Consider the following 42,977-nt stretch of genomic DNA (forward strand, 5'->3'; position numbering starts at 1 on the left):
GTTTTTATTAAAGCAATTGTAATTGTTCCATCTTCTATTTTTCTTTGAAGTATTACATCTTTGGCATTGTTTAAAATGTTGATTAAAACCTGAGCTAACTCTTCTGCCACAAGCTCTACTTTAATAGGGTTTTCATAGTCGATATTATTTATAAGTTTAATATGACTATTTTCTAAACTAGCTCTTACAATTTTTAGTGTTTCATCTATTCTTTCTTGAATTACAATCTCTTTTGTCTCTTTTTCTTCTTTAATAAAGTCTCTAAAAGTATCAATTGTTTCTGAAAGATATTTTGTATTTGTAACTATTGTATCTGTAAATTCTGGGATATCATTTTTTTCTAACATATCAAATTCATGTTTCATTTTTAGACCACTTGCAGCAGTACTAATAGTAGATAAAGGCTGTCTCCATTGGTGGGCAATGTTTCCAATCATTTCACCCATTTGAGCAAGTTTCATCTGTTCTAATAGCTGTTTGTCTTTTTTGATAATTTTATTTAAACTATTTTTCTCAGCAATACTTCTTGATATTAAAAAATATAGAGCTAATAAAATAGACAGGTATAAAAATATTAAAAGTAAAAGTATAAGTTTATAGGTTTTTTCTAAATTACTAAGTCCATCTTCCTTACTTAATATTGCTAAAAAAGCCTCTTGTTTATTTCTAAGTTTATTCATAATTGGAATAGTTGTAACTATGATATTATCTTTATTTATAAAAATAGAGTTAGCTTTATTTTCCATTGCTTCTTTGTATATTTTAATAGACATACTTCTACTTGGTTTTAAAACTAAAATATCTTTTCTTGAGACATCTCTTAATTCAGTTAAGATATTTGTATTGTGCAAGAAACCATCAAAATGAGCAGCTTTATACTCTTTAGTATTTTTTAAATACTCTTTTGAAAAGTTATCATCTTTAATAATAAAGTTTGTAAGAACATAATATTGCTTCATTAGTGAAGAAGTAATTGCTTGTTCACTAAAAGTAATATTTAAAAACCCAACAACTTCATTTTCTACTTTGATTGAATATAAAAAGTTAAAACCTGTATCTTCATCTTTTACTTCAAAGCTATCCATATCTTCTTTATTATTTTTTACAAAATTAAAAGCTCTTTTATTTTCATTCATAGAAGTTTTTGTTAGAGGTTGTTTCATGTCTAAAAAGATTTCACTATTTGGAAGTATAAAAGTGATATTCGTAAGCTTTTTATCATCTAAAGTATTAAACCTATTTAACACTTTAATATATAGTTCTCTTTTTATCTCTTTTTTTTCTTTTTCTGTTTTATTATTTATATATTTAAATTCATTTTGTACATCTGTAAGTTTTAAAAGACCAGTAAAAACAACATAAGAAAGCTCTTTATATTGGTCATAAATAGTATGATAAGCTCTTTCGTATGTCATTGTTTTTTGGTTTAGGTGATACTCTTTTGTTTTTGTAGAAATGTAGTCAAAAATAACTAAACTAAAAGCAGCTAATAAAACAAAGATTATTGTAAAAAGGCTTCTTAAATTTTTTATTTTTTCTTTAGAACTAATTTGAATGGAGTCTTCCTTTTATAATTTTTGTGATTATACTATTTAAATATTTAATTTTCTAAAATTTTTAGTACGTCTTCAAAATCACCTACTACTATTGTTTCAACAGAGCATGCAATCATCAAGTTTACAGGGTAATCAAAGTCTTCTATTACTCTTCCTTGTAAGTCTATAAAACCATCTTTACTAGACATTTTTTCTTCACTTGTGAACTGTTCTTGGTAGCTATTGTGTCTATGTAAATAACCATAGACTTTTTTGCCCTTTGCAGTTGCATAACCACATTCCCAAACAGTTCCACTATCACTCTCTTTTCCTCTAAAAGAATTAAGGTTTGCAATTACTATATCACAAGAGTCAATTAAATTTTTGTTTGCTTTGTATATATCTTTTGCAATTTTCTTTTTCTCTTGGTTAAAGTCTACAACATTGTCTAATGGATATAAACCTTCATATCCATACTCTTTACAAAGATTAGAGTATCTTTTTCCTATGTCTTTTGAGTCTTGTTCAAAAACGTCAGGTCCTGCAATATATATCTTTCTCATTTTTTCTTCCCATAGTCAATTTTATTTCCATTTTCATCAAGTAAAGGATATTTTTTTTCATTTTTTTTCATTTTTTCAATAATTGCTTCTTCTAAATTAATATCTAATTTCATACACATTCTTATTAAATAAACAGCAATATCTGCAATCTCTTCTTTTGCATGAGTCTTTTTATCTAAGCTTAGATTTTGTGCTTGTTCTAAATCTAACCATTGAAAGATTTCAACTAGTTCAGAGGCTTCTACACTTAAAGCCATAGCTAGATTCTTTGGATTGTGAAATTTTTCCCAATCTCTTTTTGTGGAAAACTCTTTAATAATTGTTTGAATTTTTTCCATATCCATACATTAAACCTTTTAAACAATAAGATTGTTATATAATACCAAAAATTTAAAAAAGAAAAGTAAATGATAAAAAGAGAATTTATACAAAACCATAAAGCAATAAACTTTAAGTTTTATCAAAATCCAGATGATTTTATTGTAGTAGAAAACCCTATTAAGTTCACAAACAAGGGGAACTTTATTATTGCAAAAATAAAGAAAAAGAGTCTTGGAACTTGGGATTTATTAGAGAGTTTATCAAAGGGCTTAAAAATATATGAAAATGAGCTAGGTTATGCAGGACTAAAAGATAAAAATGCAACAACAACTCAGTATATTTCTATTCCTAGAAAGTATGCAAAAGATTTAAAAAAATTTAGACATCCAAAAATTGAAATCAAAGAGACTTTTTTACATAGTACTAAACTAAATATTGGTGATTTAGAAGGTAATAGTTTTGAGATAAGACTACATGATGTAAAAGAAGAAGATGTTTTTAAAATAGAGAAACTATTAAAAGAGATTTCAAAAATTGGAATGCCAAACTATTTTGGTTTTCAAAGATTTGGTCATGAGGCTAAAGAGAACCTTGATAAAGCAAGAAGATATATTTATGGAGATTTACTTATAAAAGATAGAAAACTAGCAAAAATGCTTGTTTCTGCATATCAAAGTGATTTTTATAATAAATGGCTAGTAGAAAGAGTTAACAAAAGTGAAAATGAGTTTGAACCTTTAGATGGTGATGTTTTTAGGGAATACAAAAGTGACAAGTTTTTTACTCCTAAGAAATTAAATGAAACTATCATTCAAGATTTTTTAAATAAAAAAATAGTTTCTACAGGTTTACTTCCAGGAAGACATGCTTTTAGAAGTATTGCAAAAGCTAGAAAAATTGAAGAAAACTATGATGATACATATATTCAAGAAAAAGGATATAGAAGAGATGCTATTGTTTATCCTAAAGATGTAAGTGTAAAATATAATAAACAAACATCAAAATGTACATTGAAATTTACTTTGCCTAAGGGTTCTTATGCAACAGTTTTAATTGAGAATATAGCAAATAGAAATTTAAAAGCTTAGATTACTTGTTTATTTCTTTTCAATAATTTCGAACTCTTCTTCTGAAGATTCATTTTTTGAAATAGCAGTATTTTGTGGTTGAGAGATTATTTTTTGTACGTTAAGTACTTGATTTCTATCTACAAGGCAAGTCATCTCTTTTTCTGATAAAGAGCCTCTCTCTGAGTCTTTTTCAGAGATTTTGAAAGTAACTTCCATATATTTCATCTTTCTAACAAGATGCATAACAATAAGAGAAAGAAGCACAATAATTAAAATTATTGTTGCTCCTAAAATAAGAGTTAAGTTGATTACATTTTTTTCTCCATCTTCTATACCACCTAAAAAAGCAACACGTACAGAAAGTAGTAGTAATCCAATGATTGCTATAAAGATTGCCAGTAAAGTTCTTGCACTTTTTATATCCCACTGTTTCTCTTTAATAAAATCTACATATTTCCATGTAAAAATCATTGAGATAAGAATATAAGAAATAAAAAGTATAACCGTTGACATCTAAAGCCTTGTTCTCTTTTTAATTTATTTTAGAATGATGAATTCATCATCATAATAAATAGTATCTTCTAATGCAATTACTTTTTTCTCTTCGTCAAAGTCTAATTCATAAATTGCATCTGTTTTAAAGTCTTGTGAAATCTTGATTAAATAACCTTGAGATTCTAAGGCATATAAAGATTCACCATAGGCTAAAGAGTAAATTTTTGCAAATTTATATTTTCTTCTATCTACAATATTTAAAGAAATATCAGTTTTAATAATTTGTCCATCAATAGTTGCAATGTAAATATTTTTATCTTTTGTAATAATATCTCTAACATTGTAATCTTTAAGATTTACAGTTCCTTGTCCAACAGAGATTACTTTATTTGCAGTTGCTGCAACAAGTGTATCATCTACAACATCTAGGAAAATGATATTGTTAAATTGTCCATTTGGATCAACAACAATATTTCTAACAATTTTATTATTAGAATCAGATACAACAATAATCTTTCCATCTAAAGTAGGGAAAAGAATAATATTACTCATAAAGTAAGGGTTTGCGATTCTTGTATCATTTACAAAAGAGTGAGTGTAATACTCTTTTAATAAAGTTTTCTCAGTATTCATATCATATAACATGATTGAGTTGTCAGAGAATAGTAAAGCAAGTTTGTTATTGTTTTTAGAAGCTGCTACAACTACTGCATCAACTTTAATCTCTTTTTCTCCAACTAATACAGTATCTTTATAGTTAGAAGCAATAACAGTATCATCTACAATATTTAAGAATTTGTATCCTTCAGGTATTTTAAATTGAGAAACACCTCTTTTTGTAATAATATCTTGGCTATCTAAAGTCGCCCCATCTTTGTTGAAGTAAGAAATACTTCCATTTAAAGCTTTTGACTCAGATAGTTCGTAGTCTCCTGCAGTATTTTCTGGTTCAAAGTACTCTTTTGAAGAACATCCTGCAAATACAAAAAGTAAACTTGCAAATAAAATTAAGTGTTTCATTTATTTTCCTTATTTTGTAACTAGATAGTGTTTTAATGCTGTAACTAAGTTATTAACTTGTGAATCAGCTGGGATAAGATTTAAAGTTGCTTTTGCATCTTCATACTTTCCTTCTTTTGCTTGAATTAATGCTTTATTGAAGATTGCAAACTCTTTTAATAAAAAGTCTTTTTCCATTGAAACTTCATTTAGTTTATCAATATTTTGTTCTTCTAAAGCTTTTTGATAAGCAACAAGTTGTTTAAAGTATCTAAGTTCAGTTTCGTTGAACTGTCCTTTTTCTAATGATTGTGCATAAAGTGCAACTTCATATAGTTGTTGGCTTTTATCTTTTAATGTACTCTTAGCTTCTGCATCATCTGGATTTTCCATTAGTTTATTAAATGCAATATTCGCGTCAAGTTTATTTGAAGCTTGAATAGTTTTTGTTGCATATAAACCAATAACTAAACCAATTATTACGATTAGTGCTAAGATAATAATTATCTTATATTTTTTGTAAAATCTTTCAACTCTAACGAAACCTTCTAAGAATTTCTCTTCGCTATTTAGTTCTTCTTTTACATAGTCAACATTTTCTTTAAGACTCATTTAAAACCTTCATTTAAATTTAGGTTTAAATAATACAAAAAAAATTATAAAACCTTACTTTTATGAAAATTTTTATATAATCGTGTTCTTATTAAAGAATTAAGGTTGATTTATGAATAGGTTTATATTAATTTCATCGATTGTTTTACTACTATCTCAATCAATTTTCGCGAATGAACAAACGGAAGAAGAGAATAACCAAAGTAGGTTTGAGTCTCTTTCAAAATTAACACAAGTTATTGGTACTGTTGAAAAGTATTATGTTGATGATATCAAACTTCAAGAGATTGTTGATAAGGCACTTAAAGGTCTTATGCAAGAACTAGATGCACACTCTACATATTTAGATAAAAAGTCATCAAAAGAGATGAGTATTCAAACTCAAGGTGAGTTTGGTGGTCTTGGTATTACTGTTGGTATGAGAGATGGAGCACTAACTGTTATTTCTCCAATTGATGATACACCAGCATATAAAGCAGGGGTAAAAGCAGGGGATATTATTTTAAAAATTGATGATAACTCAACTTTAAATATGACACTAGATGAGGCTGTTTCTCTTATGAGAGGGAAAGCTAAAACTCCTATTGTTTTAACAGTTGTTAGAGAAGGTGAAAATAAACCAATCAAGATTGATATTATAAGAGATATTATTAAAATTCAATCAGTATTTTCTAAAACAATTGAAAATGAAGATTTATTATATGTAAGAGTTTCAAGTTTTGATAGAAAAGTTACTACAAACTTAAAAAAAGCTATTAAAAATAACCCAAAAACAAAAGGTATTATTTTAGATTTAAGAAACAACCCAGGTGGATTATTAACACAAGCAATTGGTGTTGTTGATTTATTTGTTGATGAGGGTGTAATTGTTTCTCAAAAGGGAAGAAATAGCGCAGAAGAAGAGAAGTTTAATGCAACAATTGCAGAGACTATGACAGATGTTCCAGTTGTAGTTTTAGTAAATGGTGGTTCAGCATCAGCTTCTGAGATTGTAAGTGGTGCTTTACAAGACCATAAAAGAGCTGTTGTAATTGGTGAAGAGACTTTTGGAAAAGGTTCTGTTCAAGCTATTTTACCAATCACACAAGATAGAAGTGAAAATATTAAAATTACTATTGCAAAATACTATTTACCAAGTGGAAGAACAATTCAAGCTAAGGGAATTACTCCTGATGTAATTTCACATGAGGGTGAAGTTGTTAGTGAAAAAAATGCAGAGTTTAAATTAAAAGAAGCAGATTTAAAGAAACATTTAGAAGTTGAGCTTAATAAAGAGAATGGCGTAAAAAAAGATAAAGAAGAAAAAGAGAATAAAAAAACTTTAACTGAAGAGGATATCACAAAAGATAACCAATTAAATACAGCTATTGGTATTTTAAAAAGTTTAATAATAATGAAATAAAAGGAACAACACAGATGAATAAAACTGAGCTTTTATATGAAGGTAAAGCGAAAAGAATTTGGAAAACAGAAGATGAGAATCTTTTAATTTCTGAATTTAAAGATGATTTAACAGCGTTTAATGGTGAAATGAAGTCTGAAGAGGCTGGTAAGGGTGCATTAAACAATAAAATCTCTACAGAATTATTTAAATTATTAAATGCAAATGGAATTCAAACACACTTTGAAAAAATGCTTGATGACAATAATATGCTTCATAAAAAATGTAAAGTTATTGCAATAGAAGTTATTATTAGAAATATTGCAACTGGTTCTTTAACAAGAACTTTAGGTATTGAAGATGGAACAGTTTTACCATTTACTTTAGTTGAATTTGACTATAAAAATGATGCTTTAGGTGATCCAAAGATTAATGACCAACATGCATTACTTTTAGGACTTGTAAATCATCAAGATGAGTTAGACAAGCTAAGAAGAGTAGCTAGAGAAATAAACGATATTTTAAGACCTTATTTCTTTGAAAAGGGATTAAAATTAGTTGATTTTAAATTAGAGTTTGGTTATGACGCTAATGGAAATATCATTTTAATTGATGAGTTATCTCCTGATAACTGTAGATTTTGGGATGTAGAGTCAGGTGAATCTATGGATAAAGATAGATTTAGAAAAGGTAAAGGTGGACTAAAAGTTGCCTATGAAAACGTATTAAATAGAATTTTAAATAAATAAGAAGGAAAGAGATTAAATGAAAGCAATCGTAAATGTAGCATTAAAACAAGGTGTACTTGATGATCAAGGTAAAGCAACTCATCACGCTTTAGATACTCTTGGGTTTAAAGAAGTAGTAAAAGACGTAAGAATTGGTAAACAAATTATTATGGAATTAAACTCTTCAAATGAAGAAGATGCTAGAAAAGAAGTTACAGAAATGTGTGAAAAGCTTCTTGCTAATACTGTAATTGAAGATTATCAAATCGAAATAATAGGTTAATATTATGAATGTATCTGTATTACAATTTCCTGGTACTAATTGTGAATATGACACAAAATATGCTTTTGAAAAACTAGGTTGTGAAGTTACTATTATTTGGCATAAGGATAAAGAGATTCCAGCTAATACTGATTTATTAGTTATTCCTGGTGGATTCTCTTATGGAGATTACTTAAGATCTGGTGCAATTGCTAGATTTGCAAATATTATGGAATCAGTTCAAGACTATGCTGTAAATGGTGGTAAAGTTTTAGGTATTTGTAATGGTTTCCAAATTCTTTTAGAAGCTGGATTATTACCTGGTGCTATGAAAAGAAATGATTCTTTACATTTTATTTCAAAATACAACAACTTAAAAGTTATCAATAATGATAATACTTTTTTATCTCTACTTAAAAAAGATGAAGTTGTAAATATTCCAGTTGCTCACCATGATGGTAACTATTTTATTGATGAAGCAGGATTAAAAGAGCTTGAAGCTAATAATCAAATTCTTTTAAAGTATTGTGATGAAAATGGTGAAGTTATGAACTTAAATGGTTCTGTAGCTAATATTGCAGGTATCTGTAATAAAGATAAAAATGTATTTGGTCTTATGCCTCACCCAGAAAGAGCAATGGAAGAATTACTTGGTTGTGATGATGGTGTTGCAATGTTAAAAGGGTTCTTAAAATAGTGAAAAAAATAGTAGTATTAGTTTTTGTTTTATTTAGTGTAGTTTTTTCAAATGACTTTGTCAAAGAAGAGAGTTCTGTATTTAATGGTACAAACGATAGAAACATAAATACTATAAATAGATTCACACAAGAAGAAGGCTCTATGACTGAAGGTGCTCAAACAGCACCTTTAGTTGTAAGTAAAAACTTATATTTATCATATAAAAACTATCCAAAACATATCTATAAAAATCAAAGATTTGAAGTTGATGTTAAAGCATTAATTACAAGAAGTAATTATGATAGAATTGAGACACACTTTATAGATGGTGTAAATATGCTACCTTTAAATGCTCAAAGTCAATGGCAACTTGAAGGTAATACAAAAAATGTATATGAAAATAAATACTATTTTAAAGCTTATGATTCTAACTTTTTATTACCTACAATAGAAGTTAAACTTTTCGATAATAATGTTTTAGTAGAGAGTAGAAAGCTACTTCCTCCTAAGATAACTTTCTCAGAAGTAGCAAAAGCAGATACAATATTTTCTAATGTAATTGCAAAAGAGTTAACAATTTTAAATACAAAAGCTAAGCAATATACAAATAAACAAGCTTTAGCAATTATAGATTTAGAAGGTAGTTTTTCAAACTTTGAAGATTTTTATATCAAAGGTTTTGAAGAACAAGGTGTAACTTTAATAGAAGACAACTATCCAAATCAGCATATGATTTATTATGTTGTTATTCCTATTCATCAAAAAATAATTGCCTTTAACTATTACAATACAGATTTAAAAAGATTAGAGAAAATAACTATACCTATTAAATTTGAAGAAGAGTTAGTTAGTACTCAAACAGATTTAAATCCAAATAACTCTAGTTTTGAGTTTTATAAAAAAGTAGCAATTGGTGCAATTGCTGTAATTTTCTTAATATTATTTGTTTGGAAAAGGTCATATATTTATTTAGTTTTATTCTTAGTGTTTGCAATTGCATTTATGTTATTTGCAATGCCAAATAAAAGTATAAAATTAAAAGAGAATAGTGTAATTTATATTTTACCTACAAAGAACTCTACTATTTTCCAAAAGATGTCAAATCAAGTTTCAGTTGAAGAAATGAAAAGAAAAAATGGCTTTGTAAAAATCATGTTTAAAAGAGGCGAAGATAAATTTATTGGATGGGTAAAGGAAGACGATGTTATCAAGAATTAGAGGAATAATTGTTCTTATTCAATTTTCTATAACAGTTGCAATTGTTGTTGTTGCAATGTATCTGTTTAGAAGTAAAACCCATGAAATAATCAAAATCTGGATGAAGATTCAAATTTATTTATTAGGAATAAAACTTGAAATCGAAGGTGAGATAGATGAATCATGTGATATGGTTGTAATGAATCACCAAAGTCTTTTAGATATTATTATTATGGAACACATCCATGCAAGAAACTTAGCTTGGGTTGCTAAAAAAGAGATTTCTGACCTTTTCTTTTTTGGTCACATCATTAAAGCCCCAAGAATGATCTCTATTGATAGAGAGAATAAAGCAGGTATTATTCATCTTTTAAAAGAAGCAAAAGATAGACTTTCAAAAGGACGTCCAATTGCTATGTTCCCTGAAGGGACTAGAAGTGATGGAAAGCAGATGCTTAAGTTTAAAGCAGGAGCTCAAATGCTTGCAAATAAACTAAAACTAAAAGTACAACCTGCAATTATTCTAAATACAAGAGATATTTTAGATTCTCAGTCATTAAAACAAAAACCAGGGGTAGTAAAAGTTAAATTCTTAAAACCTGTTCAGGCTGAAAAAGGAACAACTTGGTTTGAAGATTTAGAAAAAGAGATGAACCAAGTATTCGAACAAGAGACAAAGTAAAATGACTCTTAGCTGGCATACTCTTATAGCTGTAGGATTAGGTGGTTTTTTAGGAGCAATTGCACGTGCTTATGTTGTGCATATGACTAACAAACACTTTCCTATTGATTTGCCAGTTGGAATACTTATTGTAAATATTGTAGGAAGTTTTATTATAGGTTGTCTTTTTGCAATTATTGCTCATAATATGATGTCTGATATTACAAAATCCTTTTTAGTTACTGGTTTTTTAGGTGCACTAACTACTTATTCAACTTTTGCTATTGAGAGTTTTTTCTTACTTCAAAGCTCTTTTTTACTTGGAATTACAAATATGTTTCTAAATCTTTTTGGAACAATTTTAGCTGCTGGAAGTGGCTATAAGCTATTACACTTTCTTATAAAATAAACAATCCAGACTCATTTTTTTTAAGCTTCAAAAAGATATAATATCTCAAAATTATACATTAAGGATTTGTCATGGGTATGCCAGGTGGTATGGAGTGGGTATTAATCGCTCTAGTAGTACTTTTACTTTTTGGTGGAAAGAAAATTCCAGAGCTTGCTAAAGGTTTAGGAAGTGGTATTAAGAACTTCAAAAAAGCTGTTAAAGATGATGAAGAAGTAGCTTCAACTGATAAAAAAGATGAGATCGAAAAAAAAGATGAAGAAGCTAATGTTGAGTCAAAAAAAGACGAAACTAAAACAGTTTAGTGTGAGTGTGTATTGCAAAATATAGTTAAGAATCATATTGAAAATATATTAGAAAAAGAGATTGTTCTAGAGAAACCTAAGGATATGTCTTTAGGTCACTTTGCAACACCAGTAGCTTTCTCTTTAGCAAAAGAGTATAGAAAATCTCCAATGATTATTGCAGAAGAGCTAGCTGCTAAATTTGCTGAGTCTAGTTTATTTGAAAAGGTAGAGTCTGTAAAAGGATTTATTAACTTTACACTTTCTAAAAGCTTTTTAGAGGAAGAATCAAATAAAGTATTAGCTTCTAAAGAAGAGTTTGCTAAAGGTGAACCTCAAAATGAGAAAATTCTTTTAGAATATGTAAGTGCAAATCCAACTGGTCCTCTTCATATTGGTCATGCAAGAGGTGCAATTGCAGGTGATGCATTAGCAAGGATTGGAAAACACCTTGGATATGATATTACTACTGAGTATTATGTAAATGATGCAGGTGCTCAAATGGATCTACTTGGACTTTCATTAGCTTTAGCTGGTCAAGAAACTATTTTAAAGCAAGAGGTTGAATATCCAGAAAAGTATTATAGAGGTGATTACCTTTTTGATATTGCAAAAGAAGTAGAGCAAGAATTAGGAACTGAAATCTTTAATGATGAATCAAGACAAATGGAATTAGCACTATTTGCTAAAAAAAGAGTTCTTGAATTAATCAAAAAAGATATGGCTGATTTAGGTATTGTATTTGATAACTATGTTAGTGAAAAATCTCTTTACACGTCTTGGGATAGTACAAAAGATGTACTACAAAAGAATGGTTCACTTTATGAAAAAGACGACAAACTATGGATTAAATCTTCTGAATTAGGAGATGATGTTGATAGAGTTGTTGTAAGAGATAATGGTATTCCAACATATTTAGCTGGTGATATTATTTATCACAAAAACAAGTATGATAGAAATTTTGATAGATATATTAATATTTGGGGTGCAGACCACCATGGATATATTGCAAGGGTAAAAGCTGCAATTGAATTCCTAGGAAACGACTCTAAAAAATTAGAAGTATTACTTGCTCAAATGGTTCAATTACTTAAAGGTGGAGAACCATATAAAATGAGTAAGAGAGCAGGAAATGTTATTCTTATGTCTGATATCGTTGAAGAGATTGGTCCAGATGCATTAAGATTTGTTTTCTTAACTAAAAAAAGTGATACTCATTTAGATTTTGATATTGATAAATTAAAAAATCAAGATAGTTCAAATCCTATATTTTATATTAATTATGCATATGCAAGAATTAATCAAGTTTTCAAAAAAGCTGAAAAAACTTTTGATGATGTTTCAACTATCACTTATGAAAACTTAAATGATGATGCATTAAATTTAGTTTATGAATCATTATTATTACCAAGTGTATTAAATGAAGCCTTTGCAAAAAGAGATATGCAAAAAGTAACTGATTACTTATACTCTTTAGCTTCATCAATTCATAGATTTTATAACGACAATAAAATTGTTGGTAATGAAAAAGAAAATGAGTTTTTAAAAGTATTGAGTCTTTGTTCTCTTACAATTAAAACAACACTGAATTTATTAGGAATAAGGCCTAAGGAGACGATGTAACATGAAATGGTTTATTATTATATTTGTCATAGCAATAGGTATTGCAATACTAACAGACAATATGGGTGGTGCACGTGATGCAACTTCTAATTATAGTAAGCTTTTAACTGGTAGAGGATAAAATAATAAAAGGAAGATTTTTCTTCCTTTTTTATTATTTGCTAGTTTTAATTTCTTCTAAGAACTCTTCTAGTGAGTATTTTTCTCTTGCTGCTTCACTCATTAGGTTGATAAACATATCACCTAAATCACAAATTGTCCAATCATCATTCTCATCAACTCTTATAAAATCTTCACCTAATGGTTTTAATTCTGTTTTTAAGTGATTTAATAAAGCAAATGCATGCTTAGCGTTAAGTGTTGTAGCAATTACAACAAAATCTACAATATAGTCTTTTCCTGTAAGATCTATAACTTCTACATTTTCTGCTTTTTTGTCAACTAGTACGTTCTTGATTACATCAATTCTTTTGTTCAAACTTTACCTCTTTTTTTCCAAATTTTTTTTACTTCTTCTCTTATTCTTTTAGGAATATATGAGACTTTAAAAGTATTTCTAAGCTCAGTAGAACTTATTTTAATATTTACTTTTAACCTTTTTACTTCATCATTAATTTCATATTTATAGCCGTCTCTTGTCACTACAACTAATGTTACAAGCTCTTTAATCTCTCTGTAACTATCCCAAAGGTGAAATGTTTTATAGTTGTCTGCACCAATAATCAAATATATTTTTGAAGGATTATACTTCTTTTTTATATATTTAATAGTTTCTATTGAATAAACCGCTCTTTCTTGTTTGATTTCATATTTTGAAACTTTTACATTATCAAATTTTGAAAATAACTTTTTTAAAAGTTTAAATCTTGTTTTTGCATCTAAAAATGATTTTACTTTAAGAGGATTTAAAAAAGCAGGCACAACAATTAAAAGGTCAATGTCAAGTTTTTTAATCGCCTTTTTTACAATGCTTTGGTGGCCTATATGAGGTGGGTCAAAACTACCCCCAAAAATAGCAATTTGCACCTATTTTTTTCCTTTGATTTATGATTAAATATTATTATAGCAACTTTTGGATAAAATATCTACCAAATTAATATTTACAAAAGGGTAACTATGGCTATTAAAGTTGCAATTAATGGATTAGGTAGAATAGGAAGATGTGTAGCTAAAATTGTAGCAGATAGAGATGATGTTGAATTAGTAGCAGTAAACGCAAGTGGATCTGACGAGATGATTCAATATAACTTAAAGTATGATACAGTACATGGAAATAGATCTGATATTGAAGTAAAAGATGGATTTATAAAAATTGGAAATGATAAAGCAAAACTATTAGCAGAAAGAGACCCTGCTAAATTAAACTTTGCAGACTTTGGTGCTGATGTTGTATTAGAGTGTACAGGTGCATTTTTAACAACTGAAGCATGTCAAGCTTATGTTGATAATGGAGTTAAAAAAGTAGTTATGTCTGCTCCTGCAAAAGATGATACACCAACTTTTGTAATGGGTGCAAATGAGAAAACTTATGCAGGTCAAGCAATTGTTTCAAATGCTTCTTGTACAACAAATGGTTTAGCGCCAGTAGCAAAAGTATTAGATGATGCATTTGGAATTGAAAAAGGTTTAATGACTACAATTCACTCTTATACTGCTTCTCAACCAATCTTAGACTCTAAACATAAAAGTGATCCAAGAAAAGGTAGAGCAGGGGCAACTAACTTAACTCCAGCAAGTACAGGTGCTGCAAAAGCTATTGGAAAAGTAATGCCACACTTAAATGGAAAATTAAATGGTCAAGCAATTAGAGTTCCAACTCCAAATGTTTCTTTAGTTGATTTAACAGTTACACTTAAAAAAGAGGCTTCATTAGAAGATATTTGTGCTCAATTTAAAACTGCAAGTGAAGGAAGCTTAAAAGGTATTTTAGGTGTTGATGAAGAGTATAGAGTAAGCTCTGATTTCATTGGAGAAGCATTATCTACAGTTGTACCTCTTGATACTATTCAAGTAATTGAGGGTAATATGGTAAAAGTATTATCTTGGTACGACAATGAGTGGGGATATTCAACAAGATTAGTGGACATGAGTGTTCACGTAGCAACAAACTAATTAAGAGGATTTAAAAGCGTATGAAACTACAAGAGATTAGAAATATTGATATAGATGGTAAAAAAGTATTTATTAGATGTGATTTTAATGTTCCAATGGATGAATATAATAACATCACAGATGATAGAAGAATTAGATCTGCTTTAAATACTATTAGATACTGTATTGATAGAGATTGTTCAATTATATTAGCATCACATTTTGGTAGACCAGCTGATGAAAATGATGAAAAATATTCATTAAAGCCAGTAGCAAAAAGACTACATACTCTTTTAAAACAAGAGATTAAAATGGCTAAAAATGTAGTTGAAGATGATACTCTTGAGTTAGCAAAAAATCTAGAAGCTGGTGAAATCTTATTATTAGAAAATTTAAGATATCACCCAGGTGAAAAGAAAAATGATGAAGAGTTTGCTAAAAGACTTGCTTCTATGGCAGATGTTTATGTAAATGATGCTTTTGGTGTATCTCATAGAGCTCACGCTTCAGTTGAAGCTATTACTAAATATTTTGAAATGAATCAAAAAGCAGCAGGGTTTTTATTAGCAAAAGAGATTAAATTTTTCCATCACATTGTAAATAATCCAAAGAGACCTTTTGTTTCTGTAGTTGGTGGTTCTAAAGTTTCTGGAAAGTTAGAAGCTTTAAATAACTTAGTTCCAAAAGTAGATAAAATCTTAATTGGTGGAGGAATGGCATTTACATTCCTAAAGGCTTTAGGACATGAAATTGGTAACTCTTTAGTTGAAGAAGATTTAATTCCTGAAGCCCTTACAATTATGGAAAAAGCTAAAAAACTAGGTGTAAAACTATATCTTCCTGTTGATATTGTTGCAGCAGAAGCTTTTGATTCAGAAGCTATTGCAAAACATGTAACAATTCAAGAGATTCCTAAAAACTGGATGGGACTAGATATTGGACCTGCAACTGCACAAATGTTTAAATTAGCACTATCTGATGCAAATACTATTTTATGGAATGGACCAATGGGTGTTTATGAAATGGAGAAATTTGCTAAAGGAAGTACTAGATTATCTCACACTATTGCACAGTCATTTGCAACAACTGTAGTTGGTGGTGGAGATACAGCAGACTTAGTAAGAGTTACTGGTGATGAAGATGATATGACATTTATCTCAACTGGTGGAGGAGCTTCTTTAGAGTTAATAGAAGGAAAAATTTTACCAGGTGTTAAAGCACTTGTTATAGAAGAGTAAACAAGTACAACTCGTTGTACTCTTTAGAATTTTCCTACTTTTAAAAGGATTTTATATCCTTTGTGAAAAAGTAGACATAAAGATAAGGAATAAACTTGATAATTGCATCAAACTTTAAAACAAACCATACAAGAAAATCAACAGCTACTTTTATTGATGAAGTTAACTCTTTTTTAGAAAAAGAAAATATTTCTAATGATGTTTATGTTTTTCCAACAGCAACATCATTAGATGAGTTTAATACAGTTTCAAATTTAACTGTTGGAGCTCAAAATGCATATGCAACAGCTAAGGGTTCATTTACAGGTGAAATAGGAACTGAACAACTTGATGAGTTTGGTATTAAAACAATTTTAATTGGTCATAGTGAAAGAAGACATATTTTAGGTGAATCTCAAGAAGAGATTACTAAGAAATTTAACTTTTATAAAGAGTTAGGATATACAATAGTTTATTGTATTGGAGAGCCTTTAGAAGTTAAAGAACAAGGAATTGAGCAAACTTTAGAGTACATCTATGAGCAGTTTGTTGGAATTGATACAAATTATGAAAATCTTATTTTAGCATATGAGCCTGTTTGGGCTATTGGGACAGGTGTAACTGCTACAAATGATGATATTAAAGCAGTTCATTCTGCAATTAAACAAAAAATTTCCAAGCCATTATTATATGGTGGAAGTGTAAAAGTAGCAAATGTAAGAGAAATCTGTTCTATTGATAATGTTGATGGAGCACTGATTGGAACAGCTTCTTGGGTTGTGGAAGATTTTAAACAAATTATAGAAAATACAAAGGATTTATAATGGTAATGAAGGGGAAGAAAGGTGTAATTTTAGGAGTTGCAAACAATAAGTCTATTGCTTATGGTATTGCTAAAGCTTGTGCAGAACAAGGTGCTGAAATTGCATTTACATATTTAAATGACTCTTTAAAGAAAAGAGTTGAGCCAATCGCTGCAGAGTTTGGAAGTGCTGATTATGTATATCCATGTGATGTATCAAAGCCTGAAGAAATCAAAGCTTTAAAAGAATCAATTGAAAAAGATATGGGTCAAATTGACTTTATTGTTCACTCAATTGCATTTGCTCCAAAAGAGGGACTTTCTGGAAGATTTATGGATGTATCTAAAGAAGCTTTTGATATTGCTATGGATATTTCAGTTTACTCTTTAATTGAAGTTACAAGAGAATTAAAACCTTTATTATCAGATAAATCATCAGTATTAACATTAAGTTATTATGGTGGAGTAAAATATATTCCTAACTATAACTTAATGGGTGTAGCAAAAGCTGCATTAGAGATGACTACAAAATATTTAGCTGAAGATTTAGGAAAAGATGGAATTAGAGTAAATGCTATTTCTGCTGGACCTATTAAAACTTTAGCAGCAGCTGGAATTGGTGACTTTAGATTCATGTTAAAATGGAATGAAGCTCACTCTCCACTTAAAAAGAATGTAACTACTGATGAAGTAGGAAACTCAGGAATGTATCTATTATCTGATTTATCAAGTGCAGTTACAGGTGAAATTCACTATGTTGATTGTGGTTATAATGTAATGGGTATGCCAGCAGTTGAGTTTGATGAGAATGGGAAGCCATCAATTGCATGGAATGGAACTGATAAATAATTCTTCATCTTTTTGAAGAACTTTGCGTTGAAAGAAAAAATTTAGACAGTCACTTACAGTAGTAAGCTCCTGCCTAAATTTTATCTTCCGCCTTGTTTTCTCCTAAAAATATGAATTTTATTTATCAGTTAGAAACATAAAAATTTTATTTAGAATTTTAAGAGTTTTAAATTAAATTTTTAAAGAGTATAGGAAGATTATGAATATAGATTTTAAACAATTAGCAAATAAATATCAAACACCTTATTATGTATATGATTTTGATTATATTACAGGTCAATACAATGAATTAAAAACTGCATTTAAAGCAAGAAAATCTTTACTTGCATATGCAGTAAAAGCAAACTCAAATTTAAGTGTTATTAAACATTTAGCAAGTCTTGGTGCAGGAGCAGATTGTGTTTCTATTGGGGAAGTAAAAAGAGCTTTAAAAGTAGGAGTTCAACCTTATAAAATCATTTTTTCAGGTGTTGGAAAAATTGATTCTGAAATCAAAGAGGCTTTAGAACTTGGTATTTTAATGATAAATGTGGAAAGTTCAGCAGAGCTTGACAGAGTTGAAGTTATTGCAAAAGAGTTAGGAAAAATTGCAAGAATTTCTATTAGAGTTAACCCAAATATTGACCCTCAAACGCATCCATATATTTCAACTGGATTACATGAAAATAAATTTGGAGTTGATATTGATACTGCAAAAAGAATGTATATTCAATGTAAAAATTCAGAAAACCTCGACCCAACAGGAATTCACTTACATATTGGTTCTCAGTTAACTCAACTTGAGCCAATTAAAGAGTCTGTAAAAATAGTTGCAGATTTAGTAAGAAATCTTGAAGCACTAAAAATTGATTTATCATTCTTTGATGTTGGTGGTGGACTTGGAATTGTTTATGATGATGAGAAGTTAATTGATACAAATGAGTATGCACAATCTATTTTAGAGTGTTTATTTGGTTTAGATATTACAATAGTATGTGAACCAGGAAGATTCCTAGTTGGAAACTCAGGAGTTTTTGTATCTAAAGTATTATATGAAAAAGTAAATGGTGAAAAAAGATTTGTAATTGTTGATGGAGCTATGAATGACTTAATTAGACCATCTTTATACAATGCATATCATAAAATCGAAGTACTAAATGATAATAAAGAGTTTAGTGATTGTAACTTAGTTGGTCCTGTTTGTGAAAGTGGAGACTTCTTTGCTAAAAATATTGAATTACCAAAAACAGAACATAATGATTTAGTTGCAATCTATTCTGCTGGTGCATACTGTTTTACAATGGCTAGTAACTATAATACAAGAGGAAAAGTTGCTGAAATTGCAGTGGAAAATGGACAAGATAGATTAATTAGAAAAAGAGAGACTTTTGAAGACTTAATTGCTTTAGAAGAGGAATACGTAAAATAAAGGCATAATAATGAGTGAAGCTGGTTTACAAGAACTTAGAGATAAGTTAGATTCTATTGATAATAAACTTTTAGAATTAGTAAATGAAAGAATGGATATTGTTCATCAAGTTGGTCTTTTAAAGGCCCAAAGTGGTGGAGCAATTTACAGACCTGAAAGAGAAAAGGCTATTATAGATAGACTTGAATCTTTAAACAAAGGAAAACTAAATAGAGCTGCAATTGAAGCACTTTTTTTAGAAATTTTTGCAATTTCAAGAAATCTTGAACTTCCTGAAAATGTAGCATATTTAGGACCTGAGGGAAGCTTTACACATCAAGCTGCAGAAGGAAGATTTGGTGCAATGAGTTCATATGTATCAATCTCTTCTATTAAAGGTATTTTTAGAGAAGTTGATACTGGAAAAGCTAAATTTGGTGTTGTTCCAATTGAAAACTCATCAAATGGAATAGTAACTGATACAATCAACTGTTTAAAAAAATATGATTTAAAAATTGTTGCAGAAGTTGTACTTGATATTCATCATACCTTAGCTTCAACATGTGATAAGATTGAAAATATTAAAAGAATTTATTCAAAAGATATTGCCTTTGAACAGTGTAGAAAATTTTTAACAAACTTTGGACTTGATGAAGTAGAATTAATTCCAATTGAATCAACAACAAAAGCAGCAAAACTAGCTGCAAAGGAACCAAATAGTGCAGCTATTTGTCCTCATGTTGGTGCAAAGTTACATAACTTACCAATTCTATTTGAAAATATTGAAGATAAAGACAATAATAAGACAAGATTTTTTATTATAAGTAACTTTGAAAATGCTCAAAGTGGAAATGACAAAACTTCTATACTTGGAGAACTTCCTGATAGACAAGGTTCTCTTGTAGAGTTTTTAACTGATTTTAATAATTCAGATATTAATTTAACTAAAATTAAATCTCATATTGTTGAGGGTAATTCAATTTTCTTTATAGATTTTGATGGACATCAGCTTGATGATAATGTTAAAAATGTATTAGAAAAACATAAAGATACAATAAAAATACTTGGATCTTATGTTAAAGAAATAAAAGATATTTAAATATAAAATAAAGCCCTAAAAAGGGACTATTTGAGGAATATATAATGAATTTTAATAAACTATTAGATAATTGTAAAATTTATGAAGCTGGAAAACCTATTGAGTTAGTTGTAAGAGATTATGGAGTTGACACAAAAGATATTATCAAACTTGCTTCTAATGAAAACCCATATGGAACATCACCAAAGGTAGTTGAAAAAATTGCCTCTTTATCAAAAAATATGTTTATGTATCCAGATGATTCTATGTATGAACTAAAAGAAGCATTAGCAAATAAGTTTAAAGTACAAAGTGAAAATATTATCATTGGTGCAGGAAGTGATCAAGTTATTGACTTCTTAATCAAAGCAAAGTGTAGTGAAAACTCTAAAATGTTAATGTCTAAAACTACATTTGCAATGTATGAAATCTATGGAAGACAAATTGGTGCGCAAATCATTAGAACTGAAGATGATGAACACAATTTAGCACAATTTGAAGAACTATACAAAAAAGAAGGTGCTGATATTATCTTCTTATGTTTACCTAATAATCCATTAGGTGAGTGTATTGATACACAAGAGGTTTACTCTTTTCTTTCAAAAGTAGATAAAGATACTTTAGTAATAGTAGACGGAGCTTATCAAGAGTATGCTTCTTTCAAAGATAAGAATAAAACTATTAATCCTTCTGAACTAATAGAAAAGTTTCCAAATGTAGTATATCTTGGAACTTTCTCTAAAGCTTATGCTTTAGGTGGTATGAGAGTAGGATATGGAATCGGTCAAACAAATATCATCAAAACAATGTATAAATTAAGACCTCCATTTAATATTACTACTTTATCTCTTGCTGCAGCAATTGAAGCTTTAAAAGATGAAGCCTTTGTTAATGAATGTATTGCTTTAAACTTTGAAGAGATGAAAAGATATGAAGAGTATGTAAAAGAAAAAGGTTTTGACTATATTGATAGTTACACAAACTTTATTACAATCAAATTTGATAGTGATTATTTATCTTCTGAAGTTGCACAAAAGCTTCTTGAAAGAGGTATCATTATTAGAGACTTGACAGGATACGGTTTAAATGCTATAAGAATTACAATAGGTAGCAAAGAACAAAATACAAAAGTATTTAAAGTACTTGATGAAGTATTAGAAGATTTAAAAAAAGTAGAGAACTTATAAAATATTATGGAATTAGAAGATAAAAGTTTAGAACAATTAGAACAAGTATGTTCTGATATTAGAGAGCGAATCATCGATGTTGTATCAAGAAAGGGTGGACACTTTTCATCAACTTTAGGTGCAGTAGAGTTAACTGTAGCTATGCATAAGGTTTTTGATGTAAAGAAAGACCCTTTTATTTATGATGTATCACATCAGTGTTATGCTCATAAACTTTTAAATGGAAGATGGGAAGAGTTTGAAACTATTAGGCAATATAATGGTCTAAGTGGTTTTACAAAACCTAAAGAGAATGATGCTGACTATTTTGTAGCAGGACATAGTTCTACTTCTATTTCACTTGCAGTAGGTGCAGCAAAATCTATAAAGTTAAAAAATGAAGATAGAACACCAGTTGTTATGATTGGGGATGGTTCTATGACAGCAGGAATGGTTTATGAAGCCTTAAATGAACTAGGTGATTTAAAGCTTCCTGTAGTAATTGTTTTAAATGATAATGAAATGTCAATAGCAAAACCAATTGGGGCTATCTCAAAATATCTTTCAAAAATTCTTGCTGGTAAATATTATCAAAACTTTAAAACAAAAGTAGACTCTTTTATAAAAAAGAATATGCCAGAAGGTACAACTTATATTGCTAAAAGAATGGAAGAAGCAATGAAGTTAATTACTCCTGGAATTTTATTTGAAGAAATGGGAGTTGATTATATAGGACCTATTGATGGTCATAATCTTGAAGAGATAATTGATACTTTAGAAATAGCAAGAGATATGAAAAAACCTGTTATTGTTCATGCAAGAACAGTAAAAGGAAAAGGTTATAAAATAGCAGAAGGTCAACATGAACATTGGCATGGAGTAGGTCCTTTTAATGTAGAAGATGGAGAGTTTACTAAAAAGTCTTCTGCGAAATCTGCAACTGCAGTTTTTGCTGATGCTTTAGTTGATTTAGCTTCTAAAAATGAAAATGTAGTAGGTGTAACAGCTGCAATGCCAAGTGGAACAGGAATAGATAAACTTATTGAAAAATTTCCTGATAGATTTTGGGATGTTGCAATTGCAGAACAACATGCAGTAACTTCTATGGCAGCTATGGCAAAAGAAGGATTTAAACCTTTTATCACTATTTATTCAACATTTTTACAAAGAGGGTTTGACCAAATCATACATGATGTATCATTAATGAATCTTCCTGTTGTATTTGCAATAGATAGAGCTGGAATTGTTGGAAATGATGGAGAGACTCATCAAGGTGCATTTGATATCTCATATTTAAGATTTATTCCAAATATGATTCTTTGTGCTCCAAGGGACAATGAGACATTAAACAACTCTTTAGAGTTTGCCTATGAAGCCACATCTCCTTGTGCTATTAGATATCCAAGGGGAGCTTTTGGTGAAGTTAATTTCCCTTCAAGTAAGTTTGAACTAGGAAAGGCTGAATTACTTAAAGAAGGAACTTCTAAAAAACTATTTATTGGTTATGGAGCAGGGGTTTCAAGAGCCTGTCAAACTGAAAAACTACATGAAGAAGATATTGCTGTTTTAGACTTAAGATTTGTAAAACCTTTAGATGAAACTTTATTAAAAGAATTATCAAGTAAATATGATGACTGGTATGTATTCTCTGACTCACAAAAACAAGGTGGAGTAGGAAGTGCAATTTTAGAGTTTACAAATAAAGAAAAACTTTGTGTAAATATCACTTCGTTTGAGTATGAAGATGAGTTTATCCAACATGGAGATACAAAACTAGTTGAAGAAGGCTTAGGTCTTCACCCTCACCAACTAGTAGAAAAGATTAAATAGTTTTTCTTTTCTAAACAAGAGGATCTTCTCCTCTTTCCCAAGAACCTAGATACTTTTCGATTAGATGAAAATCTTCTCCTTTGTGTTCTGTAAAAGTTATATATTGATTTTCATTTTCCACATTAAAACTTCTATTTACAATATCCATAAACCTAAGAGCTAATTCTCTTCTTTGTTCTATGGTTCTACCTTCTCTTATATCAAAGTTCATCAAACATATATTATCACCTTGATTTGCACGTCCAATAGTTAAATTATACTTTTCATACTCTCTTATAGATATAGCTATGTGCTCTGTTCCTGTATCCATAACTTCACTAAAACAAGTTCTAATTTCTTCTACAAAACTCTTCTTAATATCATTTGATACTTTTTGATTTATTTCAAATTGTAAATGTGGCATGATAAATCCTTTTTAATCTAGTTTAATCCATAAATTGTAATAGTTTCTCAGCACATAATCCCATAGCTGTACTTTCATATCCTTTTACACTTTTGATATATGGTTTGCAAAAGCCTTCAACCATGATAGCTCCTGCTTTTCCAAAACACTCACCAGAGCTGATATACTCTTGCATATGTTTTTCATCAAACTTTTCAAACTCATATGTTGTAATAGAGATATCAATACACTCTTTGTATTTTGATTTGTATATCATACATGTTATAACAGATGTTTCACTTCCACTTTGAAGTTCTAACATTCTTTTTGCATCTGCTTCATCTTTTGCTTTTCTAAGTAGCTCACCATTTGAAGTTACAACTGAGTCAGATACAAGTAAAGGCATATCTTCTACTCCATACTTCTTATATAGTTCATTAAACTTACCCTTTGTGGCTTCATAGCAAAATGACTTAGGATTTGTAGTTAGTATTGTATCTTCATCAAAATCTCCACCATTTTGGATAAAATCAATTTTGAAGTTTTTTAAAATAAGTGCTCTTGTTGGTGAGTTTGAACCAAGTCTAATCAAAACAGTATTCCTTTTTTAATATGTTTTTATTTGAATTATACTCAATTAGTATATAATACTTGTTTTAAAATAAAATGTAATATTGGGGAAAAGTAATGAATATTGTTGTTATAGGTGCAGGTGGAATAGGAGCTTTTTATGGAATGATTCTACATAATATTGGTTGTAATGTTAGATTTGTAGCAAGAGGTGAGAACTTAGAATATTTAAAAAATAATAAAATCAAACTAACTCATCCTAACTATGTTATTGAAGATAAAATAGAGACTCTTAGTATTGATGAACTAATAAAAGAAAAACCAGAAAATATAGATGCTATTTTTATTACTACAAAATCAATGAGTACTGAAACTATTTCAAAGTCTTTAGCTTCTTGGATTAGTGAAGCTAAAAAGATACCTTATTATATTTCATTACAAAATGGTGTAGAAAATGAAGATATAATGGCTAAGTATTATCCTAAAGAGTATGTTATAGGAGGTCTTACAAGGCTTATTGCAGCTCACACAATATCATTAGGTCATATTGATTCAACAGGGGAAGTTCAAACTTTACTTGGTGCTGTATTTTCAAATAATCAAAATCAAGAGTTTTTAGAAAAGCTAAAAGTGCAATTAGATAAAACACCAACTCAAACTATACTTTGTGAAGATATTAAATTAGAACTTTGGAATAAACTTATCATAAACAATGGAGTAAATGCAATTTGTGCCTTGCTTCAAGAGTATTCAGGTCTTTTAATTAGAGATGAAAAAGTATCAAAGATTATTCATGGGCTTATGAGTGAAGCTGCTCTTGCTTCAAATGCAATTGGAATTAATCTAACTCAAAAAGATGCAGACAAAATGTTTGAGCTAATGACAAACTTTGAATCAATTAAACCCTCAATGTGGGTTGATACAGAACACAATAGAGATTTAGAGTTAGATGAGATTTGTGGAGTTGTTATTAGAAACTGTGAAAAACAAGGTTTAGATGCTCCATACACAAGAAGTGTATCAACTATTTTAGAAGTTTTATACAATAAAAAAAGAAGTGAAAAATAGTGATAACAAAAAGCTCTGGATACTTAATATTTCTTTCTTTTCTTCTTACAATAATTGCATATTTTTTTGATGAGAAATTAGTATTTATAGCAGGTTTTATAGCTTGGCTAGCATTAATTAGTCTATTTAAAAGTGTAAATGGAAAATCACTTTTATATAAACTATTAGGACTAAGTGTAGTCGCCTTTGCCTACTCTTTTTATAACAGTTTTAATATAGATTTTATAAAAGCAATTAGTGTAAACCAATACCTTTTAACACTTTTAATTGGAGTTGGTTTCTTACGACTTATTGCTACTCCTAAAGTAAAGGCTATAAAGTTTTTACCAAAGGGTAAAAAAAGCTTTTTTAAAACCTATTTAGGGGTTCATCTTTTTGGTTCAGTTATAAACCTTTCTTCTTTGATTATTGTTGCAGATAAACTATATAAAAAAGCAAAATTAACAAAGCTTCAAATTATTACATTAACAAGAGCTTTTTCTTCAGATGCTTATTGGTCTCCATTTTTTGTAGCCTTTGCAGCAGCTATTACTTATGCTCCAAATCTTTCTTCATCTATTATTTTAAGTTTGGGACTGGTCTTAGCTTTTTTAACTTTTTTAGTAACTTTTTTTGAGATTAAAAATGAACCTTTATTAGATGAGTTTAGAGGTTATCCAATGGAGTTTGAAACTCTGTATTTACCTTTTTCTTTAGCATTTTTAGTATTAGTAACTCATCATTTTTTCCCTGAGTTAAAAGTTATTTTACTGATATCTATTTTTTCACTGCTTTTAGCTATCTTGATTTTACCTTTAAAGTTTGGACTTAAAAAAAGTAGTGAAAAATTAAAAGCTCATATAAGTTGTGAGCTTCCTAAAATGAAAAATGAGATAGCACTTTTTTTAATAGCAGGGATGTTTGGAGTTAGTATTAGTTCTGTTTTATTAGGTATGAATTTATCTTTGCCCTTTGAGCAATTAAATGGCTTTTATGCATCTCTTATTTTACTTATATTTATTCTTTTATCTTTTGTTGGAATTCATCCTATAATTTCAATTGCAGTTTTAGGAAATTGGGTTGACCAACTAAACCATACTCTACTTGCTGTCTCTTTTTTGATGTCATGGGCAATTGCAGTATCAACATCACCTTTTAGTGGATTAAATCTTACAATGCAAGCAAGGTATGAATTAGAGGCAAAAGAGATTTTTAGAACAAATCTACCTTATGCTATTAAGATGTATTTCATTTGTGTTATAATGCTTTTTGCTTTATCAAACTACTTAGGACTTGAATGAATATATTTTTTATAATCTTAGGAAAAATCGCACCTTTATATTTAAACATTGGAATCGGATATATATTAGCTAAATATTTTAGAATCAAAAGAGAACAAATTGCTTTTTTATTGGTTTATATTTTAGGACCAGTTGTTATATTTTTTGCTGTATTATCTATTGAAATTAATATGCAGTTAGTATTTTTACCTTTATTTATTTTTATTTTTGGAAGTGTTATTGCTTTTTATATTTTGAAAAAGTATAAAAATGAATGGAATGATGCAAGTGTAAATACATTAGCATTTACTTGTGGTACAGGAAATACTGGGTATTTTGGTATTCCTTTAGCTATGATTTTATTAGAACCAAGTGTTGCTAATATCTTTATTTTTGGTACCTTAGCTTCACTTTTATATGAAAATACAACTGGTTTTTATGTTACAGCTAAAGGAAGTTTTACAGCACGGCAATCTATTATAAAAGTTTTAAAACTACCACTTCTTTATGCTTTTATAGCGGGGCTTTCATTTAACCTTGATGGTTTTAGAACTCCAGAAGTTATTGTTCCTTATTTTGAAAATCTAAAATGGGCATATGGAATTTTAGGAATGATGATGCTTGGTATGGGAATGAAAGGCTTTAATTTACATGAAGATTTCGATAAAAAGTATATTAGAATTTCTTACTTCTTTAAATTTATTTTCTGGCCAGCAGTTGTATTAGCAATAATTTTTCTGGATAAAACATTTATTAACTTTTTAAATGAAGAGATTTATAAAGTAATGTTTTTATTCTCAATTGTACCACTTGCAGGAAATACTGTTACACTAGCAGTATTACTAAAAGCAAAGCCAGAAAAAGCATCATTTACGGTACTTTTATCAACAATAGTTTCAGTTATTTATATTCCAGTTATGTTAGCTATTTATGGAGGATTTTAAGAAAGTTTTAGTTAAAAATTCTTTGGATTTTCCATATCTGTTTTATATAATATGGATTATCTAAACTTGAGATAGTAACTCCAACTTTTGTTGAAGCATGCATAAACTCTCCACCACCAATATAAATACCTACATGTCTTGTTTTATAGCCTGTTTTAAAGAAGATTAAATCGCCAATTTGTAAATCAGCCATTCCTATTTCTTGTCCAACTTGAGATTGAAGTTTTGTAGTACGTGGAATTCTTATTTTAAAAGCATTTCTATAGGTATTTTGAACAAAAGCAGAGCAATCAACTCCTCTTTTTGTTGTTCCTCCATATTTATATCTTACACCTTTCCATTGTTTATAGTGTGCAAGTAGTTGATTATAAAGTTTTTGATTGGCTTCATAATCTCTAAATTCTAAATTTGGATTTGGTTTTGGGTTTAGTGTTACAGAGCTGTTTGAAAAACAGCCTGTAAATAAAAAAATAAAAACTATTGAAGTAAGTAATAGCTTTATTGTTTTCATTTTAGAATCCTCTAAGTGTTACACCTAAATAAATAGCGATAAGTCCTAAAACTATATTTAAAGGTATTAGAAAACTAGCAATTGGTTCTAGCTTTTGTTTTGCAAGTGGAAATTCACCTTTATCAAAAGCTTTTTGTGCTTGATTTCTTCTTACATAAATAATAGTAAAAACTACAGTCATTATAATCCATATAGCTTCTTTTGCTATTACAGTTGAATAAAGCTCTGTGCCTTTAAATCCTAAAGCAATAATCATAATAATAGCAGTTGCTAGTAAAATTATGATTGAAGGAATAACCATAGAGAAAAATCTTTTTAGACTCTCTAAAGTTCTTCCTAATTTGATTTTAGGTTCATCTACTTTTTGCATTGAGTAGTGAACTGCAAATCTCATTACAATCATTCCTCCTAGCCATACTACGGCAGAAAGAACGTGTAAAAAAACTATAAGTGAAGAAAAATTGTTAAACAATGATTCCATATTATAAGTTTTCCTTTACAAAGTTTAGTGCAGCTTCTTTTGCTTCATTTACTTTAGAAACATCTTTTCCACCTGCTTGTGCGAAGTCTGGTCTTCCACCACCTCCACCACCTACAATTGGTGCAACTGCTTTAATCCAGTCACCTGCTTTTACATTAGTGTTTTTGCTTCCAGCAACTAGCATTACTTTTTCACCCTTTGGTTGAATAAGTAAGATAGCAACTTTTTCATTTCCATTTTTATAATCATCAACTAGTTTTTTGATATCACCATTTTCAACAATATCAACTACAACTTTTGTATCATCAATAGTCTCCTCAGAAATAGGAGTTTGAATTGAGTTTTGTGCATCTTCAAGCTCTTTTTTAAGATCTTTAACTTGGTCTTTTAATTTTTTAATTCCAGCAATTGCATCGTTGTTTTTAACTTCAGCTTTAACTTGAGTCATCTCATTGATAATTGCTTTAGTATAGTTAATTGCGGCTAATCCACAAACAGCTTCAATTCTTCTAACACCTGCACTAACACCAGACTCTTTAGTAATATAGAAAGATCCAATATCTAAAGCATTTCTTACGTGTGTTCCTCCACAGAACTCAACTGAAACATCTCCAAAGCTAACTACTCTTACAGTATCACCATATTTTTCACCAAACATAGCAATAGCACCTTTTTTCTTAGCTTCTTCAATAGGTAACTCTTCAACTTCACCTTTTAGTCCTCTAGCTATCATAGAGTTTACTAAATCTTCAACTTCATCAATTTGTTCAGTTGTCATAGCTTTTGGATATGTAAAGTCAAATCTTAATCTTGAAGCATCATTTAAAGAACCAGCTTGTGATACAGTATCACCTAGTACCATTTTTAAAGCACTTTGTAAAAGGTGTGTTGCTGAGTGATGTTTTGCAACTTCACCTCTATTTGCAACAATAGCATTAACTTCTTCACCTGCTGAAATATTTGAGTGTTCAACTTTTACTTTAGAAAGATTAATTCCATGGAATTTTTCAGTTGCTTCAATAATAGCAACATGCTCTTCATCTTCTAATGCTCCAATATCACCAGTTTGACCACCAGATGTTGCATAGAATGGAGTTTTGTCAAGCATAACCCAACCAATTGAACCTTTATCTAAAGAGCTAACTTCTTTAAAGTTTTCATCTAAGATAGCAAGAATTTTACTTCTTGTTGTAATACTTGTATATCCTACAAACTCATTTTCACCATATTTTTCAATAAGTGATTTAAAGTCTCCATCAGTTGCAGCATCTCCACTTCCTTTCCAAGAAGCTTTAGCTTTAGCTTTTTGAGCTGCCATTAGTTCATCAAATTTCTCAACATCAACATCAAGGTTTTTATCTCTTAACATATCTTGTGTTAAATCTAAAGGGAAACCTTTTTCATCATATAGTTTAAATGCAATATCACCAGAAAACTTCTCTTTAGTATTTGCTAATTCTTCATTAAACAGAGTCATACCAGATTCAATAGTTTTAAAGAATCTCTCTTCTTCTAAAGTTAATTGCTCTTTTACATAATCTTTTTGCTCAACTAATTCTGTGTAATGAGAACCTAAAATATCAGTTAAAGTGTCATATAGTTTTGCCATAAATGGTTTTCTAAATCCTAATAAATAACCATGTCTTACAGCTCTTCTCATAATTCTTCTATTAACATAAGGTCTTCCTTCATTTCCAAAAAGAATTCCTTGTGAAAGCATAAATGAGTTTGCTCTTAAGTGGTCAGCAATAACTCTATATGAACCAATTGTTGATTCATCAATTTTCTTTTCTGCTAAGCTTTCTAACTTTTTAATGATTGGTTGGAAGTTTGAAGAATCAAAGTTGTTATAAACACCTTCTTTGATTGCAATAACTCTTTCAAGTCCCATTCCTGTATCAATAGATGGTTTAGGTAGTTCACTTCTTGTAATAGTTCCATCTGCATTTTTAGTTTGCTCATATTGCATAAATACTAAGTTCCAGATTTCTAGGAATCTATCACCTTCTCCACCTAAGTAGTCTTCTTCTGTATTGAAGTGCTCAGACCCTTGGTCATAGAAAATTTCAGAACATGGTCCACAAGGTCCTGTATCTCCCATTGACCAGAAGTTATCTTTATCACCAAATCTTTTGATTCTTGATGCATCAATATGTTTTTGCCAGATTTCAAAAGCTTCATCATCACTATCGTGAATAGTTACCCATAACTTATCAACTGGCATTGCAAGGTTTTTTGTTACAAATTCCCAAGCATAAGCAATAGCATCTTCTTTGAAGTAATCACCAAATGAGAAGTTCCCTAACATCTCAAATAGTGTATGGTGTCTTGCTGTATATCCAACATTTTCTAAGTCATTATGTTTTCCCCCAGCTCTTACACAAAGCTGACAAGATGTTGCTGTTGGGTTAGTTGGCTTTGGAACTGCTCCTGTAAAAATGTCTTTAAACTGTACCATTCCTGCATTGGTAAACATTAATGTGGGATCATCAGGTACTAAAGGCATTGAAGAAACAACTTCATGTCCTTTGCTTTTAAAAAACTCTAAATACTCTTTTCTAATATCCATATAATTCATCCATAATAAATTTAGCTTTTATTCTAACGTAAAGTTTATTTAGCCAAGTTTATTTAAAGTTTTTGACTGTATAATTTAGTAATTTTAAGACTAAAAAAGGAATTAAAAATGGGTAAGTATATAGATTTAACTCCAGAGAATTTTGAGTCAACTGTTAACTCAGGTGTTTCATTAGTAGATTTTTGGGCTCCATGGTGTGGACCTTGTAGAATGATTGCTCCAGTAATCGAAGAATTAGCTGAAGAGTTTGAAGGTAAAGCAAATATTTGTAAAGTAAATACTGACGAACAACAAGATTTAGCTGTAAAGTATGGAATTAGATCTATTCCAACAATTATCTTTATGAAAGATGGAGAAGTTGTTGATCAAATGGTTGGTGCTACTTCTAAGCAAGCATTAGCAGAAAAAATCAATTCTTTAGTATAAAAAATATTATTAAAAAAATAAAAGGGAAAAGGCTTTAGCCTCTTCCCTTTTTTTATGCTCTTTCTTTAAAGTATCTGTTTGTTTCTTCTGAAACAATTTTAGATAATAGAAGTAGGGCAATTAAGTTTGGAATAGCCATAAGACCATTAGCTAAGTCTGAGAAATTCCATACAAGTTTTAGCTCTATCATTGCTCCAACAACAATAAAACTTACAAAAACTATTCTATAAAGTTTTATTGATTTATCACCAAAGATATACTCAAATGCTCTTTCTCCATAATAAGACCAACCAAGAATTGTTGAATAACCAAATAAAACAGTTGCAAGAACAATAACAATTGCTCCAAAATCACCTAAGAAGTATTCAAAACTTCTTAATGTAAGTTCTCCTGCACTTCCACCTGTTTGCCAAATAGGTGCCATAAGAATAATAAGAGCAGTCATTGTACAAACTACTAAAGTATCTATAAATGTTTGAGTCATTGATACAAGTGCTTGTTTTGCTGGGTCATTTGTTTTTGCTGCTGCTGCTGCAATTGGAGCAGAACCAAGACCTGATTCATTTGAGAAAACTCCCCTTGCTATACCATATCTAATAGCTGCTGCAACTGCTGCACCTGCAAAACCACCACCAGCTGCAATTGGATTAAATGCATAATAGAAAATCATTCCAAAAGCATCACCAACTTTATCAAAGTTTGTAAGGATAATTGCTAAAGAAGTTCCTAAATAAATTACAATCATAAAAGGAATTAATATTGATGTTGTTTTACCAATAGATTTAATTCCTCCAATTACAACAAAAGAAGTGATAGTTAAAAGAACAATTCCTGTAACCCAAGATGGTGTTTCAAACTGTGCAAAAAGTGCATTTGAGATTGCATTTGATTGAGTCATATTTCCAATACCAAATGAAGCTAAAACAGTAAAAAGAGCAAAAAGGAAAGCCAGTTTTGGCATATTTAATCCCTTTGATAGGTAGTACATTGGTCCACCTTTGTATCCATTCTCACCTTTTTCTCTATATTTTACAGCTAAGATTGCTTCTGAGTATTTTGTTGCCATACCTACAAGACCAGTTACCCACATCCAAAAAACTGCACCTGGACCACCAAAAGTAATTGCTGTAGCAACCCCAACTATATTTCCAATTCCTACAGTTGCAGCTAGGGCTGTCATTAAAGCTTGAAAGTGTGAAATATCACCATCTGCATTTTTCTCTTTAGTAAAAATAAGTTTAACTGCATGACCTAAAGCCCAAAACTGCATACCTTTTAATCTGATTGTTAAAAATAAACCTGTACCAACTAATAAAACTAGCATAGGTACACCCCATACAAAATCTGAGGCAGTTGATATAATATTGTCTAAAAATTCCATTTTATACCCCTTAAATTTGAAAGCATGTATAATACCTTAGAAATAGTTAAATTTTTTTGAATAGTTATTCATTAAAGCAGTTGTTTAGAAAGATTATAGTTAAATACGATAAATTTTACTAAAGGATAAAAATTATCATTTAAGATTTATTAAACTCTTACTTATAATTTTGTATCATTTATTTTCAAAATAGATATAAATGATAATTAACTTAGTATAAAATAACAAATATTTAAAAGGATCATGAATGTTAGATTTAGCAATTATTGGTGGAGGACCAGCTGGTTTAACTGCTGGTTTATATGCAACTAGAGGTGGACTTAATAACGTAACAATGTTTGAAATGGGTATGCCAGGTGGACAAATTACTGGAAGTAGTGAAATTGAAAACTATCCAGGACAAGAAAAAGTTGTAACTGGTATGGAATTAATGCAAACTTGGCCAGATCAAGCTATGAAATTTGGACTAAAACATGAAATGCAACAAGTTATGAAAGTAAGAAAAGCTGGAGATAACTTTGAAGTAGAGTTAGGTGATGGTTCTAAACAAGAAGCAAGATCAGTACTTTTAGCAACAGGTTCTGTTCCTAAAAAAGGTGGTTTCAAAGGTGAAGATGAATTCTTTGGTAGAGGAATTTCAACTTGTGCAACTTGTGATGGTTTCTTTTATAAAAACAAAGAAGTAGCTGTTATTGGTGGTGGAGATACTGCTTTAGAAGAAGCTTATTACCTTTCTAAAATTTGTTCAAAAGTTTATTTAGTACATAGAAGAGATTCATATAGAGCTGCTCCAAGTACAATTGAGCATATGAAAAAAGCTGAAAATATTGAAGAAGTTACAAATGTTACTGTAGAAGAAGTAATCGGTGATAACATGGGAGTAACTGGACTTATTGTTAAATCAAAAGAGAGTGGTGAAACTAGACAACTAGATGTACCTGGTGTATTTGTATTTGTTGGAAGAAATGTATTAAGTGATGCTTTAAAACAAGATGATGGTTCATACCTTTGTGATGTAAATGAACAAACAGAAGTTATTGTTGACCTTAAAATGAGAACTAATGTACCAGGATTATATGCAGCTGGTGATGTTAGAATTGAAGCAGCAAAACAAGTTGTATGTGCCGCAGCAGATGGTGCTACAGCAGCTGTAGATATTATTGAATACTTAGGATAAAATCCATACTTGACTAAAAGAAGAAAGAATTACTCTTTCTTCTTTTTAATTAACCTTACACTTAGTACTTTTTATGTACTATACCACCTTCATTAAACTTTTTAAAAAAGTAGCTTGTATAATTACAGTTACTAATTAATATTATTATATATAACAAAAGGAAAATCTTATGATAAATGTAGGTATTGTAGGAAGTACAGGAAGAGTTGGTTCTCTTTTAATCGATGATTTACAAGTTGACAACGAAGCAAAACTTTCAGCTTGTCATGTATTTGATAAGTTAACAAAAACTGTGCCAGAAGATACAGTAATTACAAATGAAATGAAAGTATTATTAGATTCAAGTGATGTTATTATTGACTTTAGTGCACCTGTTGCAACTCAAAGCCTACTTGAAGAAATCGTTGAAAACGGTGGTACTAAACCATTAGTTATTGCAACAACTGGTTTTAATAAACATCAACAAAACCTATTAATTGAAGCTAGTAAAAAAGTACCAGTACTTTATGCTACAAATATGAGTTTAGGTGTTGCAGTTTTAAATAAACTTGTTTCACTTGCAAGTAAAGCATTAAAAGATTTTGATTGCGAAATTGTTGAACAACATCACAGATATAAAGTTGATTCTCCATCGGGAACTGCTTTAACACTAGCAGAGCATGCTGCAAAAGCTAGAGATTTAGACTTAGATGCAGTTAGAGTATCTGGTAGAGATGGTGAAATTGGTGCAAGAACAAAAGATGAAATTGGTGTTATGAGTTTAAGAGGTGGTGACATTGTAGGAAGACATACTGTTGGACTATATAATGATGGTGAATTTATTGAATTACACCACACTGCAACTGCTAGAAATACTTTTTCAAAAGGTGCAATTAAAGCTGCAAAATGGCTTGTTGAACAAGAGCCAGGGCTTTATTCAATTAATGACTGTTTAGGTCTATAAAATAAAAAATAAATAAATATTAAAAGTGAAAAGAAATTTCAGCACTCAAGTTCACTTTTCATTTTTTTTTAAAGGTTAAATAAATGTGTGCAATAGTTGGAATCTATGGTAATGAAAACGCCGCTAGACTTGCTTCTTTAGCTCTATTCTCTATGCAACATAGAGGGCAAGAAGCAACAGGAATCTCATCATCTTGTGATGGAAAAATTTATACTAAAAAAGATAGTGGATTAGTTTCTGAAGTATTTACTGATGAAGCATTAAATTATCTTAAAGGTAATATGGCAATTGGTCATAATAGATACTCTACAGCAGGTGGAGACTCTATTTTTGATGCTCAACCAGTTTCTGCAAAGTATAAATTAGGTGAAATGTCTATTGTTCACAATGGAAATCTTATTAATAAAAATGAGGTTAGACAAGAACTAATAGAAGAAGGTGCAATTTTTCAAACAGAAATGGATACAGAAAACTTAATCCATCTGATTGCAAAAAGTAGTCATGAGAGATTAAGAGATAGAATTAAAGAGGGACTTAATAAAACAATAGGTGCATACTGTTTTATTATCCAATCTAGATCTAAACAGTTTGTTATTAGAGATAGATATGGTATTAGACCATTATCTTTAGGAAAAATAAAAACTGGTGGATATATTGTTGCCAGTGAGACTTGTGCCTTTGATTTAGTTGATGCTGAATTTATTAGAGATGTAAAACCAGGTGAAATGTTAATTTTTGCAGATGGTTATGATGAGCCGGAATCAATTCAATTATTTGAGCCAGAGTTTAGACCTTGTGCTTTTGAATATGTATACTTTGCAAGACCTGATTCTGTAATAGATGGTAAAAATGTATATAGAACTAGAGAGAACATGGGTAAAGCTTTAGCTAAAAATGATGAAGGTAATTCAATCAAAGTAGATATGGTTGTTCCTGTTCCTGATTCAGGTGTTCCAGCAGCTCTTGGTTATGCTGCACAAAGTAAAGTTCCATTTGAGTATGGAATTATTAGAAACCACTATGTGGGAAGAACATTTATTGAGCCAACTCAAGAAATGAGAAATATGAAAGTTAAAATGAAACTTTCTCCAATGAGATCTTTAATTGAAGGTAAATCTTTATTGGTAATTGATGATTCTATTGTTAGAGGGACTACTTCTAAAAGAATTGTTAAGATGTTAAAAGAAGCGGGAGCAAAAGAAGTTCACTTTAGAGTGGCATCTCCTGAGATTAAATTCCCTTGTTATTATGGGATAGATACTCCAAACCAAGAGGAGCTAATCTCTCATAGAATGACAAAAGAGGAAATTTGTAAATTTATTGAGGCAGATACATTAGAGTATTTATCAATTGAGGATTTAACACAGTCAATTGGTGAAGGTACTAATTATGCCCTAGAAAGCTTTGATGGTGACTATTTCGTTACAAAATAAAAAAAATAAAATTAAATATCAAAACAAAGAAGTATTAACTATTGGAAGATACTTCAAGAAAAAGTTTGGACATAAGGTTTATAAAGTACCTATCTCTATAGGTGGTTTTACTTGTCCAAATATTGATGGTACAGTAGCAAAGGGTGGTTGCACCTTTTGTGAAAATGACTCTTTTTCTCCTAATCTTACTGAGAGAAAACCAAAGTTCAAACTAAATCCTAATGTAAAAGAAAACCCTTTTTTAGAAAATCAACTAAAACAGCTTGAATTACAATTTAATGCGACTAGAGATAGGCTAAAAAATAAGTTTGGTGTTAAAAAGTATATTGTTTACTTCCAATCTTTTACTAATACTTATGCTCCAATCGAGACATTAAAAGCTCTTTATACAAAGGCTTTATCTTTTGATAATGTAATAGGTCTTTCAATTGGTACAAGAACAGATTGTATGACTGATGAAATCCTTGATTTTTTAAAAGAGTTGAGTGCTGACAAAGAGATTTGGGTTGAGTATGGTATTCAATCTTTTTATAATGAAACTTTAGAGAAAATAAACCGTGGTGATGATGCTTCAAATATGAGATATTGGATTAAAAGAACCAAAGAAAAAGGTTTAAATGTTTGTGGTCATTTAATTTATGGTTTACCAGATGAAGATAAAGAGATGATGCTAAAAACTTTAGATGAGACTATTGCTTTAGATGTGGATTCTATTAAATTTCACCCTTTATATGTGGTTAAAAACACTCTTTTAACAAAAGATTTTAAAAGAGGTGACTTTACTCCTATCTCTGAAGATTTATATATTGAAACAGTAGTTGAATCAATAAAAAGAATGCCTGAGAATATCTCTATTCAAAGAGTAACTGCTGGAATAGACGATAGTACTTTATTAGCTCCAATGTGGTGTAAAAATAAACATCAACAAATAAGTAAAATAAGAAAAGCTTTAATCAAAGAAGGATTGAAGTATTAGGAAAGGGGAAAATACCTAAGATATAAATCTTAGTATTTATCCTTTTATTTTAAGTAAATAGTCAACAACATTTTCTATAAATGCATCATGTTTTCTATCTTTTCTATAAGCAATGTATAACTTTCTAGACATTTTGTGATTTCCAATTCTTGACTCATATAAAGCACCTGCTTTAAGTAGAGATTCAATTGCATTTCTAGATACAATAGAAACAGTTGGAGTTTCATTTTTATCTGAGTGTAAAACAGTTTGTACAATAGTTGTAGCACTTGTAACTTCACTTGTTACATCAAATGTATCACAGTCTGGATAGTTTGCTTTTTCTAACGACTCTTTAAAAATTAATCTAGTATGAGAATCAGGGTTTCTACATACCCATTTGTATGATAATAAATCACTAGCTTTTGCTTTTGCAGGAAGTTTTTGGTTTGAGAAAATTACAATCTCATCATCCATCCACTCTCTATAAATAATATCATCATCTGGAATATAGTTTTCAACTAATGCCATATCAATTTTTTTATCTAATAAGTCTTCAATTGCTTTATGAGAAACAGAAACATTGATAGAAACATCATTGTTAATATTTTCTTTCAGGTTATTTAAAAATCTTGGAAGAATATAGTTTCCAATAATAAATGAAGCACCGAATAAAAAAGTTACATCTTTATTCATAATCTTTAATAACTCTTTTTCTCCATTGTTTACACATCTCTCGATTTTTTGTGCAATAGAATAAAGCATTTGACCCTCTTTTGTAAGTCTAATACCGTTCTTTTTTCTATCAACTACTTGCACATCAAGATAGTCTTCAATGAACTTCATTTGTTGAGTAACTGCTGGTTGAGAAATACCTAACTTGGCAGATGCCTTTGAAAAAGACTTTTCTCTAACAACTGTTAAAAAAGTTTCGAGTTTCGCAAAATCCGTTAACATTCTTGTTGCCTTTAAAAAATTTAATGATTATAATAACATTTGTTTATAAATAAAAATATTAAGAAGTGCAATTAATTTAAACAAATTATGCTATAATCTAATATATTACCTTATTAAATTAATAATCAATATTTAAAAACATACTATTTTTTTTAGGTAAATGGAGTAAAAATGTTAGAAAATTCTTTATCATCGTTAAATGAGTCTCAAAGGGAAGCTGCTCAGCATATTGACGGTTCTTTATTAATCCTTGCAGGTGCTGGTTCTGGTAAAACAAAAACAATTACAACAAGACTTGCTTACCTTATTTCAATTGGGATTGACCCAAGTTCAATTTTAACTCTAACATTTACAAATAAAGCTGCAACTGAGATGAGAGAAAGAGCTTACTCTATGATTGATACTTCAATCGTAAATACTCCACCTTTACTTTGTACTTTTCATAAATTTGGACTTCTTTTCTTGAAGTTTCATATGAGTGAATTGGGAAGAAAAAACAATTTTATAATTATAGATACAGATGATAAAAAAAGAATACTAAAATCAATAGACAAAGAGATAACAACTTCTTTACTTGTAAGTGAAATTTCAAAATATAAAAATACTTTAATAACTCCAACTGAAGCAAAAGTTGCGGCACAACTAAAAATCTATCAACAAATAGCAGATGTATATGAAAAATATGAAGCTTATTTATTAAAAAACAACCTTGTAGATTTTGATGATTTATTATTGCTTCCTTACAAGATTTTAAAACAAAATGAAGAATTAGCTAAAGAGATTAGCCAGAAGTATCAATATGTGATGGTAGATGAGTATCAAGATACAAATGAACTTCAATATAAACTTCTAAGAAAATTATGTTCTACCCATGATAATATTTGTGTCGTTGGTGATGATGACCAATCAATTTATGGATGGAGAGGTGCAACTATTAAAAATATCCTTAACTTCCATGAGCATTTTGAAGGTACAAAGATTGTAAAACTTGAAGACAACTATAGATCAACAAACACAATCTTAAATCATGCAAACCAACTTATAGAACACAATAGAGATAGACTTGGTAAAAAGTTAATTGGAACAAGAAAAGAGGGTGATAGCGTAAAAGTATATGAATCTTCTGATGAAAATGAAGAGACAAGAAAAATCACTGATGACATCAAAAAACTTGTTGCAAGTGGAGAGAGCGCTAGAGACATTGCTATTTTATTTAGAGTAAATGCACTTTCAAGGTCTTTAGAAGAAGGTTTTAATAAAGCAGGACTTAGTTATAGACTTATTGGTGGAATGAAGTTCTACGAAAGAGCTGAAATTAAAGATTTAATTGCTTATTTTAGAGTTCTAACAAATACTACTGATAACTTCTCTTTTAAAAGAATTGTAAATAAACCAAAAAGAGGAATAGGTAAAACAACTATTGATAAGCTTGATGCGAAATCAGTAGAGCTTAAAAGACCTATTTTTAATATTATTGAAGATTTTGAGCCAGATGAACTTGCAGCTGTTGTAGGTAAAAAGAACTCAAGAACTTTAAAAGTATTTATGGCTTCAATTATGGATTTAAGAGATACTTTGGAAGAGTCTAAAATGAAATTTTTAGATGCCTTTGAAGATACTTTTGATTATAGAGCCTCATATGACAATGTTCCAGATGGTTTTGATAGACAAGCAAATATAGATGAGTTTTATGGATATATTAGAGACTATTTTATCCAAAATCCACATCAGAACTTAGACGACTTTCTAAATGAAATTGCTTTAGAGTCAGAACAAAGTGAACTAACAGAGCAGTCTGTTTCTATGATGAGTATTCACTCTTCTAAAGGTTTAGAGTATAAGCATTTATTTATCATTGGTATGGAAGAAGGTTTCTTCCCTATTATTGGAGATGGAAGTGATATTGAAGAGGAAAGAAGACTAGGATATGTTGCTATTACAAGAGCAATGGATACCTTAACAATGTCTTTTGTTCATTCTAGATTTTATAAAGGGAAAAGAGCCTCTTTATTAAAAAGTAGATTTCTAAGTGAGTCTGGACTTATTAAAGGAAGTTTAACTATTGAGAAAACTTCTTCATATAAAAAAGGTGATTTAGTACAACACAAGATTTTTGGAATGGGAAGAGTTCAAAAAGCAAATAAAGCTGGAAAAGATTATAAACTTACAATTAATTTTGGTGGTACAAGAAGAGATATTTTATCTTCATTTGTAGAAAAGATTTAATATAAATAATGCAAAAAAAACTATACGATAAAGAACCATTAAATAAGTTAGTTGTTGTAAACAAACCTATGTTTAGAACATCAAACTCATATTTAAATGAGATAAAAAGAAAATACAGAAATAAAAAAGCAGGTTTTAGTGGAACCCTTGACCCTTTTGCTTGTGGATGTTTGATTGTAGCTTTTGGTCAATATTCAAAGCTTTTTAACTATCTTAAAAAAACTCCTAAAACTTATAGAGCTGTGATTTGGCTTGGAACTACATCTGAGTCTTTAGATATAGAAAATGTAATTAGTATAAATGATGAAAAAAGATTAGATATAAATGATATAAAAAGAGAGATTAAAAATCTAGTTGGAACACATGAATATTATCCTCCTAAATTTTCTGCTAAAAAAATAGATGGTAAAAGAGCTTATGATTTAGCAAGAGAAGGAAAAGATGTAAAGATGAAAAAATCATCAATGCAGATTTTTGATACAAAATTTATCTCTTATAATCATCCCTTTATAACTTTTGAATCTACAGTTAGTGAAGGTTCGTATATTAGGAGTTTAGCTCAAATCTTACTTGAAAGCTTAGATGCCAAAGGAACACTATCTTATTTAAATAGATTAAATGAAGGTATGTTTTTTTATGAAAATGAAAAAAATTTAAATCCTTTAGATTATCTTGATATAGAACATAATATTTATACGGGTGAAAAAAGCTTTTTTGAAAACGGTAAAAAGATATCTTTAGAGTTTTTAGAAAATAAAGAAGAAGGCACTTATATAGTTAAGTTTGAAGAGTTTTTTAGTATAATCCAAATTATTGATAATGAAGTGAAATATCTTCTAAATAAGGTGAACCTTTGACAGTTACAAGAAAGTCATATGCAAAAGTAAATATCTTTTTAAAGATAGTTGGAAAAAGAGATAACTATCATGAACTAGCTTCTAGATTTGTAAGAGTACACTCTTTATACGACCTAGTATTTTTTGAAAATGAAGCTTGTGAAGAGTTTACATTGGAAGGTAACTTTGGCTGTGAATTAAAAAAGAATACTATCTATAAAGCTTATTTACTTTTAAAAGATGTATCTTCTAAAGTAGAGGAGTATTTTAAAAATAAAAAAGTGAAAGTTGAAAAAAATATCCCTGAATTTGCAGGTCTTGGTGGTGGAAGTTCAAATGCAGCTACCTTTATGATTATGGTAAATGAAGAGTGTAAACTTGGGCTTTCAAAAGATGATTTGTGTGCTCTTGCAGTTCAAATAGGAGCTGATGTTCCATTTTTTGTATATGAATATGATAGTGCAAATGTCTCAGGAATTGGTGAAAAAATAGAAAAATTTGATGAAGAAATCTTAGATATAAATGTAGTGACTCCTAAAGTAGAATGTGATACAGCAATGATTTTTAGGGAGTTTAGAGCTAACTTTTATAATGAAGAGAAAAAAGAGAATGTACTTAAGCTTTTTAGTCAGAAATCGACACAAATACTAGAAGATAGTAGCATAAGCGCAGCAAATGATTTATATAAGCCTGCTAAATCAATCTATAATGAACTAGAAGATTTTGAGAAAAAAGGTTGGTTTTTTAGTGGAAGTGGAAGCTCATTTTTTAAGGTGAATAATGGCAAAAATTAAAGAAAAAAACTTAACATTTAAAAATAAAAAAGCATATCATGATTATGAAATATTAGAGACATTAGAAGCTGGTATTGCATTGGAAGGAAGTGAAGTTAAGTCTATACGAGATAGTAGAGTTAACCTAAAAGATTCTCATATTAGAATTATTAAAAATGAAGTATATGTTTTAAATATGCATATTACTCATCTAAGTACTGCACATACGACTTTTAGACCAGATGAAAGAAGAAGTAGAAAGTTACTTTTACACAGACGTGAGATTGATAAACTTCATGCAAAAGTTACTAAAGATGGTGTAACATTAGTACCTACTAGACTCTATTTTAATTCTAAAAATATGGTGAAAATCCAAGTAGCAGTTGCCCGTGGTAAAAAGCTACATGATAAAAGAGAAGACCTAAAACAAAAGACTCTAAAAAAAGAAGCCTTACAAGCATTAAAAAATAGCTTCTAAATCTACACTTATAATCAGTATCATTATGGTGCTGATTATTTTTAAAAATTAAACAAAACTTAAAAAAAAAACTAAAATATTAAGCTTAATTTTATAGCCCTTTGGCTAATATTTGATGATAAGTGACAAAATAGTGACTTGTATAAAAAATTAGTAGGAGGAGATTGATGCAAAACGGTGCACAAATCGAGTATGATTACTCAATTGCAAAAGCCTTTACATTTGCAACAATTCTGTTTGGTATCATAGGTATGACTATTGGTGTTATACTAGCGTTTCAACTTGCATTCCCAGGTTTAAATAACCTAGCAGGTGAATATGGTACTTTCAGTAGATTAAGACCTTTACACACAAATGGTGT

45 protein-coding genes and 1 pseudogene (1 of these 46 cut by a window edge) are annotated in these 42,977 nt (G+C 29.4%); 31 read left to right on the forward strand and 15 right to left on the reverse strand.

Features of this window, described 5'->3' with window-relative positions:
* The 3 genes from CRV02_RS03280 to CRV02_RS03290 form a co-directional block, all read right to left on the reverse strand.
* Positions 1-1,415 carry the 5' portion of a sensor histidine kinase gene (locus CRV02_RS03280; RefSeq protein ID WP_129089150.1) on the reverse strand. 223 nt of this gene lie to the left of the window's left edge, so only the first 1,415 of its 1,638 coding nucleotides appear in the window; its start codon is at positions 1,413-1,415; the stop codon falls past the left edge of the window.
* A gap of 185 nt (positions 1,416-1,600) precedes the next feature.
* Positions 1,601-2,098: a nucleoside 2-deoxyribosyltransferase gene (locus CRV02_RS03285; RefSeq protein ID WP_129084891.1), complete on the reverse strand. Its 498-nt coding sequence runs from the start codon at positions 2,096-2,098 to the stop codon at positions 1,601-1,603.
* Positions 2,095-2,442 carry a nucleotide pyrophosphohydrolase gene (locus CRV02_RS03290; RefSeq protein WP_129089151.1) on the reverse strand — a complete coding sequence of 116 codons (348 nt, stop codon included), beginning with the start codon at positions 2,440-2,442 and terminating at the stop codon, positions 2,095-2,097. Before CRV02_RS03290 ends, CRV02_RS03285 begins: the two co-directional genes overlap by 4 nt.
* 63 nt (positions 2,443-2,505) lie before the next feature.
* On the opposite strand from CRV02_RS03290, the gene CRV02_RS03295 reads away from it, so the two are divergent.
* Positions 2,506-3,507, forward strand: a complete 1,002-nt coding sequence (locus CRV02_RS03295) for a tRNA pseudouridine(13) synthase TruD (RefSeq protein WP_129089152.1) — start codon at positions 2,506-2,508, stop codon at positions 3,505-3,507.
* Between the two features lie 9 nt (positions 3,508-3,516).
* Here the strand turns inward: CRV02_RS03295 and CRV02_RS03300 are convergent, their stop codons facing one another.
* The 3 genes from CRV02_RS03300 to CRV02_RS03310 are packed head-to-tail and all read right to left on the reverse strand — an operon-like array spanning position 3,517 to position 5,595.
* On the reverse strand, positions 3,517-4,002 hold the full coding sequence (locus tag CRV02_RS03300; RefSeq protein ID WP_129089153.1) for a hypothetical protein: 486 nt from the start codon (positions 4,000-4,002) through the stop codon (positions 3,517-3,519).
* A 24-nt stretch (positions 4,003-4,026) separates the two neighbouring features.
* Positions 4,027-5,004: a hypothetical protein gene (locus CRV02_RS03305; RefSeq protein WP_129084887.1), complete on the reverse strand. Its 978-nt coding sequence runs from the start codon at positions 5,002-5,004 to the stop codon at positions 4,027-4,029.
* Positions 5,005-5,013: 9 nt separating this feature from the next.
* On the reverse strand, positions 5,014-5,595 hold the full coding sequence (locus tag CRV02_RS03310; protein WP_129084886.1) for a tetratricopeptide repeat protein: 582 nt from the start codon (positions 5,593-5,595) through the stop codon (positions 5,014-5,016).
* Positions 5,596-5,707: 112 nt separating this feature from the next.
* Between CRV02_RS03310 and CRV02_RS03315 the strand changes: the two genes are divergently transcribed.
* From CRV02_RS03315 to argS, 9 genes are all read left to right on the forward strand, one after another.
* Complete coding sequence (locus tag CRV02_RS03315; RefSeq protein ID WP_129084885.1) at positions 5,708-6,997, forward strand: S41 family peptidase; 1,290 nt, start codon at positions 5,708-5,710, stop codon at positions 6,995-6,997.
* A gap of 14 nt (positions 6,998-7,011) precedes the next feature.
* Positions 7,012-7,725 carry a phosphoribosylaminoimidazolesuccinocarboxamide synthase gene (gene purC, locus CRV02_RS03320; protein ID WP_129084884.1) on the forward strand — a complete coding sequence of 238 codons (714 nt, stop codon included), beginning with the start codon at positions 7,012-7,014 and terminating at the stop codon, positions 7,723-7,725.
* 16 nt (positions 7,726-7,741) lie between these two features.
* Positions 7,742-7,987: a phosphoribosylformylglycinamidine synthase subunit PurS gene (purS, locus tag CRV02_RS03325; RefSeq protein ID WP_129006712.1), complete on the forward strand. Its 246-nt coding sequence runs from the start codon at positions 7,742-7,744 to the stop codon at positions 7,985-7,987.
* Between the two features lie 4 nt (positions 7,988-7,991).
* Positions 7,992-8,663, forward strand: coding sequence for a phosphoribosylformylglycinamidine synthase I (gene purQ / locus CRV02_RS03330; RefSeq protein ID WP_129089154.1), 672 nt, complete (start codon positions 7,992-7,994; stop codon positions 8,661-8,663).
* Positions 8,663-9,862, forward strand: a complete 1,200-nt coding sequence (locus CRV02_RS03335; protein WP_129089155.1) for a hypothetical protein — start codon at positions 8,663-8,665, stop codon at positions 9,860-9,862. The genes purQ and CRV02_RS03335 overlap by 1 nt, the downstream gene beginning before the upstream one ends.
* Positions 9,846-10,523, forward strand: a complete 678-nt coding sequence (locus tag CRV02_RS03340; protein ID WP_129084881.1) for a 1-acyl-sn-glycerol-3-phosphate acyltransferase — start codon at positions 9,846-9,848, stop codon at positions 10,521-10,523. The genes CRV02_RS03335 and CRV02_RS03340 overlap by 17 nt, the downstream gene beginning before the upstream one ends.
* 1 nt (position 10,524) lies before the next feature.
* The gene (gene crcB, locus CRV02_RS03345; protein ID WP_129089156.1) at positions 10,525-10,911 is read left to right on the forward strand and encodes a fluoride efflux transporter CrcB; all 387 of its coding nucleotides are present in this window, start codon (positions 10,525-10,527) and stop codon (positions 10,909-10,911) included.
* A 71-nt stretch (positions 10,912-10,982) separates the two neighbouring features.
* The gene (gene tatA / locus CRV02_RS03350; protein ID WP_129084879.1) at positions 10,983-11,216 is read left to right on the forward strand and encodes a twin-arginine translocase TatA/TatE family subunit; all 234 of its coding nucleotides are present in this window, start codon (positions 10,983-10,985) and stop codon (positions 11,214-11,216) included.
* Between the two features lie 12 nt (positions 11,217-11,228).
* Positions 11,229-12,818 carry an arginine--tRNA ligase gene (argS, locus tag CRV02_RS03355; protein WP_129089157.1) on the forward strand — a complete coding sequence of 530 codons (1,590 nt, stop codon included), beginning with the start codon at positions 11,229-11,231 and terminating at the stop codon, positions 12,816-12,818.
* A 154-nt stretch (positions 12,819-12,972) separates the two neighbouring features.
* On the opposite strand, the gene rsfS is transcribed toward argS, so the two are convergent.
* Positions 12,973-13,296: a ribosome silencing factor gene (gene rsfS, locus CRV02_RS03360; protein ID WP_129084877.1), complete on the reverse strand. Its 324-nt coding sequence runs from the start codon at positions 13,294-13,296 to the stop codon at positions 12,973-12,975.
* Positions 13,293-13,844, reverse strand: a complete 552-nt coding sequence (nadD, locus tag CRV02_RS03365; RefSeq protein ID WP_129089158.1) for a nicotinate (nicotinamide) nucleotide adenylyltransferase — start codon at positions 13,842-13,844, stop codon at positions 13,293-13,295. Before nadD ends, rsfS begins: the two co-directional genes overlap by 4 nt.
* Before the next feature lie 90 nt (positions 13,845-13,934).
* Between nadD and gap the strand changes: the two genes are divergently transcribed.
* From gap to dxs, 8 genes are all read left to right on the forward strand, one after another.
* Positions 13,935-14,930 (forward strand): type I glyceraldehyde-3-phosphate dehydrogenase, encoded by a 996-nt coding sequence (gene gap, locus CRV02_RS03370; protein WP_129089159.1) that lies wholly within the window; start codon positions 13,935-13,937, stop codon positions 14,928-14,930.
* 20 nt (positions 14,931-14,950) lie between these two features.
* The gene (locus tag CRV02_RS03375; protein WP_129089160.1) at positions 14,951-16,147 is read left to right on the forward strand and encodes a phosphoglycerate kinase; all 1,197 of its coding nucleotides are present in this window, start codon (positions 14,951-14,953) and stop codon (positions 16,145-16,147) included.
* Between the two features lie 95 nt (positions 16,148-16,242).
* On the forward strand, positions 16,243-16,950 hold the full coding sequence (locus CRV02_RS03380) for a triose-phosphate isomerase (RefSeq protein ID WP_129089161.1): 708 nt from the start codon (positions 16,243-16,245) through the stop codon (positions 16,948-16,950).
* On the forward strand, positions 16,950-17,777 hold the full coding sequence (fabI, locus tag CRV02_RS03385) for an enoyl-ACP reductase FabI (protein ID WP_129084872.1): 828 nt from the start codon (positions 16,950-16,952) through the stop codon (positions 17,775-17,777). The genes CRV02_RS03380 and fabI overlap by 1 nt, the downstream gene beginning before the upstream one ends.
* A 199-nt stretch (positions 17,778-17,976) precedes the next feature.
* Positions 17,977-19,185, forward strand: coding sequence for a diaminopimelate decarboxylase (lysA, locus tag CRV02_RS03390; RefSeq protein ID WP_129089162.1), 1,209 nt, complete (start codon positions 17,977-17,979; stop codon positions 19,183-19,185).
* Between the two features lie 10 nt (positions 19,186-19,195).
* Positions 19,196-20,263: a chorismate mutase gene (pheA, locus tag CRV02_RS03395; RefSeq protein WP_258239217.1), complete on the forward strand. Its 1,068-nt coding sequence runs from the start codon at positions 19,196-19,198 to the stop codon at positions 20,261-20,263.
* Positions 20,264-20,307: 44 nt separating this feature from the next.
* Positions 20,308-21,429 (forward strand): histidinol-phosphate transaminase, encoded by a 1,122-nt coding sequence (hisC, locus tag CRV02_RS03400; RefSeq protein ID WP_129089164.1) that lies wholly within the window; start codon positions 20,308-20,310, stop codon positions 21,427-21,429.
* Positions 21,430-21,435: 6 nt separating this feature from the next.
* Complete coding sequence (dxs, locus tag CRV02_RS03405; RefSeq protein ID WP_129089165.1) at positions 21,436-23,238, forward strand: 1-deoxy-D-xylulose-5-phosphate synthase; 1,803 nt, start codon at positions 21,436-21,438, stop codon at positions 23,236-23,238.
* 10 nt (positions 23,239-23,248) lie between these two features.
* Here the strand turns inward: dxs and CRV02_RS03410 are convergent, their stop codons facing one another.
* Positions 23,249-23,641 carry a tautomerase gene (locus tag CRV02_RS03410; RefSeq protein WP_129089166.1) on the reverse strand — a complete coding sequence of 131 codons (393 nt, stop codon included), beginning with the start codon at positions 23,639-23,641 and terminating at the stop codon, positions 23,249-23,251.
* A 22-nt stretch (positions 23,642-23,663) separates the two neighbouring features.
* On the reverse strand, positions 23,664-24,212 hold the full coding sequence (maf, locus tag CRV02_RS03415; RefSeq protein ID WP_129089167.1) for a septum formation inhibitor Maf: 549 nt from the start codon (positions 24,210-24,212) through the stop codon (positions 23,664-23,666).
* A gap of 95 nt (positions 24,213-24,307) precedes the next feature.
* On the opposite strand from maf, the gene CRV02_RS03420 reads away from it, so the two are divergent.
* The 3 genes from CRV02_RS03420 to CRV02_RS03430 are packed head-to-tail and all read left to right on the forward strand — an operon-like array spanning position 24,308 to position 27,461.
* Entirely contained in the window at positions 24,308-25,258 is a 951-nt protein-coding gene (locus CRV02_RS03420) for a ketopantoate reductase family protein (protein ID WP_129089168.1), read from the forward strand.
* The gene (locus tag CRV02_RS03425) at positions 25,258-26,538 is read left to right on the forward strand and encodes a tellurium resistance protein TerC (RefSeq protein ID WP_258239218.1); all 1,281 of its coding nucleotides are present in this window, start codon (positions 25,258-25,260) and stop codon (positions 26,536-26,538) included. The genes CRV02_RS03420 and CRV02_RS03425 overlap by 1 nt, the downstream gene beginning before the upstream one ends.
* Positions 26,535-27,461, forward strand: coding sequence for an AEC family transporter (locus tag CRV02_RS03430; protein ID WP_129089170.1), 927 nt, complete (start codon positions 26,535-26,537; stop codon positions 27,459-27,461). The genes CRV02_RS03425 and CRV02_RS03430 overlap by 4 nt, the downstream gene beginning before the upstream one ends.
* 7 nt (positions 27,462-27,468) lie before the next feature.
* Here the strand turns inward: CRV02_RS03430 and CRV02_RS03435 are convergent, their stop codons facing one another.
* The 3 genes from CRV02_RS03435 to alaS are packed head-to-tail and all read right to left on the reverse strand — an operon-like array spanning position 27,469 to position 31,022.
* On the reverse strand, positions 27,469-27,972 hold the full coding sequence (locus CRV02_RS03435; protein ID WP_129089171.1) for an NlpC/P60 family protein: 504 nt from the start codon (positions 27,970-27,972) through the stop codon (positions 27,469-27,471).
* Between the two features lies 1 nt (position 27,973).
* Positions 27,974-28,453, reverse strand: a complete 480-nt coding sequence (locus CRV02_RS03440) for a hypothetical protein (RefSeq protein ID WP_129089172.1) — start codon at positions 28,451-28,453, stop codon at positions 27,974-27,976.
* 1 nt (position 28,454) lies between these two features.
* Positions 28,455-31,022, reverse strand: a complete 2,568-nt coding sequence (gene alaS / locus CRV02_RS03445; RefSeq protein ID WP_129089173.1) for an alanine--tRNA ligase — start codon at positions 31,020-31,022, stop codon at positions 28,455-28,457.
* Between the two features lie 117 nt (positions 31,023-31,139).
* Here alaS and trxA point away from each other — a divergent pair, with 117 nt between their 5' ends.
* A complete protein-coding gene (trxA, locus tag CRV02_RS03450) occupies positions 31,140-31,457 on the forward strand; it encodes a thioredoxin (RefSeq protein ID WP_129089174.1) in 318 nt (105 codons plus the stop codon).
* A gap of 52 nt (positions 31,458-31,509) precedes the next feature.
* Here the strand turns inward: trxA and CRV02_RS03455 are convergent, their stop codons facing one another.
* Positions 31,510-32,838 carry a sodium:alanine symporter family protein gene (locus tag CRV02_RS03455; protein ID WP_129089175.1) on the reverse strand — a complete coding sequence of 443 codons (1,329 nt, stop codon included), beginning with the start codon at positions 32,836-32,838 and terminating at the stop codon, positions 31,510-31,512.
* Positions 32,839-33,085: 247 nt separating this feature from the next.
* Between CRV02_RS03455 and trxB the strand changes: the two genes are divergently transcribed.
* From trxB to CRV02_RS03475, 4 genes are all read left to right on the forward strand, one after another.
* Entirely contained in the window at positions 33,086-34,015 is a 930-nt protein-coding gene (gene trxB / locus CRV02_RS03460) for a thioredoxin-disulfide reductase (protein WP_129089176.1), read from the forward strand.
* A gap of 169 nt (positions 34,016-34,184) precedes the next feature.
* A complete protein-coding gene (dapB, locus tag CRV02_RS03465; protein WP_129084856.1) occupies positions 34,185-34,958 on the forward strand; it encodes a 4-hydroxy-tetrahydrodipicolinate reductase in 774 nt (257 codons plus the stop codon).
* A gap of 83 nt (positions 34,959-35,041) precedes the next feature.
* Positions 35,042-36,391, forward strand: coding sequence for an amidophosphoribosyltransferase (purF, locus tag CRV02_RS03470; RefSeq protein WP_129089177.1), 1,350 nt, complete (start codon positions 35,042-35,044; stop codon positions 36,389-36,391).
* Positions 36,366-37,367 carry a TIGR01212 family radical SAM protein gene (locus CRV02_RS03475; protein WP_129089178.1) on the forward strand — a complete coding sequence of 334 codons (1,002 nt, stop codon included), beginning with the start codon at positions 36,366-36,368 and terminating at the stop codon, positions 37,365-37,367. The genes purF and CRV02_RS03475 overlap by 26 nt, the downstream gene beginning before the upstream one ends.
* A 36-nt stretch (positions 37,368-37,403) precedes the next feature.
* On the opposite strand, the gene CRV02_RS03480 is transcribed toward CRV02_RS03475, so the two are convergent.
* On the reverse strand, positions 37,404-38,303 hold the full coding sequence (locus CRV02_RS03480) for a LysR family transcriptional regulator (RefSeq protein ID WP_129084853.1): 900 nt from the start codon (positions 38,301-38,303) through the stop codon (positions 37,404-37,406).
* A 171-nt stretch (positions 38,304-38,474) separates the two neighbouring features.
* Between CRV02_RS03480 and CRV02_RS03485 the strand changes: the two genes are divergently transcribed.
* From CRV02_RS03485 to CRV02_RS03505, 5 genes and pseudogenes are all read left to right on the forward strand, one after another.
* Complete coding sequence (locus tag CRV02_RS03485; protein WP_129089179.1) at positions 38,475-40,529, forward strand: ATP-dependent helicase; 2,055 nt, start codon at positions 38,475-38,477, stop codon at positions 40,527-40,529.
* A gap of 8 nt (positions 40,530-40,537) precedes the next feature.
* Complete coding sequence (truB, locus tag CRV02_RS03490) at positions 40,538-41,386, forward strand: tRNA pseudouridine(55) synthase TruB (RefSeq protein WP_129089180.1); 849 nt, start codon at positions 40,538-40,540, stop codon at positions 41,384-41,386.
* Positions 41,383-42,159: a 4-(cytidine 5'-diphospho)-2-C-methyl-D-erythritol kinase gene (locus CRV02_RS03495; protein WP_129089181.1), complete on the forward strand. Its 777-nt coding sequence runs from the start codon at positions 41,383-41,385 to the stop codon at positions 42,157-42,159. Before truB ends, CRV02_RS03495 begins: the two co-directional genes overlap by 4 nt.
* Positions 42,146-42,616 carry an SsrA-binding protein gene (smpB, locus tag CRV02_RS03500; protein WP_129089182.1) on the forward strand — a complete coding sequence of 157 codons (471 nt, stop codon included), beginning with the start codon at positions 42,146-42,148 and terminating at the stop codon, positions 42,614-42,616. The genes CRV02_RS03495 and smpB overlap by 14 nt, the downstream gene beginning before the upstream one ends.
* 167 nt (positions 42,617-42,783) lie before the next feature.
* Positions 42,784-42,977 (forward strand): annotated as a pseudogene (locus CRV02_RS03505) (cytochrome C oxidase Cbb3); the annotation flags it as partial.

This window comes from Arcobacter sp. CECT 8989 (genome assembly GCF_004116715.1).
Classification (GTDB): domain Bacteria; phylum Campylobacterota; class Campylobacteria; order Campylobacterales; family Arcobacteraceae; genus Halarcobacter.

Excerpts from the sequence above, each read along its gene's own strand:
- purC (WP_129084884.1), top strand. The coding sequence starts at position 7,012 with ATGAATAAAACTGAGCTTTTATATGAAGGTAAAGCGAAAAGAATTTGG.
- CRV02_RS03430 (WP_129089170.1), top strand. The coding sequence starts at position 26,535 with ATGAATATATTTTTTATAATCTTAGGAAAAATCGCACCTTTATATTTA.
- purF (WP_129089177.1), top strand. The coding sequence starts at position 35,042 with ATGTGTGCAATAGTTGGAATCTATGGTAATGAAAACGCCGCTAGACTT.
- trxA (WP_129089174.1), top strand. The coding sequence starts at position 31,140 with ATGGGTAAGTATATAGATTTAACTCCAGAGAATTTTGAGTCAACTGTT.
- CRV02_RS03485 (WP_129089179.1), top strand. The coding sequence starts at position 38,475 with ATGTTAGAAAATTCTTTATCATCGTTAAATGAGTCTCAAAGGGAAGCT.
- CRV02_RS03440 (WP_129089172.1), bottom strand. The coding sequence starts at position 28,453 with ATGGAATCATTGTTTAACAATTTTTCTTCACTTATAGTTTTTTTACAC.
- CRV02_RS03315 (WP_129084885.1), top strand. The coding sequence starts at position 5,708 with ATGAATAGGTTTATATTAATTTCATCGATTGTTTTACTACTATCTCAA.
- CRV02_RS03305 (WP_129084887.1), bottom strand. The coding sequence starts at position 5,004 with ATGAAACACTTAATTTTATTTGCAAGTTTACTTTTTGTATTTGCAGGA.
- truB (WP_129089180.1), top strand. The coding sequence starts at position 40,538 with ATGCAAAAAAAACTATACGATAAAGAACCATTAAATAAGTTAGTTGTT.
- CRV02_RS03475 (WP_129089178.1), top strand. The coding sequence starts at position 36,366 with ATGGTGACTATTTCGTTACAAAATAAAAAAAATAAAATTAAATATCAA.
- hisC (WP_129089164.1), top strand. The coding sequence starts at position 20,308 with ATGAATTTTAATAAACTATTAGATAATTGTAAAATTTATGAAGCTGGA.
- CRV02_RS03375 (WP_129089160.1), top strand. The coding sequence starts at position 14,951 with ATGAAACTACAAGAGATTAGAAATATTGATATAGATGGTAAAAAAGTA.
- dapB (WP_129084856.1), top strand. The coding sequence starts at position 34,185 with ATGATAAATGTAGGTATTGTAGGAAGTACAGGAAGAGTTGGTTCTCTT.
- dxs (WP_129089165.1), top strand. The coding sequence starts at position 21,436 with ATGGAATTAGAAGATAAAAGTTTAGAACAATTAGAACAAGTATGTTCT.
- smpB (WP_129089182.1), top strand. The coding sequence starts at position 42,146 with ATGGCAAAAATTAAAGAAAAAAACTTAACATTTAAAAATAAAAAAGCA.
- CRV02_RS03295 (WP_129089152.1), top strand. The coding sequence starts at position 2,506 with ATGATAAAAAGAGAATTTATACAAAACCATAAAGCAATAAACTTTAAG.
- purQ (WP_129089154.1), top strand. The coding sequence starts at position 7,992 with ATGAATGTATCTGTATTACAATTTCCTGGTACTAATTGTGAATATGAC.
- fabI (WP_129084872.1), top strand. The coding sequence starts at position 16,950 with ATGGTAATGAAGGGGAAGAAAGGTGTAATTTTAGGAGTTGCAAACAAT.
- CRV02_RS03480 (WP_129084853.1), bottom strand. The coding sequence starts at position 38,303 with ATGTTAACGGATTTTGCGAAACTCGAAACTTTTTTAACAGTTGTTAGA.
- crcB (WP_129089156.1), top strand. The coding sequence starts at position 10,525 with ATGACTCTTAGCTGGCATACTCTTATAGCTGTAGGATTAGGTGGTTTT.
- alaS (WP_129089173.1), bottom strand. The coding sequence starts at position 31,022 with ATGGATATTAGAAAAGAGTATTTAGAGTTTTTTAAAAGCAAAGGACAT.
- CRV02_RS03290 (WP_129089151.1), bottom strand. The coding sequence starts at position 2,442 with ATGGATATGGAAAAAATTCAAACAATTATTAAAGAGTTTTCCACAAAA.
- gap (WP_129089159.1), top strand. The coding sequence starts at position 13,935 with ATGGCTATTAAAGTTGCAATTAATGGATTAGGTAGAATAGGAAGATGT.
- CRV02_RS03310 (WP_129084886.1), bottom strand. The coding sequence starts at position 5,595 with ATGAGTCTTAAAGAAAATGTTGACTATGTAAAAGAAGAACTAAATAGC.
- CRV02_RS03455 (WP_129089175.1), bottom strand. The coding sequence starts at position 32,838 with ATGGAATTTTTAGACAATATTATATCAACTGCCTCAGATTTTGTATGG.
- CRV02_RS03285 (WP_129084891.1), bottom strand. The coding sequence starts at position 2,098 with ATGAGAAAGATATATATTGCAGGACCTGACGTTTTTGAACAAGACTCA.
- purS (WP_129006712.1), top strand. The coding sequence starts at position 7,742 with ATGAAAGCAATCGTAAATGTAGCATTAAAACAAGGTGTACTTGATGAT.
- CRV02_RS03410 (WP_129089166.1), bottom strand. The coding sequence starts at position 23,641 with ATGCCACATTTACAATTTGAAATAAATCAAAAAGTATCAAATGATATT.
- trxB (WP_129089176.1), top strand. The coding sequence starts at position 33,086 with ATGTTAGATTTAGCAATTATTGGTGGAGGACCAGCTGGTTTAACTGCT.
- tatA (WP_129084879.1), top strand. The coding sequence starts at position 10,983 with ATGGGTATGCCAGGTGGTATGGAGTGGGTATTAATCGCTCTAGTAGTA.
- CRV02_RS03300 (WP_129089153.1), bottom strand. The coding sequence starts at position 4,002 with ATGTCAACGGTTATACTTTTTATTTCTTATATTCTTATCTCAATGATT.
- CRV02_RS03435 (WP_129089171.1), bottom strand. The coding sequence starts at position 27,972 with ATGAAAACAATAAAGCTATTACTTACTTCAATAGTTTTTATTTTTTTA.
- CRV02_RS03420 (WP_129089168.1), top strand. The coding sequence starts at position 24,308 with ATGAATATTGTTGTTATAGGTGCAGGTGGAATAGGAGCTTTTTATGGA.
- CRV02_RS03340 (WP_129084881.1), top strand. The coding sequence starts at position 9,846 with ATGTTATCAAGAATTAGAGGAATAATTGTTCTTATTCAATTTTCTATA.
- pheA (WP_258239217.1), top strand. The coding sequence starts at position 19,196 with ATGAGTGAAGCTGGTTTACAAGAACTTAGAGATAAGTTAGATTCTATT.
- lysA (WP_129089162.1), top strand. The coding sequence starts at position 17,977 with ATGAATATAGATTTTAAACAATTAGCAAATAAATATCAAACACCTTAT.